The 57,671-nt window shown below is 63.7% G+C and carries 50 protein-coding genes (2 of these 50 only partly in view); 17 read left to right on the top strand and 33 right to left on the bottom strand.

The window, feature by feature from the left end:
• The 4 genes from truD to RAC97_RS02795 all read right to left on the bottom strand — a co-directional run.
• Nucleotides 1-805: the 5' portion of a tRNA pseudouridine(13) synthase TruD gene (gene truD / locus RAC97_RS02810; protein ID WP_375098203.1), read on the bottom strand. 254 nt of this gene lie to the left of the window's left edge; the window shows 805 of its 1,059 coding nt (coding positions 1-805); its start codon is at nt 803-805; its stop codon lies beyond the left edge, outside the window.
• Complete coding sequence (gene ispF, locus RAC97_RS02805) at nt 802-1,275, bottom strand: 2-C-methyl-D-erythritol 2,4-cyclodiphosphate synthase (RefSeq protein WP_375098202.1); 474 nt, start codon at nt 1,273-1,275, stop codon at nt 802-804. The genes truD and ispF overlap by 4 nt, the downstream gene beginning before the upstream one ends.
• A 72-nt stretch (nt 1,276-1,347) precedes the next feature.
• Nucleotides 1,348-2,202, bottom strand: a complete 855-nt coding sequence (gene fghA / locus RAC97_RS02800) for an S-formylglutathione hydrolase (protein ID WP_375098201.1) — start codon at nt 2,200-2,202, stop codon at nt 1,348-1,350.
• 8 nt (nt 2,203-2,210) lie between these two features.
• Nucleotides 2,211-3,323, bottom strand: coding sequence for an S-(hydroxymethyl)glutathione dehydrogenase/class III alcohol dehydrogenase (locus RAC97_RS02795; protein ID WP_375098200.1), 1,113 nt, complete (start codon nt 3,321-3,323; stop codon nt 2,211-2,213).
• A gap of 107 nt (nt 3,324-3,430) precedes the next feature.
• Between RAC97_RS02795 and RAC97_RS02790 the strand changes: the two genes are divergently transcribed.
• Entirely contained in the window at nt 3,431-4,327 is an 897-nt protein-coding gene (locus RAC97_RS02790; protein WP_375098199.1) for a LysR substrate-binding domain-containing protein, read from the top strand.
• A 91-nt stretch (nt 4,328-4,418) separates the two neighbouring features.
• On the opposite strand, the gene ispD is transcribed toward RAC97_RS02790, so the two are convergent.
• The 23 genes from ispD to rpsB form a co-directional block, all read right to left on the bottom strand.
• Nucleotides 4,419-5,126, bottom strand: a complete 708-nt coding sequence (gene ispD, locus RAC97_RS02785; RefSeq protein ID WP_375098198.1) for a 2-C-methyl-D-erythritol 4-phosphate cytidylyltransferase — start codon at nt 5,124-5,126, stop codon at nt 4,419-4,421.
• On the bottom strand, nt 5,123-5,404 hold the full coding sequence (ftsB, locus tag RAC97_RS02780) for a cell division protein FtsB (RefSeq protein WP_375098197.1): 282 nt from the start codon (nt 5,402-5,404) through the stop codon (nt 5,123-5,125). The genes ispD and ftsB overlap by 4 nt, the downstream gene beginning before the upstream one ends.
• Nucleotides 5,405-5,562: 158 nt before the next feature.
• Complete coding sequence (eno, locus tag RAC97_RS02775) at nt 5,563-6,852, bottom strand: phosphopyruvate hydratase (RefSeq protein WP_375098196.1); 1,290 nt, start codon at nt 6,850-6,852, stop codon at nt 5,563-5,565.
• 153 nt (nt 6,853-7,005) lie between these two features.
• Complete coding sequence (gene kdsA, locus RAC97_RS02770; protein WP_375098195.1) at nt 7,006-7,851, bottom strand: 3-deoxy-8-phosphooctulonate synthase; 846 nt, start codon at nt 7,849-7,851, stop codon at nt 7,006-7,008.
• A gap of 4 nt (nt 7,852-7,855) precedes the next feature.
• Nucleotides 7,856-9,484, bottom strand: coding sequence for a CTP synthase (locus RAC97_RS02765; RefSeq protein WP_375098194.1), 1,629 nt, complete (start codon nt 9,482-9,484; stop codon nt 7,856-7,858).
• 268 nt (nt 9,485-9,752) lie between these two features.
• Entirely contained in the window at nt 9,753-11,036 is a 1,284-nt protein-coding gene (gene tilS / locus RAC97_RS02760) for a tRNA lysidine(34) synthetase TilS (protein WP_375098193.1), read from the bottom strand.
• 151 nt (nt 11,037-11,187) lie between these two features.
• Nucleotides 11,188-12,135 (bottom strand): acetyl-CoA carboxylase carboxyltransferase subunit alpha, encoded by a 948-nt coding sequence (locus tag RAC97_RS02755; RefSeq protein ID WP_375098192.1) that lies wholly within the window; start codon nt 12,133-12,135, stop codon nt 11,188-11,190.
• Nucleotides 12,136-12,238: 103 nt separating this feature from the next.
• Nucleotides 12,239-15,763: a DNA polymerase III subunit alpha gene (gene dnaE, locus RAC97_RS02750; RefSeq protein WP_375098191.1), complete on the bottom strand. Its 3,525-nt coding sequence runs from the start codon at nt 15,761-15,763 to the stop codon at nt 12,239-12,241.
• Between the two features lie 149 nt (nt 15,764-15,912).
• A complete protein-coding gene (gene rnhB / locus RAC97_RS02745; protein ID WP_375098190.1) occupies nt 15,913-16,536 on the bottom strand; it encodes a ribonuclease HII in 624 nt (207 codons plus the stop codon).
• Between the two features lies 1 nt (nt 16,537).
• Nucleotides 16,538-17,665, bottom strand: coding sequence for a lipid-A-disaccharide synthase (gene lpxB / locus RAC97_RS02740; protein ID WP_375098189.1), 1,128 nt, complete (start codon nt 17,663-17,665; stop codon nt 16,538-16,540).
• Nucleotide 17,666: 1 nt separating this feature from the next.
• The gene (lpxA, locus tag RAC97_RS02735; RefSeq protein ID WP_375098188.1) at nt 17,667-18,443 is read right to left on the bottom strand and encodes an acyl-ACP--UDP-N-acetylglucosamine O-acyltransferase; all 777 of its coding nucleotides are present in this window, start codon (nt 18,441-18,443) and stop codon (nt 17,667-17,669) included.
• Nucleotides 18,440-18,880 carry a 3-hydroxyacyl-ACP dehydratase FabZ gene (gene fabZ, locus RAC97_RS02730; protein WP_003252314.1) on the bottom strand — a complete coding sequence of 147 codons (441 nt, stop codon included), beginning with the start codon at nt 18,878-18,880 and terminating at the stop codon, nt 18,440-18,442. The genes lpxA and fabZ overlap by 4 nt, the downstream gene beginning before the upstream one ends.
• Nucleotides 18,881-18,993: 113 nt before the next feature.
• Entirely contained in the window at nt 18,994-20,049 is a 1,056-nt protein-coding gene (gene lpxD, locus RAC97_RS02725) for a UDP-3-O-(3-hydroxymyristoyl)glucosamine N-acyltransferase (RefSeq protein WP_375098187.1), read from the bottom strand.
• A gap of 1 nt (nt 20,050) precedes the next feature.
• Nucleotides 20,051-20,554: an OmpH family outer membrane protein gene (locus RAC97_RS02720; protein ID WP_375098186.1), complete on the bottom strand. Its 504-nt coding sequence runs from the start codon at nt 20,552-20,554 to the stop codon at nt 20,051-20,053.
• Between the two features lie 44 nt (nt 20,555-20,598).
• Nucleotides 20,599-22,947 (bottom strand): outer membrane protein assembly factor BamA, encoded by a 2,349-nt coding sequence (bamA, locus tag RAC97_RS02715; RefSeq protein WP_375098185.1) that lies wholly within the window; start codon nt 22,945-22,947, stop codon nt 20,599-20,601.
• 74 nt (nt 22,948-23,021) lie between these two features.
• On the bottom strand, nt 23,022-24,374 hold the full coding sequence (gene rseP, locus RAC97_RS02710; RefSeq protein ID WP_375098184.1) for an RIP metalloprotease RseP: 1,353 nt from the start codon (nt 24,372-24,374) through the stop codon (nt 23,022-23,024).
• Nucleotides 24,375-24,419: 45 nt separating this feature from the next.
• Nucleotides 24,420-25,610, bottom strand: coding sequence for a 1-deoxy-D-xylulose-5-phosphate reductoisomerase (gene ispC / locus RAC97_RS02705; protein WP_375098183.1), 1,191 nt, complete (start codon nt 25,608-25,610; stop codon nt 24,420-24,422).
• Nucleotides 25,607-26,422: a phosphatidate cytidylyltransferase gene (locus RAC97_RS02700; RefSeq protein ID WP_375098182.1), complete on the bottom strand. Its 816-nt coding sequence runs from the start codon at nt 26,420-26,422 to the stop codon at nt 25,607-25,609. The genes ispC and RAC97_RS02700 overlap by 4 nt, the downstream gene beginning before the upstream one ends.
• Complete coding sequence (uppS, locus tag RAC97_RS02695) at nt 26,422-27,177, bottom strand: polyprenyl diphosphate synthase (RefSeq protein WP_375098181.1); 756 nt, start codon at nt 27,175-27,177, stop codon at nt 26,422-26,424. Before uppS ends, RAC97_RS02700 begins: the two co-directional genes overlap by 1 nt.
• A gap of 18 nt (nt 27,178-27,195) precedes the next feature.
• Nucleotides 27,196-27,753 (bottom strand): ribosome recycling factor, encoded by a 558-nt coding sequence (frr, locus tag RAC97_RS02690; RefSeq protein WP_375098180.1) that lies wholly within the window; start codon nt 27,751-27,753, stop codon nt 27,196-27,198.
• Nucleotides 27,750-28,493 (bottom strand): UMP kinase, encoded by a 744-nt coding sequence (gene pyrH, locus RAC97_RS02685; RefSeq protein ID WP_375098179.1) that lies wholly within the window; start codon nt 28,491-28,493, stop codon nt 27,750-27,752. Before pyrH ends, frr begins: the two co-directional genes overlap by 4 nt.
• A gap of 182 nt (nt 28,494-28,675) precedes the next feature.
• Nucleotides 28,676-29,539: a translation elongation factor Ts gene (tsf, locus tag RAC97_RS02680; protein WP_375098178.1), complete on the bottom strand. Its 864-nt coding sequence runs from the start codon at nt 29,537-29,539 to the stop codon at nt 28,676-28,678.
• A gap of 186 nt (nt 29,540-29,725) precedes the next feature.
• A complete protein-coding gene (rpsB, locus tag RAC97_RS02675; RefSeq protein WP_028690678.1) occupies nt 29,726-30,463 on the bottom strand; it encodes a 30S ribosomal protein S2 in 738 nt (245 codons plus the stop codon).
• 343 nt (nt 30,464-30,806) lie between these two features.
• Between rpsB and map the strand changes: the two genes are divergently transcribed.
• The 3 genes from map to dapC are packed head-to-tail and all read left to right on the top strand — an operon-like array spanning nt 30,807 to nt 35,529.
• The gene (map, locus tag RAC97_RS02670) at nt 30,807-31,589 is read left to right on the top strand and encodes a type I methionyl aminopeptidase (protein WP_375098177.1); all 783 of its coding nucleotides are present in this window, start codon (nt 30,807-30,809) and stop codon (nt 31,587-31,589) included.
• A 21-nt stretch (nt 31,590-31,610) separates the two neighbouring features.
• Nucleotides 31,611-34,310: a [protein-PII] uridylyltransferase gene (locus RAC97_RS02665; protein ID WP_375098176.1), complete on the top strand. Its 2,700-nt coding sequence runs from the start codon at nt 31,611-31,613 to the stop codon at nt 34,308-34,310.
• A 22-nt stretch (nt 34,311-34,332) separates the two neighbouring features.
• The gene (dapC, locus tag RAC97_RS02660) at nt 34,333-35,529 is read left to right on the top strand and encodes a succinyldiaminopimelate transaminase (RefSeq protein WP_375098175.1); all 1,197 of its coding nucleotides are present in this window, start codon (nt 34,333-34,335) and stop codon (nt 35,527-35,529) included.
• A gap of 95 nt (nt 35,530-35,624) precedes the next feature.
• On the opposite strand, the gene RAC97_RS02655 is transcribed toward dapC, so the two are convergent.
• The gene (locus RAC97_RS02655) at nt 35,625-37,271 is read right to left on the bottom strand and encodes a Na+/H+ antiporter (RefSeq protein WP_375098174.1); all 1,647 of its coding nucleotides are present in this window, start codon (nt 37,269-37,271) and stop codon (nt 35,625-35,627) included.
• Between the two features lie 279 nt (nt 37,272-37,550).
• On the opposite strand from RAC97_RS02655, the gene RAC97_RS02650 reads away from it, so the two are divergent.
• From RAC97_RS02650 to RAC97_RS02635, 4 genes are all read left to right on the top strand, one after another.
• Entirely contained in the window at nt 37,551-37,898 is a 348-nt protein-coding gene (locus tag RAC97_RS02650) for an ArsC family reductase (RefSeq protein WP_375098173.1), read from the top strand.
• A 42-nt stretch (nt 37,899-37,940) separates the two neighbouring features.
• Nucleotides 37,941-38,975 (top strand): 2,3,4,5-tetrahydropyridine-2,6-dicarboxylate N-succinyltransferase, encoded by a 1,035-nt coding sequence (gene dapD, locus RAC97_RS02645; RefSeq protein ID WP_375098172.1) that lies wholly within the window; start codon nt 37,941-37,943, stop codon nt 38,973-38,975.
• Nucleotides 38,976-39,055: 80 nt separating this feature from the next.
• Nucleotides 39,056-40,261, top strand: coding sequence for a cysteine desulfurase (locus RAC97_RS02640; protein ID WP_375098171.1), 1,206 nt, complete (start codon nt 39,056-39,058; stop codon nt 40,259-40,261).
• Entirely contained in the window at nt 40,258-40,671 is a 414-nt protein-coding gene (locus RAC97_RS02635) for a SufE family protein (RefSeq protein WP_375098170.1), read from the top strand. Before RAC97_RS02640 ends, RAC97_RS02635 begins: the two co-directional genes overlap by 4 nt.
• Before the next feature lie 17 nt (nt 40,672-40,688).
• On the opposite strand, the gene tcdA is transcribed toward RAC97_RS02635, so the two are convergent.
• Nucleotides 40,689-41,498, bottom strand: coding sequence for a tRNA cyclic N6-threonylcarbamoyladenosine(37) synthase TcdA (gene tcdA / locus RAC97_RS02630; RefSeq protein WP_375098169.1), 810 nt, complete (start codon nt 41,496-41,498; stop codon nt 40,689-40,691).
• A 284-nt stretch (nt 41,499-41,782) separates the two neighbouring features.
• On the opposite strand from tcdA, the gene RAC97_RS02625 reads away from it, so the two are divergent.
• The 4 genes from RAC97_RS02625 to RAC97_RS02610 all read left to right on the top strand — a co-directional run bounded on the left by RAC97_RS02625 (nt 41,783) and on the right by RAC97_RS02610 (nt 46,897).
• Nucleotides 41,783-44,374 (top strand): glycosyltransferase, encoded by a 2,592-nt coding sequence (locus RAC97_RS02625; RefSeq protein WP_375098168.1) that lies wholly within the window; start codon nt 41,783-41,785, stop codon nt 44,372-44,374.
• A 163-nt stretch (nt 44,375-44,537) separates the two neighbouring features.
• Entirely contained in the window at nt 44,538-45,689 is a 1,152-nt protein-coding gene (dapE, locus tag RAC97_RS02620; RefSeq protein ID WP_375098167.1) for a succinyl-diaminopimelate desuccinylase, read from the top strand.
• The gene (locus RAC97_RS02615) at nt 45,689-46,501 is read left to right on the top strand and encodes a putative RNA methyltransferase (RefSeq protein ID WP_375098166.1); all 813 of its coding nucleotides are present in this window, start codon (nt 45,689-45,691) and stop codon (nt 46,499-46,501) included. The genes dapE and RAC97_RS02615 overlap by 1 nt, the downstream gene beginning before the upstream one ends.
• An 18-nt stretch (nt 46,502-46,519) precedes the next feature.
• Entirely contained in the window at nt 46,520-46,897 is a 378-nt protein-coding gene (locus tag RAC97_RS02610; RefSeq protein WP_375098165.1) for a hypothetical protein, read from the top strand.
• A gap of 65 nt (nt 46,898-46,962) precedes the next feature.
• On the opposite strand, the gene RAC97_RS02605 is transcribed toward RAC97_RS02610, so the two are convergent.
• Nucleotides 46,963-47,172, bottom strand: coding sequence for a cold-shock protein (locus RAC97_RS02605; protein ID WP_375098164.1), 210 nt, complete (start codon nt 47,170-47,172; stop codon nt 46,963-46,965).
• A 218-nt stretch (nt 47,173-47,390) separates the two neighbouring features.
• On the opposite strand from RAC97_RS02605, the gene plsB reads away from it, so the two are divergent.
• From plsB to RAC97_RS02590, 3 genes are all read left to right on the top strand, one after another.
• Nucleotides 47,391-49,877 (top strand): glycerol-3-phosphate 1-O-acyltransferase PlsB, encoded by a 2,487-nt coding sequence (gene plsB, locus RAC97_RS02600; protein ID WP_375098163.1) that lies wholly within the window; start codon nt 47,391-47,393, stop codon nt 49,875-49,877.
• A 164-nt stretch (nt 49,878-50,041) separates the two neighbouring features.
• A complete protein-coding gene (locus RAC97_RS02595) occupies nt 50,042-50,440 on the top strand; it encodes a YbaY family lipoprotein (RefSeq protein WP_375098162.1) in 399 nt (132 codons plus the stop codon).
• Nucleotides 50,441-50,472: 32 nt separating this feature from the next.
• Nucleotides 50,473-51,159: a DUF4197 domain-containing protein gene (locus RAC97_RS02590; RefSeq protein WP_375098161.1), complete on the top strand. Its 687-nt coding sequence runs from the start codon at nt 50,473-50,475 to the stop codon at nt 51,157-51,159.
• 123 nt (nt 51,160-51,282) lie between these two features.
• Here the strand turns inward: RAC97_RS02590 and RAC97_RS02585 are convergent, their stop codons facing one another.
• Nucleotides 51,283-54,351, bottom strand: a complete 3,069-nt coding sequence (locus tag RAC97_RS02585; protein WP_375098160.1) for an efflux RND transporter permease subunit — start codon at nt 54,349-54,351, stop codon at nt 51,283-51,285.
• 6 nt (nt 54,352-54,357) lie between these two features.
• Nucleotides 54,358-55,455, bottom strand: coding sequence for an efflux RND transporter periplasmic adaptor subunit (locus tag RAC97_RS02580; protein WP_375098159.1), 1,098 nt, complete (start codon nt 55,453-55,455; stop codon nt 54,358-54,360).
• Between the two features lie 183 nt (nt 55,456-55,638).
• Here RAC97_RS02580 and RAC97_RS02575 point away from each other — a divergent pair, with 183 nt between their 5' ends.
• The gene (locus tag RAC97_RS02575; RefSeq protein WP_375098158.1) at nt 55,639-56,268 is read left to right on the top strand and encodes a TetR/AcrR family transcriptional regulator; all 630 of its coding nucleotides are present in this window, start codon (nt 55,639-55,641) and stop codon (nt 56,266-56,268) included.
• Nucleotides 56,269-56,281: 13 nt separating this feature from the next.
• Here RAC97_RS02575 and RAC97_RS02570 read toward each other — a convergent pair whose 3' ends face one another.
• The gene (locus RAC97_RS02570; protein WP_375098157.1) at nt 56,282-57,058 is read right to left on the bottom strand and encodes a class I SAM-dependent methyltransferase; all 777 of its coding nucleotides are present in this window, start codon (nt 57,056-57,058) and stop codon (nt 56,282-56,284) included.
• A 106-nt stretch (nt 57,059-57,164) separates the two neighbouring features.
• Between RAC97_RS02570 and RAC97_RS02565 the strand changes: the two genes are divergently transcribed.
• Nucleotides 57,165-57,671, top strand: partial view of an energy transducer TonB gene (locus tag RAC97_RS02565; RefSeq protein ID WP_375098156.1) — the 5' portion only. The gene runs 117 nt beyond the window's last position; the window shows 507 of its 624 coding nt (coding positions 1-507); its start codon is at nt 57,165-57,167; the stop codon falls past the right edge of the window.

The following is a 57,671-nucleotide window of genomic DNA, read 5'->3' as shown; positions in this document are numbered from 1 at the left end:
CATTGCTAGGCGTAGCGCCCTCACCCCACATCGGGCCGGTCGGATGCAAGTCCAGAATGGCCAGGCGAGGATCGGCACACTCCTGCTCGCCAGCCGCGAAGAAACTACGACTGTCGGTGAACGCCAACAGGTCACCGACCTGGGCCTGATTCCAGCTGCCATCGCCAACTCGTGCGGCCAGCACTTGGTTGAACAGGTAGCTGCGCGCGGCCGACAGCAGCCGCGAACGCACATTGCGCTGCTCGGGCAAAGCATCGCGGCCCGCCCAGTCGAGTGCGTCGTGGACGTTGCCACCGCCGTGGCCGAAGCGTTGGGCACCAAAGTAGTTCGGTACGCCAGAAACCTTGAGCTGCTCCAGGCGCGCGTCCAGGGCCTTGTGATCGGCCGCAAGGCCTGTCAGGCGCAAGGTGAAGCCATTGGCCGAATGGGCGCCACGCTGCAGCTTGCGCTGGTGGCGTACCTGCTTGAGCACCCGCAGGCTGGCATCTTCGGCGCGGGCAAGGTCTGGGTCGGCCTTGCCGGGCAGGTGCAGGCTGAACCACTGCCGAGTCAGGGCCTGGCGGTCCTTGAGCCCTGCGTAGCTGATCGCCCGCAGCGGCACACCGGCAGCACGCGCCAGGCGGCGGGCGGCTTCCTCAGTGTTCAGGTCACGTTTTTCCACCCACAGCCACAGGTGCTCGCCTTGGCCGGACAGCGGAATGTCCAGCACTTCGTCGACCTGGAAGTCCTCGGCGACGGCCTTGAGCACCGCAGTGCCCAGGGCTTGCCCACTGGCGCGCGGCCCGAGCAGTTCGTTCTCGGTCATGCGGGCAGTAACAGGGCAACGGCATGCACGGCGATCCCCTCCTCGCGGCCGGTGAAACCGAGCTTCTCTTCGGTGGTGGCCTTGACGTTGACCTGGTCGAGTTCGACGCGCAGATCCGCGGCGATGTACTGGCGCATGGTTTCGATGTGCGGTGCCATCTTCGGCGCCTGGGCGACGATGGTGGCGTCGACGTTACCGACCTTCCAACCCTTGCCCTGGACCACATCCAGCACATGGCGCAGCAGCACGCGGCTGTCGGCGCCCTTGAACTGCGGGTCGGTGTCGGGGAAGTGCTTGCCGATGTCACCCAACGCCGCGGCGCCGAGCAGGGCATCACTGATGGCATGCAGCAGCACGTCGCCGTCGGAATGGGCCAGCAGGCCATACTTGTGAGGGATGCGAACCCCTCCCAGGGTAATGAAATCACCGTCGCAGAAACGGTGCACATCGTAGCCGTGGCCAATACGCATAGAAAAACGCCCTGATGAAGTCAGGGCGTGATTCTACCTGCTTTGCCCGAGCTTGGGCGCCTTTTGGGCCTGCTACACCCGGCCTAGCGCCAGCGCATGGTGGCGCAGGTGCTCATCGATGAAACTGGCGATGAAATAGTAGCTGTGGTCGTAGCCTGGCTGCAGGCGCAGGCTCAGCCCATGGCCCCCTTTGCGCGCGGCTTGCTCCAGGGCTTCGGGCTTGAGCTGCTTTTCGAGGAAGTCGTCACGGTCGCCCTGGTCCACCAGCAGTGGCGGGCACTGGCCAGCAGGGGTTGCCGCCAGCAGCACGCTGGCATCCCACTCGCGCCAGGTCGCCCGGTCATCCCCCAGGTAGCGGGAGAAGGCCTTCTCGCCCCAGGGGCAATCCATGGGGTTGCTGATGGGCGAGAACGCCGACACCGACCGATAGCGCCCTGGATTGCGCAAGGCGCATACCAGCGCACCGTGCCCGCCCATCGAGTGACCGCTGATGCTGCGCAACTCGCTGGCCGGGAAATGCGCCTCGATCAACCCAGGCAACTCCTGGACCACATAGTCGTGCATGCGGTAGTGCCGTGCCCAAGGCTCTTGGGTGGCATTGACATAGAACCCGGCGCCGAGGCCGAAATCCCAGGCGCCGTCCGGGTCGCCCGGAACCTGCTCGCCACGCGGGCTGGTGTCGGGCGCGACGATGATCAGGCCCAGCTCGGCGGCCAGGCGCTGGGCGCCGGCCTTCTGCATGAAGTTCTCGTCGGTGCAGGTCAAACCGCTGAGCCAGTACAGCACCGGCAGTTTCTCGCCCTGCTCGGCCTGTGGTGGCAGGTACACGGCAAACACCATGTCGCAGCCCAGCACCTTGGAGTGGTGCCGGTAACGCTTGTGCCAGCCGCCGAAGCTCTTCTGGCAGGAGATGTTTTCCAGGCTCATGGCTGACCTCAGAAGTGAATCACGCTGCGGATGCTCTTGCCTTCGTGCATCAGGTCGAAGGCTTTGTTGATGTCTTCAAGGCCCATGGTGTGGGTGATGAAGGTATCCAGCGGGATCTCGCCCTTTTCCGACATTTCCACGTAGCTCGGCAGCTCGCTGCGGCCACGCACGCCACCGAACGCCGAACCGCGCCAGACACGGCCGGTCACCAGCTGGAACGGACGGGTAGCGATTTCCTGGCCGGCACCGGCCACGCCGATGATCACCGACTCGCCCCAACCTTTGTGGCAGCACTCCAGCGCGGCGCGCATCAGTTGTACATTGCCGATGCATTCGAAGGAGAAGTCGACGCCGCCGTCGGTGAGGTCGACGATCACTTCCTGGATCGGGCGATCGTATTCCTTGGGGTTGATGCAATCGGTGGCGCCCAGTTGGCGGGCGATCTCGAACTTGGCCGGGTTGATGTCGATGGCGATGATGCGTGAAGCCTTGGCCTTGACCGCACCGATCACCGCCGACAAGCCGATGCCGCCCAGGCCGAAGATCGCCACGGTGTCACCCGCCTTGACCTTGGCGGTGTTGAGCACCGCGCCGATACCTGTGGTAACGCCGCAACCGAGCAGGCAGACCTTCTCCAGCGGCGCTTCCTTCTGGATCTTGGCCACGGAGATTTCCGGCAGCACGGTGTATTCGGAGAAGGTCGAGGTGCCCATGTAGTGGAACAGCTGCTGGCCTTTGTAGGAGAAGCGCGTGGTGCCATCAGGCATCAGGCCCTTGCCCTGGGTGGCTCGGATGGCCTGGCACAGGTTGGTCTTGCCCGAGCGGCAGAATTTGCACTGGCCGCATTCGGGGGTGTACAGCGGGATAACGTGGTCGCCGACGGCCACCGAAGTGACGCCCTCGCCCACCGCCTCGACGATCGCTCCACCTTCGTGGCCAAGGATGGACGGGAAGATGCCCTCGGGATCGGCGCCGGACAAGGTGTAGGCGTCGGTGTGGCACACACCGCTGGCGACGACGCGCAGCAACACTTCGCCGGCCTTGGGCATGGCGACGTCGACTTCGACGATTTCCAGGGGTTTCTTGGCCTCGAAGGCTACGGCAGCGCGGGACTTGATCATCACGGGTCTCCAGACAGATTGGCGATTCAGTCTGGCAGTGTAATTCAAGCTTTTTTGATGAATAATCCGAGCCAGGACAAAACATTATTGCCATGCAGGGATAATCAATGAGCAGCCGCTGGGAAGGCATCGATGAGTTCGTTGCCGTGGCCGAGGCAGGTCAGTTCACCGCCGCCGCCGAACGCCTGGGGGTTTCCTCCTCGCATATCAGCCGCCAGATCGCCCGGCTGGAAGAGCGTCTGCAAACCCGTTTGCTGTATCGCAGTACCCGGCGGGTAACCCTGAGCGAGGCCGGGCAGACCTTTCTGCAACACTGCCAGCGCCTGCAAGATGGGCGCGAGGAAGCGTTGCGCGCCATGGGCGACTTGGCCAGCGAGCCCAAGGGCCTGCTGCGCATGACTTGCGCGGTGGCCTATGGGGAGCGCTTCATCGTGCCTTTGGTGACCCGCTTCATGGGCCTGTACCCGCAGTTGCGGGTGGATGTGGAACTGACCAACCGCACCCTGGACCTACTCCACGAAGGCATGGACCTGGCGATTCGCCTGGGCCGCCTGCAGGATTCCCGTCTGGTGGCCGCACGCCTGGCACCGCGACGCATGTACCTGTGTGCGTCGCCGGGCTATCTGGAGCGCTATGGGCGTCCGCACAGCCTGTCGGAACTGGCGCGGCACAATTGCCTGGTCGGCAGTTCCGACCTCTGGGCCTTGCAGCAGGACGGGCGGGAGATCAGCCAGCGGATACAGGGCAACTGGCGCTGCAACAGCGGGCAGGCGGTGCTGGATGCGGCATTACAGGGGATAGGGTTGTGCCAACTGCCGGACTACTACGTACTGGAGCACCTGCGCAGTGGCGCGCTGGTGTCGCTGCTGGAAGCTCATCAGCCGCCAAATACCGCAGTGTGGGCGCTGTATCCGCAGCAGAGGCATTTGTCGCCGAAGGTGCGCCGGTTGGTAAATTACCTGAAGGAGGGGTTGGCGCAGTTGCCAGAGTACCAGGCCGTGTGATGCTTCGCAGGCAAGCCCGCTTCTACAGCGTTGCGCCACCTGAAAGGAGCGGGCTTGCCCACGAAGAGGCCGACAAAAGCGACAGTGACCTTCAGCGTCGCGCCGCCCAACGCTGGCGCAACCACTCCAGGTCTTCCGGCCGGGTAACCTTGATATTGTCGCTGCGCCCTTCGATCAGGCGCGGCGATAGCCCAGTCCATTCGATCGCCGAGGACTCATCGGTCACGGCCACGTCAGACACCAGGCACTCGGCCAAAGCACGGTGCAACAGCCCCAGGCGGAACATCTGCGGGGTATAGGCCTGCCATACCGTACTGCGGTCGACCGTGGCGCTGACCCGGCCCTGGGCATCGGCACGCTTGAGCGTATCGCGCGCGGGCACGGCCAACAGCCCGCCCACCGGGTCGCCGGCCAGTTCGCCCAACAGCTTGTCCAGATCACTGCGCGCCAGGTTCGGCCTCGCGGCATCGTGCACCAGCACCCAGTCGCTGTCCGCAGCGCCCTGGGCGTGCAGCAGCAACAGTGCATTGAGCACCGAATCGGCCCGCTCGCGCCCGCCGGCCGCACGCTGGATGCGCGAATCGCTGGCGCAACGCAGGCCAGGCCAGTAAGGGTCGTCGGCAGCAATGCTGACCACCACGCCCTTGAGCGCGGGATGGTCGAGGAAACAGTCGAGGCTATGCTCGAGAATCGTCCGCCCACCAAGCTCCAGGTACTGCTTTGGTCGGTCGGCGGCCATGCGGGCACCAATACCCGCGGCAGGAACAACGGCCCAAAAGGCCGGCAAGGGTTGGGTCATTTTTGCGGCAACTGGTAGAGGGTCTCGCCCTCCTTGACCATCCCCAGTTCGTGGCGAGCCCGCTCTTCGACGGTCTCCATGCCCTTTTTCAACTCCAGGACCTCGGCATCGAGCACGCGGTTACGTTCCAGCAGGCGCTCGTTTTCCGCGTGCTGGTCGGCGATCTGCTGCTTGAGTTCGGCCACGTGCGCGAGGCTGCCATTACCGACCCACAGGCGGTATTGCAGGCCACCGAGCAACAGGAGCAGGACGAGAAACAACCAATAGGGACTGCGCATCAAGATATCCAGGGTTGAAAGACCGCGACACACAGGCCTCGGATAGCACGAAGCCTGGCCAAGGCCAGGCTTCGTCGACAGAAACCCGCAGCAAGCGCCTGAGCTCCTAGAAGAAAGGCTCAGGCTGCCTCGGCTGCTGTCTTTTTACCATCTCTTGCTCAGCCGCGAAACTCGGCACGGCCACGGTAGACCGCCTTGGCACCCAGTTGCTCTTCGATACGCAGCAACTGGTTGTACTTCGAAACGCGGTCGGAACGGCACAGCGAGCCGGTCTTGATCTGGCCGGCAGCGGTACCGACGGCCAAGTCGGCGATGGTCGAGTCCTCGGTTTCGCCGGAGCGGTGCGAGATGACTGCGGTGTAACCGGCGGCCTTGGCCATCTGGATGGCTTCCAGGGTTTCGGTCAGCGAGCCGATCTGGTTGAACTTGATCAGGATCGAGTTGCCGATGCCCTTCTCGATGCCTTCCTTGAGGATCTTGGTGTTGGTCACGAACAGGTCGTCGCCGACCAGCTGCACCTTGGCGCCGATCTTGTCGGTGAGGATCTTCCAGCCAGCCCAGTCGGACTCGTCCAGGCCGTCTTCGATCGAGATGATCGGGAAGCGCTCGGTCAGACCTTTGAGGTACTCAGCGAAGCCTTCAGCGTCGAACGACTTGCCTTCGCCGGACAGGTTGTACTTGCCGTTCTCGTAGAATTCCGAAGCCGCGCAGTCCAGGGCCAGCGTCACGTCGGTGCCCAGCTTGTAGCCGGCTTTTTCGACAGCTTCGGCGATGGCGGCCAGGGCGTCTTCGTTGGACGCCAGGTTAGGGGCGAAGCCACCTTCGTCACCCACGGCAGTGTTCAGGCCACGGGCCTTCAGTACAGCCTTGAGGTGATGGAAGATCTCGGTGCCCATGCGCAGGCCGTCGGAGAAGGTCTTGGCGCCGACCGGCTGAACCATGAACTCCTGGATATCGACGTTGTTGTCGGCGTGCTCGCCGCCGTTGATGATGTTCATCATCGGAACCGGCATGGAGTACTGGCCCGGGGTGCCGTTGAGGTTGGCGATGTGGGCGTACAGCGGCAGATCCTGGTCCTGGGCGGCGGCCTTGGCAGCAGCCAGGGACACCGCCAGGATGGCGTTGGCGCCCAGCTTGGCTTTGTTCTCGGTGCCGTCCAGTTCGATCATGGCGCGGTCCAGGGCCTTCTGATCGGAAGGGTCCTTGCCCAGCAGCAGGTCGCGGATCGGGCCATTGATGTTGGCCACGGCCTTCAGCACGCCCTTGCCCAGGTAGCGGCTCTTGTCGCCATCTCGCAGCTCCAGCGCCTCGCGCGAGCCGGTGGAAGCACCCGACGGCGCGCAGGCGCTGCCGATGATGCCGTTGTCGAGCAGTACATCGGCTTCCACGGTGGGGTTGCCACGGGAGTCGAGAACTTCACGACCTTTGATGTCGACGATCTTTGCCATTGTTGTAAGCACTCCAGAATTGACGAAAACAACGCAGCTTTGGGAATTGTTGCCGTTCACCAGGGGACATGGCACGGGCAGACCTGGCGAAGGGAGCCCCTGACCGATAGGTCAGGGGTTGGAACGGACGGTACTTTACCCGAGAAATGCGCTTTACGCGGTTTCTACCGTCGGAAAACTTTTCACCAGGTCGTCCAATTGCTTGAGCTGGGCCAGGAACGGCTCGAGCTTGTCCAGGCGCAGGGCGCACGGGCCATCGCACTTGGCGTTGTCCGGGTCCGGGTGGGCTTCGAGGAACAGCCCGGCCAGGCCCTGGCTCATGCCGGCCTTGGCCAGGTCGGTGACCTGGGCACGGCGCCCGCCTGCGGAATCGGCACGGCCACCCGGGGTTTGCAGCGAATGGGTCACATCGAAGAACACCGGGTACTCGAACTGCTTCATGATGCCGAAGCCGAGCATGTCCACGACCAGGTTGTTGTAGCCGAAGCTCGAACCGCGCTCGCAGAGAATCAGTTGGTCGTTACCGGCTTCCACGCACTTGGCGAGAATGTGCTTCATCTCGTGCGGCGCGAGGAACTGGGCTTTCTTGATGTTGATCACCGCGCCGGTCTTGGCCATGGCCACCACCAGGTCGGTCTGGCGCGAGAGGAAGGCCGGCAACTGGATGATGTCGCAGACCTTGGCCACCGGCTCGCACTGGTACGGCTCGTGCACGTCGGTGATGACCGGCACGTTGAAGGTGCGCTTGATCTCCTCGAAGATCTTCAGCCCCTCTTCCATGCCCGGACCACGGTAGGAGGTCACCGACGAACGGTTGGCTTTGTCGAAGCTGGCCTTGAACACGTAGGGGATACCGAGCTTCTCGGTAACCCGCACGTACGCTTCGCAGACCTTCAGGGCCAGGTCACGGGACTCCAGCACGTTCATGCCGCCAAACAGGACGAACGGCTTGTCGTTGGCGATCTCGATGTTACCGACGCGAATGATCTTCTGGGTCATGGGCTCAGGCCTTGTTCTTCTGCGCCAGGGCCGCCTTGACGAAGCCGCTGAACAGCGGGTGGCCGTCACGCGGGGTCGAGGTGAACTCGGGGTGGAATTGGCAGGCGACGAACCATGGGTGGTCCTTGGACTCGACCACTTCCACCAGCGCGCCGTCCTCGGAACGACCGGAAACCACCAGGCCCGCGTCGATCAGTTGCGGCAGCAGGTTATTGTTCACCTCATAACGATGACGGTGACGCTCGGTGATCACATCGCTGCCATAGCAGTCATGCACCTTGGAGCCGGCCGCCAGCTGGCAGTCCTGGGCGCCCAGGCGCATGGTGCCGCCCAGGTCGGAGGCTTCGGTACGGGTTTCGACGGCGCCGGTAGCATCGGACCACTCGGTGATCAGGCCGACCACCGGGTGGCCACTGTTGCGGTCGAACTCGGTGGAGTTGGCGTCGCTCCAGCCCATCACGTTACGGGCGAACTCGATCACCGCGACCTGCATGCCGAGGCAGATGCCCAGATACGGCACCTTGTTCTCACGGGCGAACTGCACGGCCTTGATCTTGCCTTCCACGCCACGCAGGCCGAAACCGCCCGGCACCAGGATGGCGTCGGCGCCCTCGAGCAGGCCGGTACCCTGGTTCTCGATGTCTTCGGAATCGATGTAGCGCAGGTTGACCTTGGTGCGGTTGGTGATGCCGGCGTGGCTCATCGCTTCGATCAGCGACTTGTACGCATCCAGCAGCTCCATGTACTTGCCGACCATGGCGATGGTCACTTCATGCTCGGGGTTGAGCTTGGCATCGACGACCTTGTCCCATTCGGACAGGTCGGCGCCGTTGCACTGCAGGCCAAAGCGCTCGACGACGAAGTCATCCAGGCCCTGGGCGTGCAGCACGCCGGGAATCTTGTAGATGGTGTCGACGTCTTCCAGGGAAATCACCGCACGCTCCTCGACGTTGGTGAACAGCGCGATCTTGCGGCGCGAGGAGGCGTCGACCGGGTGGTCGGAGCGGCAGATCAGCACGTCTGGTTGCAGGCCGATGGAACGCAGTTCCTTGACCGAGTGCTGGGTCGGCTTGGTCTTGGTCTCGCCAGCGGTGGCGATGTACGGGACCAGGGTCAGGTGCATCAGCATGGCGCGCTTGGAGCCCACTTCGACACGCAGCTGGCGGATCGCTTCCAGGAACGGTTGCGACTCGATGTCACCCACGGTACCGCCGATTTCCACCAGGGCCACGTCGGCATCGCCGGCACCCTTGATGATGCGGCGCTTGATCTCGTCGGTGATGTGCGGGATGACCTGGATGGTCGCACCCAGGTAGTCACCACGGCGCTCCTTGCGCAGCACGTGCTCGTAGATACGACCGGTGGTGAAGTTGTTGTTCTGGGTCATGGTGGTGCGGATGAACCGCTCGTAGTGGCCCAGGTCGAGGTCGGTCTCGGCGCCGTCGTGGGTGACGAATACTTCACCGTGCTGGAACGGGCTCATGGTGCCCGGGTCGACGTTGATGTACGGGTCCAGCTTGAGCATGGTGACCTTGAGCCCCCGCGCTTCCAGGATGGCCGCCAGGGAAGCCGAGGCAATGCCTTTCCCCAATGAAGAAACAACACCGCCCGTGACGAATATGTAGCGCGTCATGAAAAACCCTAGAAGTCTGCGTTAAGGCGGCCAGCGCCGCCGGAGAAAGCGAAGGAAGGCCGAAGCCCCCGATCACCTGCGTCAATCACAGTGCATCTCGAAAAACTGCCGCGTCTGTACAGACCGGGGTTGTCCCGGCATGGAGCTCGCTCGTCATTTTAAGATTCAGCCCAGCAAAAAACTGCTTGGTAATCGGCAACTCCCGTGTTTTCGAGGAACCCACAGAAGCTGTATCAAGAAGGGAGGGTAGTCTACCGGAATGTCCCCTTCACCTCAAACCTTGCACGTTCGTCGGCGGCTGCCACTGCAGCTGGCAACGCCCCTGTCCAGACATTGGCAGGTTCGCCACCGCCAGTATGCAGGTGCCCTGATACAGCAGTGGCAGGCGCTGGCGCAGGAAATGCGGCACCTGGTGCTCGTTGAGCAGACGCTTGAGATCACGGTGGCCGCGGCCCGGAATGTCCAGTACTTCCCCGCCCTGGCGATAGGCGATTCGCAGGCCAGGCCCCGGAATGTCGCCCACAGGCCGCACGCTACCGTTGCCCGGCAGGGCGAGCATCTGCTTCGGGTCTGGCCAAGGCACCTCGCCCAGCGGCACTTGCAGCCAATCGCCGCTCAACCACCACAGCCGCCCCTGGCTGCGCTGCAGCTCGCCATCGGTCAAGCGCCAGATAGGCCGAGCATCGGCCGCGGCATCGCGCAGGGTTTCCCAGCCAGCCCAGTGGCGGCTGTCGGGTAGGCGGGTACGACTGCTCAGCCAGAACTGCAAGGCGTTGCGCTGGCGTGCTGGCGAAAGCGCCGCCAGCACCTCCATGTCCAGCGAGTCCAGGCATTGCCAAGGCGCTGCGGCTCCGGGGCTTGCGGCAGCGATGTCGGAGGCGGCGAGCTCATCCAGAAGCGCCAGTGCCTCGCCCAGGTGCGTGGTACTGCGCGCCAGGCTCTGGCTGGCTTGCGGCCACCGCTGGCGCAGCAGCGGGAACACTTCGCAACGCAGGAAATTGCGGGCGAAGGTGCTATCGGTGTTGGACGGGTCTTCGATCCATTTCAGCCCTGCGGCCTGAGCATATTGCTGCAGGTGGTCGCGCGGCTTATCAAGCAAGGGCCTGACCAGCCTCCCCCGCCCCAGCGGCCGGGATGCAGGCATGGCCGCCAGGCCACGCAGGCCGGCGCCGCGTAGCAGGCGAAACAGCAGGGTCTCGGCCTGGTCTTCGCGGTGCTGGCCGGTGAACAGCAGTTCGCCGGGGCCGAGAAGCTCAGTGAAGGCTTGATAGCGGGCATTGCGGGCAGCTTGCTCGAGGCTGGCGGCAGAATCGACCTGGACGTGGATCACGCGCAGTTCGACCCCTAGTGCATCACAGACCTCCCGGCAATGTGCGGGCCAAGCATCGGCGGCAGCTTGCAGACCGTGGTGGATATGCACGGCACGCAGCGGCGGCGCGTCAGGGTGACGAGCATGGTCGGCGAGCAGGTGCAGCAGGACGGTGGAATCGAGGCCGCCGGAGTAGGCGACGCACCAGGCGGGGGCATTGAGCCAGGGGGTAAGATCAAGCACCTGGGCCTCCTAGCGTGTAAGAGCGCCGCGGCCGCTACGCACTCCATTCGCGGGCAAGCCCGCCCCTACAGGTACAGCGCTATTGTTCAACAGCGCAAACCTGTAGGGGCGGGCTTGCCCGCGAATGGGCCGCGACGCGGCCCCGGATCCATCAGACGCCGTAGCTCATCAGGCGATCGTAACGGCGCTTGAGCAGCGTGTCGTTGTCGAGCTTGCCAAGCATGTCCAACTGTTCGATCAGGTCGCCACGGATGCTTGCCGACATTTTCGCCGGGTCGCGGTGCGCGCCACCCAGCGGCTCGCCAATAACCTTGTCGACGATGTTCAGGCTCTTCAAGCGCTCGGCGGTCACACCCATGGCCTCGGCGGCATCGGCGGCGCGATCGGCGGTTTTCCACAGGATCGAGGCGCAACCTTCCGGCGAGATCACCGAATAGGTGGAGTACTGCAGCATGTTCAGCTGGTCGCAAACGCCGATGGCCAGCGCACCGCCGGAACCGCCCTCACCGATCACGGTAGCGATGATCGGGGTCTTCAGGCGCGCCATCACGCGCAGGTTCCAGGCGATGGCCTCGCTCTGGTTGCGCTCTTCGGCGTCGATGCCTGGGTAGGCGCCCGGGGTGTCGATGAAGGTCAGGATCGGCATCTTGAAGCGCTCGGCCATCTCCATCAGGCGGCAGGCCTTGCGGTAGCCTTCCGGACGCGGCATGCCGAAGTTGCGGCGCACTTTCTCGCGTACCTCACGGCCCTTCTGGTGGCCGATGACCATCACCGGCTTGCCGTCCAGGCGCGCAGTACCGCCCACGATCGCAGCGTCGTCGGAGAAATGACGGTCGCCGTGCAGCTCTTCGAACTCGGTGAAGATGTGGTCGATGTAGTCCAGGGTATAGGGACGACGCGGGTGACGCGCCAGGCGGGCGATCTGCCAGCTGGTCAGGTTGCCGAAGATGCTTTCGGTCAGGGTGCTGCTTTTTTCTTGCAGACGGGCAATTTCATCGCTGATGTTCAGCGAGTTGTCGTTACCGACCAGGCGCAGCTCTTCGATCTTGGCTTGCAGGTCGGCAATCGGCTGTTCGAAATCGAGGAAATTCGGGTTCATAGGCATCCGTCTAGGGTCTACGGCCAGGCGGCCGGCCGGTTGATCCGTTTGGCGCCATACCTTAAGGGAGTGGCGCGTTCAGGTCGAGATTAAATTCGTCGCTTCAACGATATTGCAGGAAGACGTTCTCACGCCCGAACTGGTCACGCAGCGCTTGAATCAGGCCGTCGGCAGGGTCGATGGCCCACTGGTCGCCGAACTGCAACATGGCCTTGGCATCGCTGCCGGTGTATTCCAGCGTAATCGGGCAAGCGCCACGGTGACGAGTGATCAACTCGCCCAGCCAGGCCAGGCGGTCACCCTTGAGCGCATCGTGGGCGACCTTCAGGCGCAGGCTCTCGGCCAGCTTGGTGCGCGCATCCTCCATGGTCATCACCTGCTTGACCCGCAGGCGCAGGCCACCGGAGAAGTCATCGTTGCTCACCTCCCCCTCCACCACCACCATGGCGTCGGTTTGCAACAGGGCCTGGGCGGCCATGAAGGCATCGGCGAACAGCGAGGCCTCGATGCGCCCGGAGCGGTCATCGAGGGTGACGAAGCCCATCTTGTCGCCCTTCTTGTTCTTCATTACCCGCAAGGCAATGATCATGCCGGCCACGGTCTGGGTTTCACGCGACGGTTTGAGGTCGATGATGCGCTGGCGGGCGAAACGGCGGATCTCGGTCTCATACTCGTCGATCGGGTGACCGGTCAGGTACAGGCCAAGGGTGTCCTTCTCGCCCTTGAGGCGCTCCTTGAGCGTCAGCTCGCGCACTTTGTGGTGGTTGGCGTAGACGTCCGAATCTTCCTCGATGAACAGCCCACCGAACAGGTCGACGTGGCCGCTGTCGGCAGTACGTGCGGTCTGTTCAGCGGCCTTGATGGCCTCCTCCAGCGCCGACAGGAGAACCGCCCGGTTGCGGTCGATATTGGCGTGGTAGGCCTTGATCTCGTCGTGGAAGTGCGGCCCGAGGCGGTCCAGGGCGCCGCTGCGGATCAGCGCATCGAGGGTGCGCTTGTTGATGCGTTTGAGATCGACGCGCTCACAGAAGTCGAACAGGTCCTTGAACGGCCCGCCCTCGGCACGTGCCTCGACGATCGCCTCTACCGGCCCCTCGCCCACGCCTTTGATCGCCCCCAGGCCATAGACGATACGGCCGTCATCATTGACCGTGAACTTGAAGTCGGAGCTGTTTACATCCGGCGCGTCCAGGCGCAGCTTCATGCTGCGCACTTCCTCGATCAGCACCACCACCTTGTCGGTGTTGTGCATGTCCGCCGAGAGCACCGCCGCCATGAACGGCGCTGGGTGGTGGGTCTTCAGCCAGGCGGTCTGGTACGACACCAGGCCATAGGCGGCAGAGTGCGACTTGTTAAAGCCGTAGCCCGCGAACTTCTCCACCAGGTCGAAGATGTTGCCCGCAAGATCAGCATCGATCCCGTTGCTGGCGCAACCTTCGATGAAGCCGCCGCGCTGCTTGGCCATCTCCTCGGGCTTTTTCTTACCCATGGCCCGGCGCAGCATGTCCGCGCCACCCAGGGTGTAGCCGGCCATCACCTGGGCGATCTGCATGACCTGTTCCTGGTACAGGATGATGCCGTAGGTCGGCGCCAGTACCGGTTTCAGTCCGTCGTACTGGTAGTCCGGGTGCGGGTAGGCCAGCTCGGCGCGGCCGTGCTTGCGGTTGATGAAGTCGTCCACCATGCCCGATTGCAGCGGGCCAGGACGGAACAGTGCCACCAGTGCGATGAGGTCTTCCAGGCAGTCGGGCTTGAGCTTCTTGATCAGCTCCTTCATGCCGCGGGATTCGAGCTGGAACACCGCCGTGGTTTCGGCTTTCTGCAGCAGCTCGTAGGTTTTCTTGTCATCCAGCGGGATGAAGTCGATGTTGACGTCCGGCAGGTTCTTCTTGGCCTGCTCGCGGTTGATCGTCTCCATCGCCCACTTGATGATGGTCAAGGTACGCAGGCCGAGGAAGTCGAATTTCACCAGGCCCGCCGCCTCGACATCGTCCTTGTCGAACTGGGTCACCAGGCCGCCGCCCTCTTCGTCACAGGCAATCGGTGAGAAGTCGGTGAGTTTGGTCGGCGCGATCACCACGCCACCGGCGTGCTTACCGGTACCCCGGGTAACGCCTTCGAGCTTCAGGGCCATGTCCCAGATCTCGCGGGCATCCTCGTCGCCCTTGAGGAAGTCGCGGAGCATTTCTTCCTGCTCGTAGGCCTTCTCCAGGGTCATGCCCACTTCGAACGGAATCATCTTCGACAGGCGGTCGGCCAGGCCGTAGGACTTGCCCTGCACCCGCGCCACGTCGCGCACCACGGCCTTGGCGGCCATGGTGCCGAAAGTGATGATCTGGCTGACCGCGTTGCGCCCGTAGGCGTCGGCGACGTATTCGATGACCCGGTCGCGGCCGTCCATGCAGAAGTCGACGTCGAAGTCGGGCATGGAAACCCGTTCAGGGTTGAGGAAACGCTCGAACAGCAGGTCGTAGGCCAGCGGGTCGAGGTCGGTGATCTTCAGCACGTACGCCACCAGCGAGCCGGCACCCGAACCCCGGCCTGGGCCTACCGGCACGCCGTTGTTCTTGGCCCATTTGATGAAGTCCATAACGATCAGGAAGTAACCGGGGAAGCCCATCTGGATGATGATGTCCAGCTCGAACTTCAGGCGGTCAAGGTAGACCTGGCGCTTCTCTTCGTAGTTGGGCGTGGTGTCCTTCGGCCAGAGCACCGCCAGACGCTCCTCAAGGCCTTCGTGGGAAACGTGGCGCAGGTAGTCGTCGATGCCCATGCCGTTGGGCGTGGGGAAATCAGGCAGAAAGTGCTTGCCCAACTGCACGGTGATGTTGCAGCGCTTGGCGATTTCCACGGTGTTGGCGATGGCATCGGGCAGGTCGCTGAACAGCTCGGCCATTTCCTCCGCGCTCTTGAGGTACTGCTGGTCGCTGTACAGGCGTGGGCGCCGTGGGTCGTCGAGGGTCCAGCCCTCGCCGATGCACACGCGGGTTTCGTGGGCGTCGAAATCGGACTGCTTGATGAAGCGCACGTCGTTGGTCGCCACCAGCGGCGCACCGACCTTGTCCGCCACGGCCACGGCGGCATGCACGTATTCCTCGTCACCGGCGCGATTTGTGCGTTGCAGCTCGACGTAGAAGCGTCCGGGAAGGATCTGCATCCAATCGCGCAGCAGCGTCTCGGCTTCGTCGGCCTTGCCCGCCAGCAAGGCCATGCCGATATCGCCCTCGCGGCCTGCGGACAAGCCGATCAGGCCCTCGCTGGCCGGTGCGATCCACTCACGCTGGATGACCACCAGGCCATTGCGCTGGCCATCGGTCCAGCCGCGTGAAATCAGCTCGGTGAGGTTGCGGTAGCCCTGAGGATTCATGGCCAGGAAGCAGATACGCGACAGTGGCGCCTCCGGGTCGGCACCGGCCAGCCACAGGTCGGCGCCACAGATCGGCTTGATCCCTGCGCCCATGGCGGTCTTGTAGAACTTCACCAACGAGCACATGTTGCTCTGGTCGGTGATCGCCACCGCCGGCATGTTCATCCCGGCCAGGGCTTTGGCCAGCGGCTTGATCCGCACCAGGCCATCGACCAGCGAGAATTCGGAATGCACGCGAAGGTGAATGAAGGAAACCGACATGGAAGGTCCTGTAGCAGTGCTTAACGACAAGGGCGGGATTGTAGCTTAAATGCGCAATGGGTTTGCGGCCGCCTCGTGGGCAAGCCCACTCCTACAGGAACGAAGTTGTAGTTGTAGGAGCGGGCGTGCCCGCGAAGGGGCGGCATTGTTCAGATGAGCGAACTGAAAGACCCCTCGCGGGCCTCATAGGCGGCGCGCACCGGCGCGAAGGAGCGGCGGTGGATGGGCGTCGGCCCCAAGCGGGCCAAGGCTTCGAGATGAACAGGGGTCGGGTAGCCCTTGTGCCCGCCAATGCCATAACCGGGGTAGATCAACTCGAAGGCGCTCATCTCGCGGTCGCGGGTGACCTTGGCCAGGATCGAGGCGGCAGCGATAGCCGGCACCTGGGCGTCGCCCTGCACCACCGGTGCTGCCGGAACGGCCAGTTGCGGGCAGCGGTTGCCGTCGATCAGTGCCAGCTTCGGCGTCACGCTCAGACCCTCGACTGCGCGCTGCATGGCCAGCATGGTGGCCTGCAGGATGTTGAGCCGGTCGATTTCCTCTACTTCTGCGCGGGCGATGCAGAAGCTCAGGGCTTTTTCACAGATCTCGTCGAACAGCGCCTCGCGCTTGGCTTCGGTGAGTTTCTTCGAGTCGTTCAGGCCGAGGATCGGCCGCTGCGGATCGAGGATCACCGCTGCGGTGACCACCGCCCCGCACAGCGGGCCACGGCCAACTTCGTCGACACCGGCGACCAGGTCCTCTACAAGGTTGAAATCCAGTCCCATCTGCATGTCATCGGTCCTTCAGCAAGGCCAGCACCGCGTCGGCGGCCTGGTTCGACGCGTCGCGGCGCAGGGTGCGGTGAATCTGGTCGAAATGCTCGGTCTGCTCGCTGCCATCGGCCACCAGCGGCGCCAATGTGCGGGCGAGGGCCTCGGGAGTAGCGGCGTCCTGCAGCAGCTCGGGCACCAGGACGCGCTGGGCCAGCAGGTTCGGCAGCGACACGTAGGGGCTCTTGACCATGCGCTTGAGGATCCAGTACGTCAGCCCCGCCAGGCGGTAGGCAACCACCATGGGGCGCTTGTACAGCAATGCTTCCAGGGTGGCGGTACCGGAGGCGATGAGCACCGCGTCGCAGGCAGCCAAGGCCTGGTGCGACTGGCCGTCGAGCAGCGTCAATGGCAGGTCGCGCCCTTGCAGCATCTGCTCCAGCTGGGCACGTCGAGTGGGGTTGGCACAGGGGGAGACGAAGCGCACACCCGGCACCAACTCGCGCAAGCGCTGGGCGGCATCGAGGAACAGTTCACCCAGGCGCCCTACTTCGCCACCGCGACTGCCAGGCATGAGCGCGACCAGCGGTCCATCGCCCAAGCCCAATGCTGCGCGTGCGGCCTGGCGGTCGGCATCCAGGGGAATGGTATCTGCCAGCGGGTGGCCGACGAAGCGCACCGGCACGCCCTTTTCTTCGTAGAACCTGGCCTCGAAGGGCAGCAAGGTCAACATCAGGTCGCAGCCTTCGCGAATCTTCAGCACCCGCTTCTGGCGCCATGCCCACACCGACGGGCTGACGTAATGCACGGTCTTGATGCCGGCCTGACGTAGTTTCAGCTCGATGTTGAGGGTGAAATCCGGCGCATCGATGCCGATGAACACATCGGGCCGCTCGGCGATCAGGGTCTGGATCAGCTCCTTGCGGCGCTTGAGCAGCTCGCGCAGGCGGCCCAGTACCTCGACCAGGCCCATCACCGCCAGGCGCTCCATGGGGAAATAGGACTGAAGGCCTTCGGCTTCCATCAGCGGGCCACCGACACCGATGAAGCGAACATCCGGGTGACGCGCCTTGAGCGCACGCATCAGGCCGGAACCCAGGATATCGCCGCTGGCCTCACCTGCCACCAGCGCTACACAAAGCTGGGCCATGTCAGCGGGTGATGCCGCGGGCGGAATTCAGGATCGATTGACGGAACAGCTCGACCTCGGCGTGATCCGTAGCCAGCTCGTCCAGTCGCTTCAGTGCATCCTCGGTACTCAGGCCCTGACGGTAGACGATCTTGTAGGCGCTGCGCAGGGCGTGGATCACCTGGTCGCTGAAACCACGACGGCGCATGCCCTCGAAGTTCATGCTGCGCGCCTCGGCCGGGCTGCCGAACACAGTGACGAAGGCTGGAACGTCCTTGCCGATTGCCGTGCCCATGCCGGAGAAGGCGTGGGCGCCAATGTGGCAATACTGGTGCACCAGGGTGTAGCCCGACAGGATCGCCCAGTCGCCGACGTGGACATGCCCGGCGAGCGCCGTGTTGTTGACCAGGATGCAATGGTTGCCGATCACGCTGTCGTGGCCGATGTGGGCATAGGCCATGATCAGGTTGTGGTCGCCCAGTGTGGTTTCGGAGCGGTCCTGGACGGTGCCCCGGTGAATCGTCACGCCTTCGCGAATCACGTTGTGATCGCCAATCACCAGGCGTGTAGGCTCGCCCTTGTACTTGAGGTCAGGGGTGTCTTCGCCGATGGAGCTGAACTGGTAGATACGGTTGTGCTGGCCGATGCGTGTCGGCCCCTTGAGCACCACATGGGGACCGATGACGGTACCCTCCCCGATCTCCACATCGGGGCCTATGATCGACCAGGGGCCGACCTCGACGCCGTCGGCCAGCTTGGCCGAGGGGTCGATGATCGCCCGAGGATCAATCGAATTCATAGGGAGCGTTCCGCGCAGGTGATTTCTGCCGAGCAGACTGGCTTGCCGTCGACCAGAGCGCGGCACTCGAATTTCCAGATCATGCTCTTGCGGCTGAGGAACTTGGCCTCCAGTACAAGCTGGTCGCCCGGCAGTACCGGTTGACGGAAACGCAGCTTGTCGGAGCCAACGAAGTAGTACAGGGTGCCATCCGCAGGTTTCGCATCGAGCATCTTGAAACCAAGAATCCCGGCTGCCTGGGCCATCGCCTCGATGATCAGCACGCCAGGCATGATGGGGTGCGCGGGGAAGTGGCCATTGAAGAACGGCTCGTTGATGCTGACATTCTTGTAGGCACGAATGCTCTGGGCCTCGAAGTCCAGGTCCGTCACACGGTCCACCAACAGGAACGGGTAACGGTGAGGCAGGTATTCGCGAATCTCGTTGATGTCCATCATTTCGGGGGGAAGCCTGTAGTAAGAATAGGGAGCGCAGGTACTGACCGCACGCTCCTTTTGCAATCCAAAGAGGAGCCAGCTAGCGACTGTTCACTCTTGCTCAGGAAATGGTATCAGCCTTCTGATGTCGGCTGGCCACCTGAGGTCACGGTATCGACACGTTTTTCCAGTTGCTGAAGGCGCTTGGACATTTCATCCAACTGGCGGATCCGCGCGGCGCTCTTGCGCCACTCGGCCAAAGGCTGCATTGCCGTGCCTGAAGAATAACCACCCGGCTCGGTAATGGAGCGGGTCACCATGGTCATGCCAGAAACGAAAACGTTATCGCAGACATCGATGTGACCGACCATCCCAACACCACCGGCAATCATGCAGTGCTTGCCGATACGCGTACTGCCGGAGATACCGACACAGGCCGCCATGGCCGTGTGGTCGCCGACCTGCACGTTGTGGGCGATCTGGATCTGGTTATCCAGTTTCACGCCGTTGCCGATGCGTGTATCCGAAAGTGCACCACGGTCCACTGCGGTGTTGACGCCGATCTCGACATCGTCACCGAGGGTCACGCCACCGATCTGCGCGATCTTGTTCCACACACCCTTTTCGTTGGCGAAACCGAAGCCTTCGCCGCCGATCACCGCACCGGACTGGATGACCACACGCTTGCCGATGGTCACATCGTGATACAGCGTGACCCGCGGGGCCAGCCAGCCACCCTCGCCAACCACGCTGCGAGCGCCGATGAAGCAATGCGCACCAACGGTGACATTGGCACCAATACGCGCACCGCTCTCAATCACTACGAACGGGCCGATGCTGGCGCTCGCATCCACCACGGCATCGTCCGCCACCACGGCGCTGGGATGAATTCCCGCCACAGCCTTGGGTTTGGGGTCGAACAGGTGGGAAATACGAGCGTAGGCCAGGTAGGGGTCGGCCACGACCAGGGCGTTACCGGGGAAACCTTCTGCATCCTCGGCCTTGAGCAGTACGGCAGCAGCCTGGGAGTCATCCAGGTACTTGCGATACTGCTTGTTGGCCAGGAAGCTCAACTGCCCCGGGCCTGCTTCCTGCAAGGTCGCAAGCCCGGTGATCTGCAGCGCCTCGGGGCCTTTGAGGGAGGCGCCGAGGGCTTCGGCCAACTGGCCGAGCGTCATCGTCAGGGTCATATCAACGCGCTTGGTTCATGCGCTCGATGACCTGGCGGGTGATGTCGTACTGAGGCTTGACATCGATGACCGCGCCACGCTCGAGTACCAGGTCGAAGCCGCCCTTCTTGATGACTTCCTCGACAGCGCCATCCAGTTTGGGCTTGAGGGTCTTGAGCATGTCACGGTCAGCAACGGCCTTGGCTTCGTTCAGCTCCTTGGACTGGAACTGGAAGTCGCGCGCCTTCTGCTTGAACTCCAGCTCCAGGCGCTCACGCTCCTGCTGCTGCATCTTGTCGCCGCCCTTGATCAGACGGTCCTGGATGCCCTTGGCGCTGCTTTCCAGGGTCTTCAGCTTGGTCAGCTGCGGGCCGAACTTCTTCTCGGCATCGACCGCGTAGGCCTTGGCCGCGTCGGACTCGAGCAGTGCCATCTGGTAGTTCAGAACGGCGATCTTCATGTCGGCGAAAGCCGGGGTGGCGACCAGCGCCGCGGCCAATACGGCCAGTTGAGTCAACTTACGCACGATGCACTCCTGGATAAACCGTTGTCGTTAAGCAAGGGCCGACCTCAGAAGGTCTGGCCCAGAGAGAATTGGAACACCTGGGTATCGGCGTCGTCCGGCTTCTTGATCGGCATCGCCAGGCTGAAACTCAGCGGGCCGAGCGCAGTGATCCAGGTTACGCCGAGACCGACGGAGCTGGCCATGTCCGAGAAGCCGACCTTGGTGCAATCCGGTTTGGAGCCGCAGTTGGTGTCGAACACGTTACCCACGTCCCAGAATACCGAAGTACGCAGCGAGCGCTGGTCCTTGACGAACGGCAGCGGGAACAGCAGCTCTACACCGCCCTGGACGAGCACGTTACCACCGAACGGCAGCGGGTCCTGGTCCGGGTCGGCGATGGTGCCTGGGTTCGAACCATTACTCGGCGTACTGCGCGGGCCGAGGGTGCTGTCCTTGAAGCCACGCACCGAGTTGAAACCGCCGGCGTAGTAGTTCTCGTAGAACGGCAGGCCGGAGGTACCGCCGAAGCCATCACCGTAGCCCAGCTCGGTGTGCAGGCGCAGGGTGTATTCGTTGGTGATCGGCTTGAACAGCTGGGCGCGGTAGTCGAGCTTGTAGAACGACAGGTCGCTGCCTGGAATGGTGCTTTCCAGGGTCAGGCTCTGGGAGTGACCACGGGTTGCCAGCACGCCCTTGTTCAAGGTGGACTCGGACCAACCGATCGAGGCCTTGAAGTTGAGGAAGCTGTCGCCCTCCTCCTGGATGAACTTGAAGATCTCATCGACGGTGTAGCGGCCGGTCTTCAGGTCGTCCTGCTGCACGGTCAGGCCGTAGGTCAGGCGCGAGGTCTCGCTGATCGGGTAGCCCAGGCTGACGCCGGCACCCAGGCTGTCCACCGCATAGCTGGCCACGTCGACATCGAGGTCGTCGTAGTCGGTGCTGCGGTAGAAGGCGTTGTAGCCCAGGCTCACGCCGTCGGCAGTGAAGTAGGGGTCGACGAAACCGAAGTTGTAGCGGGTCTGGTACTCCGAACGGGTCAGGCCGATGGAGACGCGGTTACCGGTACCGAGGAAGTTGCTCTGGCTGATCGAGCCACCGAGGATCAGACCGGCGCTCTGGGCGAAACCGACGCTGGCGGTGATCGAGCCGGACGCCTGCTCTTCGACGGCGTAGTTGACGTCGACCTGGTCGTCGGTGCCCGGCACCGGTGGGGTCTCGACGTTCACTTCCTTGAAGAAGCCCAGGCGCTCCAGGCGGGTCTTGGATTGGTCGATCAGGTAGGTCGATGCCCAGCCACCTTCCATCTGGCGCATTTCGCGGCGCAGCACTTCGTCTTCGGTCTTGGTGTTGCCGCGATAGTTGATGCGGTTTACGTAGGCGCGCTTGCCCGGGTCGACGACGAACATGATGTCGACGGTGTGATCCTGGTCGTTTGGCTGAGGCACGCCATTGACGTTGGCGAAGGTGTAGCCCTCGTTACCCAGACGGCGGGTGATGAGATCGGAAGTGGTGGTCATCACCTTGCGCGAGAACACCTGGCCCGGCTGCACCAGCAGCAGCGACTGGACTTGGTCTTCCGGCACCTTGAGGTCGCCGGACAGCTTTACGTCACGGACGGTGTACTTCTCGCCCTCATTGACGTTGACGGTGATGTAGACGTGTTTCTTGTCTGGCGTGATGGACACCTGGGTGGAGGCGATGTCCATGTTGATGTAGCCGCGGTCCAGGTAGTAGGAACGCAGGCGCTCCAGGTCACCGGAGAGCTTCTCGCGGGCGTACTTGTCGTCGTTCTTGAAGAACGACAGCCAGTTGGTGGTTTTGAGCTCGAACAGCTGGGAAAGGTCTTCGTCGCTGAATACGGTGTTACCCACCACGTTGATGTGCTGGATCGCGGCGACGGTGCCTTCGTTGATGTTGATCTTCAGGCCGACCCGGTTGCGTGGCTGCGGTACCACTTCGGCTTCGACTTCAGCCGAGTAGCGACCCTGGGCCACATACTGGCGTTGCAGCTCGTTACGCACACCCTCGAGGGTAGCGCGCTGGAAGATCTCGCCTTCGGCCAGGCCCGACTGCTTGAGGCCTTTCATCAGGTCTTCGGTGCTGATCGCCTTGTTGCCCTCGATCTCGATGCTCGAAACCGACGGGCGCTCGACCACGTTGATGATCAGGACATTGCCATCACGGTCCAGCTGAATGTCTTGGAAGAAGCCGGTCTTGAACAGCGAGCGGGTGGACTCCACCAGGCGCCGGTCATCGACCTGGTCGCCAACGTTCAACGGCAACGCGCCGAACACGCTGCCAGCGGAAACCCGCTGCAGGCCGTTGACGCGGATATCGGAGATGGTGAAGGACTCGGCGTGAACTTCAGCGATCATCAGTGCGGAGAGGACCGCAGTTAGCAGCAGACGTTTCATGAAGTCCTTTTATTCCAACTGGCAATAAACAACCCGCCGCCAGCGAGGCGGCGGGTTCGCAATAGAGCGAAGCGTTAAAGTCGACCCAGATCGTTTATCAGGGCAAGCAACATGACCCCGATGACCAAGCTGATACCGATCTGGACCCCCCAACCTTGTACCCGATCCGAAAGTGGACGACCGCGCGCCCACTCGATCAGGTAGAACAGCAAGTGCCCCCCATCCAATACCGGTATGGGCAGCAGGTTAAGAACCCCTAGGCTAATGCTCAGGTAGGCCAGGAAATTCAAGAAATCTCCCACGCCCGACTGGGCTGAAGCGCCCGCCACTTTAGCAATGGTTATCGGTCCGCTCAAGTTTTTTACCGAGAGCTCGCCGAACAACATTTTCTTCAGCGATTCAAGGGTAAGGACGCTCATGCTCCAGGTTCGCGACAGCCCTTCACCCACCGCTTCCAGCGGCCCGTAGCTGACTTCGCGAAGCATGTGGGGCGGCCATTGCGCAGGTTTCACACCGGCGCCCAGGTAGCCGCCGGAAGCCTGTCCTTCACCCTTGCGCGCCAAGGTGACAGGCACCTCAAGCTGCGCGCCATCGCGCTCGATACGTAGCATCACCTTGGTTTCCGGGCGCGCACGCACACTGTCGACAACCTGCTGCCAGTCCCCCAGCGCAACACCGTCGAGGGCCAGCAGCTTGTCGCCGGTCTTGAGGCCTGCAGCAGCGGCCGGGCCTTTCGGATCGACCTCTGCCAGCACCGGCGTGACCGCCGGCCGCCATGGGCGCAAACCCAGGGACTGGATCGGGTCGGGCTCATCGTCGCCCTTGAGCCACTGGTTCAGGCTGACGTCGTGCTGGCGCTCGACCGTAGCACCTTCGTCACGCACGCCAACACGCAGGGTGCCGCTCTCGCCCAGGCGACGAACCAGTTGCAGGTTGACGCCCGACCAACCGTTGATCGCCTTGCCATCTATGGAAACGATTTCCTGGCCGGCGCTGAGCCCGGCAGACGCTGCCAGGCTACCCGGCTCGACCGAACCGATGACCGGGCGCACCTGCTGGCTGCCGAGCATGGCGACCGCCCAGAAAAACAGGATGGCAAGCAGGAAGTTGGCGATGGGGCCGGCCGCGACAATAGCGATACGCTGGCCGACCGTCTTGCGATTGAAGGACTGATCCGCCAAGGCAGGCGGAACATCGCCCTCGCGCTCATCGAGCATCTTGACGTAGCCGCCCAGGGGAATGGCAGCGATGACGAACTCGGTGCCCTGGCGGTCATGCCAGCGCACCAGCGGCGTGCCGAAGCCCACCGAGAAGCGCAGCACCTTGACGCCGCAGCGCCGCGCCACCCAGAAGTGGCCGAACTCGTGGAAAGTGACCAGTACACCCAGCGCCACCAGGGTGCCGATAATCATGTAGAGCGCTGTCATATCCATCTCCGAATGACGTTCAGCGAGGCCTGGGGCCGCAAGCGATCAGCGACCGTGGCGCGTCAACCAGGCCCGGGACAGCTCCCGGGCCCGCTGGTCGGCGGCGAATACCGCATCCAGCGAGGGCAATGGCACCACCGGCTCGCGGTCGAGCACCTGCTCGATCATACCTGCGATCTCCGGGAAGCGGATACGCCGCTGCAGAAATGCCTCAACCGCGACCTCATTGGCCGCGTTGAGCACCGCAGGTGCACTGTTGCCGGCCTCGGCAGCCTGACGCGCCAGTCGCAGGCAAGGGAAGCGCTGTTCGTCGGGGGCCTGGAAATCCAGACGAGCGATGGCGAACAGGTCCAACGGCGCGACCCCGGAGTCGATCCGCTCGGGCCAGGCCAGCGCGTTGGCGATAGGGGTGCGCATGTCCGGGTTGCCCAACTGGGCCAGCACCGAACCATCGACATAGTCGACCAGCGAATGGATCACGCTCTGCGGATGCACCACCACCTCGACCTTCGACGGCGCCGCATCGAACAACCAGCAGGCCTCGATGAGTTCGAGCCCCTTGTTCATCATGCTCGCCGAGTCGACCGAAATCTTGCGCCCCATCGACCAGTTGGGGTGGGCGCAGGCTTGCTCTGGCGACACATCCACCAGCGCGGCAGCTGAAGTTTCGCGGAACGGCCCACCCGAAGCGGTCAGCAGGATGCGCCGCACCCCCACTTGCGCCAAGCCACGGGCATGATCGGTGGGCAGGCACTGGAAGATCGCGTTGTGCTCGCTGTCGATCGGCAGCAATACTGCGCCACTGCGCCGCACAGCCTCCATAAAGAGCGCGCCGGACATCACCAGCGCCTCCTTGTTCGCCAGCAACACTTTCTTGCCTGCCTGTACGGCTGCAAGGGTCGGGCGCAGGCCGGCAGCACCAACGATGGCGGCCATCACCGCATCTACCTCGGAAGCAGAAGCGACCTGGCACAAGCCCGCCTCCCCTTCCAGCACCTCGCAGGCACACCCGGCAGCAGCCAGGCCATCGCGCAGGCGCGCAGCGGCGTCAGCGCTCGGTACCACCGCGTAGGCCGGGCGATGTCGCAGGCACAACGCCAACAGCTCATCCACTCGCGAATAGCCGCTCAAGGCGAACACTTCGTATCGCTCGGGATGGCGAGCGATGACATCCAGGGTGCTCAGGCCAATGGAGCCCGTCGCACCCAGCACGGTAATACGCTGCACACGACTCACAGCACACCCCATTCGACAGCCCACAGCAGCACGGCGAACATCGGGATCGCCGCCGTCAGGCTGTCGATGCGATCGAGTACGCCACCATGACCAGGCAGCAGGTTGCTGCTGTCCTTGATACCTTCGCGACGCTTGAACATGCTTTCGGTCAAGTCACCAACCACCGAAGACATCACCACGATCACGGCACCCACCAGGCCAAGCAGTATCTGCCCGATACCCCAATCACGCACGACACCTACCACCAGGGTAATCAGCAGGCTGACCGCGAGCCCACCATATACGCCCTCCCAGCTTTTCCCCGGGCTGACCTGCGGCGCCAGCTTGCGCTTGCCGAAGGCACGTCCCGAGAAATAGGCGCCGATATCGGCCGCCCACACCAGCACCATGACCGACAGGATCAGCCAATTACCCAACGGCCAGTGCTTGAGCAGCACCAAGCCCTGCCAGGCCGGCAGCAACACCAGCAGGCCGATCAGCAGGCGGCAGGCCGCGCTGCTCCAAAGCTCGCTGCTGCGCGGGTAGGTAAGCACCAGCCAGGTTGCCAGCGCCCACCAGATCACCGAGGCCCCCAGCACCCACGGCGCGAGGTCTGGCATGAGGTAGAGCAACATCAATGCTCCGGCCACCACGGCGGCATAGGCTATGCGCAGTGGCTGGGCCACGAGCCCGGCCAGGCGCGCCCACTCCCAGGCACCAAGGGTGACCACGAAGCCAATGAACAGGGCGAAATCGGCGCCATTGAGCAGGAAGAAACCGCCCAGCGCGATCGGCAGCAGGATCAGCGCGGTGATGATGCGTTGTTTAAGCATTAAGCACGAGCTCCAGCCTCGACCTGCTCGCTGGTCTTACCGAAGCGGCGCTGGCGCGAAGCGAAATCGGCCAGGGCGTTACGCATGGCCTCGTGTTTGAAGTCCGGCCAGTACAGGTCGGAGAAATACAGCTCGGCGTAGGCCAACTGCCATAGCAGGAAGTTGCTGATGCGATGCTCCCCCCCGGTGCGGATGCACAGGTCGGGCAGCGGCAGGTCGCCTGTGGACAGGCAGGTCTGCAACAACTCAGGGGTGATGTCGTCCGGGCGCAGATGGCCGGCCTGGACTTCCCGCGCCAGGCGCTGGGCAGCCTGGGCGATGTCCCACTGGCCACCGTAGTTGGCGGCGATCTGCAGGATGAAGCGATCATTGCCGGCGGTCAGCGCTTCGGCTTCGCGCATGGCGGCTTGCAGCTCCGGGTGGAACCGCGTGCGGTCACCAATGATGCGCAGGCTGATGTTGTTCTCGTTGAGACGACGCGCCTCACGGCGCAGGGCCGAGAAGAACAGTTCCATCAACGCCCCGACCTCATCGGCGGGACGCTGCCAGTTCTCGCTGGAAAAAGCGAAGAGCGTCAGCACCTCCACCTTGGCTTCGGCGCAGACTTCGATCACTGCCCGCACCGCATCCACACCCGCCTTGTGACCGGCGACGCCAGGCAACAAGCGTTTTTTCGCCCAGCGGTTGTTGCCATCCATGATGATGGCGACGTGGCGCGGCACCGAAGTCGGTGCCGCTGGCTTGGTCTTTTCCATTAAAGAAAAACCCTGGCCTCAGACGGCCAGCAGGTCCTTTTCCTTGGCCTTGAACGCAGCGTCGATCTCGGCGACGTACTTGTCGGTCAGCTTCTGGATCTCGTCCGCGGCACGACGCTCTTCGTCTTCGCTGATGGCCTTGTCCTTGGTCAGCTTCTTCAGGTCGGCGAGCGCATCGCGACGCACGTTGCGCACGGCAACCTTGGCGTCTTCGGCCACGCCGCTGGCCTGCTTGGTGTAGCCCTTGCGGGTTTCCTCGGTCAGGGCAGGCATGGGCACGCGAATGGTGGTGCCGGCGCTGGACGGGTTCAGACCCAGGTCGGAGGTCAGGATGGCCTTCTCGATGGCCGCGCTGAGGTTCTTGTCATGGGCGACGATCTTCAGGGTGCGGGCGTCTTCGACGGTGATCGCAGCCACCTGGTTCAGCGGCATCTCGCTACCCCAGGCAGTCACCTTGACGCTGTCCAGGATGCTTGGGTGGGCGCGACCGGTGCGAATGGCCGCCAGGTTGCGACCCAGCGCCTCGATGGACTTGCCCATGCGCTCCTGGGTGTCTTTCTTGATGTCGTTGATCATGCTTGGCCTTCCTCGATCAGAGTACCTTCAGCGCCGCCCACCACGATGTTCAGCAGGGCGCCAGGCTTGTTCATGTTGAATACCCGCAATGGCATCTTGTGGTCGCGGCACAGGCAGATTGCGGTCAGGTCCATGACACCGAGCTTGCGATCCAGAACCTCATCATAGGTGAGGCGATCGAACTTCTCGGCGTGCGGGTCCTTGAATGGATCGGCGGTGTACACACCATCGACCTTGGTCGCCTTCAGCACCACGTCGGCATCGATTTCGATGGCACGCAGGCAGGCTGCGGAGTCGGTGGTGAAGAACGGGTTGCCGGTACCGGCGGAGAAAATTACCACATCCCCGGAGTTGAGGTGACGAATAGCTTTTCGGCGATCGTAATGATCGGTGACACCGACCATGGAGATGGCCGACATGACCAGCGCCGGGATGTTCGAACGCTCCAGGGCGTCGCGCATGGCCAGGGCGTTCATCACCGTGGCCAGCATGCCCATGTGGTCACCGGTGACGCGGTCCATGCCGGCTGCGCTGAGCGCCGCACCGCGGAACAGGTTGCCGCCACCGATCACCAGGCCGACCTGGACACCGATACCGACCAGCTGGCCGACTTCCAGGGCCATGCGGTCCAGTACTTTCGGGTCGATGCCGAACTCTTCCGAGCCCATCAGGGCCTCGCCGCTAAGTTTGAGCAAAATGCGTTTATAGCGAGGTTGGCGACCACTCACCTGCTGAGCCATTGCGAGTCTCTCCTGCGGCGTACTTTTAGAAAATTCCGTGCGGGCTGTTTGCAGCCTGCTAACTGTAGCGTGGCACCACTTCGGTGCCAGCGAAAAAAGGTTTTATAAACCCTTCTCCGTTTTGAAAAAGAGGCTGCGCGCGTGAGCGGGCAGCCTCTTTGGGGCGACAGACAGGGTCCGTCTTACTGCTTGGCAGCTGCTACCTGAGCGGCAACTTCAGCAGCGAAGTCGTCGACCGGCTTCTCGATGCCTTCGCCTACCTTGAAGTAGGTGAAGGAAACGATTTCAGCGCCGGCTTTCTTGGCCAGCTCGCCAACCTTGACTTCCGGGTTCATGACGAAAGCCTGCTCTTTCAGCGAGGCTTCGGCTTTGAACTTGGTGATACGGCCGTTGATCATGTTCTCAACGATGTTTTCCGGCTTGCCGGCGATCTTGTCGGCGTTCAGCTGCAGGAAGACGTTCTTCTCGCGCTCGATGGCCTCGGCGGAGATTTCCGATGCATCCAGGAACTCAGGGTTCGAAGCGGCAACGTGCATGGCGATGTTCTTGGCCAGATCGGCGTCGCCGCCTTTCAGGACAACAACGGCACCGATCTTGTTGCCGTGCAGGTAGGCACCGACAACGTCACCTTCAACGCGCGCCAGGCGACGGATGTTGACGTTCTCGCCGCACTTGGCGACCAGGGCTTCGCGAGCGGCTTCGCGGGAAGCGATCAGCGGAGCGGCGTCGGTCAGCTTCTGGGCGAAGGCTTCTTCGATGCTGTCGGCAACGAAGTTCTTGAAGTCGTCTTGCAGGGCCAGGAAGTCGGTCTGCGAGTTCACTTCCAGCAGGACGGCCGATTTGCCGTCGGTCTTGACGGCGATAGCGCCTTCAGCAGCGACGTTGCCAGCCTTCTTGGCGGCCTTGATGGCGCCCGAGGCACGCATGTCGTCAATGGCTTTCTCGATGTCGCCGCCGGCCTTTTCCAGGGCCTTCTTGCAATCCATCATGCCTTCGCCGGTACGCTCGCGCAGTTCTTTGACCAGCGCTGCAGTAATTGCTGCCATTTCAAAATCCTCTTGGAAAGTTTTTCAACCATTCCACCCGCTCGTGACGGGCGTTCAATTCTGGAAATCCACTGTCTTGCTGCCTGCGTGACGCATGATGCGGCGTTACTGCTGACAGGAGGATTTCAGGTGGCAAAAAGGGGGCCTAGCCCCCTTTTTGCGTGCCAAGTAGACGCCAGGCGTCAATTACTCGGCAGCAGGTGCAGCCGCTTCTTCAGCGTAGACTTCGGTGCCGCCGGCAACGTTGTTGCGGCCGCGGATGACGGCATCGGCCATCGAAGTCATGTACAGCTCGATGGCGCGGATGGCGTCGTCGTTGCCTGGGATGATGTAGTCAACACCTTCCGGGCTGCTGTTGGTATCGACAACGCCGATGACCGGAATGCCCAGCTTGTTGGCTTCGGTGATCGCGATGCGCTCGTGATCGACGTCGATGACGAACAGCGCGTCAGGCAGGCCGCCCATGTCCTTGATGCCGCCCAGGCTGCGATCCAGTTTTTCCAGGTCGCGCGAGCGCATCAGGGCTTCTTTCTTGGTCAGCTTGGCGAAAGTGCCGTCTTCGGCCTGGGTTTCCAGGTCGCGCAGACGCTTGATCGAAGCGCGGATGGTCTTGTAGTTGGTCAGCATGCCGCCCAACCAGCGGTGGTCAACGTATGGCGAACCGCAACGAGCCGCTTGCTCGGCGACGATCTTGCCGGCGGAACGCTTGGTGCCGACGAACATGATCTTGTTCTTGCCCTGGGCCAGGCGCTCTACGAAGGACAGAGCCTCGTTGAACATCGGCAGGGTTTTTTCCAGGTTGATGATGTGGATCTTGTTACGCGCGCCGAAAATGTACTTGCCCATTTTCGGGTTCCAGTAACGGGTCTGGTGGCCGAAGTGCACACCGGCCTTCAGCATATCGCGCATGTTGACTTGGGACATGATAGTTCCTTGATAAGTCGGGTTGGGCCTCCACGCATCCCAATGGCCAACCCTCGGATCCTGAGACCCTGGGCACCCAGGCCACCGTGTCGACACGTGTGTGGGTTCAAGCTTAAGGGGTCGTCCCCGAAAGCGGCGCATTTTATACCACAGACCGCAGACGAACGGAACCCGAATAATGCTTCGTCCGTCAGCGGCTTTTGCAGCAGCAGGTCAATCGCGCCAGAATGCCTGCAACCGCGCCATGGCGCGATGGTTTCTCCCGACAGAATGCCTTCCCGCTCTGTTAGAATCCGGCCTTTCCCGTTTTTGTGCGCGCCGCCCGGCGCCGTAGAGAGCCTGTATGACCGTCACCATCAAGACCGCAGAAGACATCGAGAAGATGCGCGTTGCCGGCCGCCTGGCCGCCGAAGTGCTGGAGATGATCGAGGAACACGTCAAGCCCGGCGTCACCACCGAGGAGCTTGACCGCCTGTGCCACGACTATATCGTCAACGTCCAGCAGGCCATCCCGGCGCCGCTCAACTACAAGGGCTTCCCCAAGTCGATCTGCACCTCGATCAACCATGTCGTCTGCCACGGCATCCCCAACGAGAAGCCGCTCAAGGATGGCGACACCATCAACATCGACATCACTGTGATCAAGGACGGCTACCACGGTGACACCAGCCGCATGTTCCATGTCGGCAACGTCGCGCCCTGGGCCGAGCGCCTGTCCAAGGTCACCCAGGAGTGCCTGTACAAGGCCATCGAGCTGGTCAGGCCCGGCTGCCGCCTGGGCGATATCGGCGAGGTGATCCAGAAGCACGCGGAAAAGAACGGCTTCTCGGTAGTTCGCGAGTTCTGCGGCCACGGCATCGGCAAGGTGTTCCACGAAGAGCCGCAGATCCTGCACTACGGCAAGGCAGGCACCGGCATGGAGCTCAAGGAAGGCATGACCTTCACCATCGAGCCGATGATCAACCAGGGCAAGGCTGACACCAAGGTGCTGGGCGACGGCTGGACCGCCATCACCAAGGACCGCAAGCTGTCGGCCCAGTGGGAACACACCCTGCTGGTGACCGCGACCGGCTACGAGATCTTCACCCTGCGCAAGGACGACACCCTCCCGCGCACCTCGGCCTGACCCATAAAGGAACGTGACTCGATGCCCCAGTTGGATCCTGAGCTGTTCGACCGTGGTCAGTTCCAGGCGGAACTGGCGCTCAAGGCAAGCCCCATCGCCGCCTTCAAGAAGGCCATCCGCCAAGCTGGCGAAGTGCTCGACCGGCGCTTTCGCGAAGGCAGCGACATTCGCGGGCTGATCGAGGACCGCGCGTGGTTCGTCGACAACATCCTGCAACAGGCCTGGAACCAGTTCGACTGGGGCGACTCGGACGGCATCGCCCTGGTAGCCGTTGGCGGCTATGGCCGCGGCGAGTTGCACCCGCACTCGGACATCGACCTGCTGATTCTGCTGGGCGCAGCTGAACACGAACAGTATCGCGATGCCATCGAGCGCTTGCTGACCCTGCTGTGGGACATCGGCCTGGAAGTCGGGCAAAGCGTGCGCACCGTCGAGGAATGCACCGAACAGGCCCGCGCCGACCTCACGATCATCACCAACCTGATGGAAAGCCGCACCATCGCAGGGCCCGAGGCCCTGCGCGAGCGCATGCTGGAGGCCACCAGCACCGCACACGTGTGGCCGAGCAAAGAATTCTTCCTGGCCAAGCGCGCCGAGCTCAAGGCGCGTCACCACAAGTACAACGACACCGAGTACAACCTCGAACCCAACGTCAAGGGCTCGCCAGGCGGCCTGCGCGACATCCAGACCGTGCTCTGGGTGGCTCGCCGCCAGTACGGCACGCTGAACCTGCATGCCTTGGCTGGCGAAGGTTTCCTGCTGGAAAGCGAGAACGAACTGCTCGCCTCTTCCCAGGCTTTCCTGTGGCGGGTGCGCTACGCCCTGCACATGCTTGCCGGGCGCGCCGAGGACCGCCTGCTGTTCGACCACCAGCGCAGCGTCGCGGCCCTGCTGGGCTTTACCGACGAGAACCCCAAGCGCGCCATCGAACAGTTCATGCAGCAGTACTACCGGGTGGTGATGAGCATCAGCCAGCTGTGCGACCTGATCATCCAGCACTTCGAGGAAGTGATCCTGGCTGACGACAGCGGCAGCACCCAGCCGCTGAACGCACGCTTCCGCCTGCACGACGGCTATATAGAGGCGGTCAACCCAAGCGTCTTCAAACGCACGCCCTTCGCCATGCTGGAAATGTTCGTGCTGATGGCCCAGCACCCGGAGATCAAGGGCGTACGCGCCGATACCGTGCGCCAACTGCGCGAATACCGCCACCTGATCGACGACAGCTTCCGCACCGATATTCGCAACACCAGCCTGTTCATCGAGTTGTTCAAGTGCGAGATCGGCATCCACCGCAATCTGCGGCGCATGAACCGCTACGGCATTCTCGGGCGCTACCTGCCGGAGTTCGGCTTTATCGTCGGGCAGATGCAGCACGACCTGTTCCACATCTATACGGTCGACGCCCACACCCTCAACCTCATCAAGCACCTGCGCAAGCTCCAGTACACGCCGGTGTCCGAGAAATTCCCGCTGGCCAGCAAGCTCATGGGCCGTCTGCCCAAGCCTGAGCTGATCTATCTCGCGGGCCTGTACCACGACATCGGCAAGGGTCGCCAGGGCGACCATTCCGAGCTGGGCGCAGTGGATGCCCAGGCCTTTGGCGAGCGTCACCAATTGCCGGCCTGGGACACCCGGCTGATCGTCTGGCTGGTGCAAAACCACCTGGTGATGTCCACTACCGCCCAGCGCAAGGACCTTTCCGACCCGCAGGTAATCAACGACTTCGCCCTGCTGGTGGGCGACGAGATACGCCTGAATTACCTGTATGTGCTGACCGTGGCCGATATCAACGCCACCAACCCCAGCCTGTGGAACTCGTGGCGGGCGAGCCTGTTGCGCCAGCTCTATACCGAGACCAAGCGCGCCCTGCGCCGCGGCCTGGAAAACCCGCTGGACCGCGAGGAGCAGATCCGCCAGACGCAAAGCGCCGCGCTGGACATCCTGATCCGCGAGGGCACCGACCCGGACGATGTGGAACAGCTGTGGTCGCAGCTGGGCGATGACTATTTCCTCAAGCACACCGCCGCCGACGTAGCCTGGCACACCGATGCAATCCTCCAGCAGCCGGCCGATGGCGGCCCGCTGGTGCTGATCAAGGAAACCACCCAGCGCGAGTTCGAAGGCGGCACGCAGATCTTCATCTACGCCCCCGACCAGCACGACTTCTTCGCCGTGACCGTGGCCGCCATGGACCAGCTCAACCTGAACATCCATGACGCGCGCATCATCACCTCGAGCAGCCAGTTCACCCTCGACACCTACATCGTGCTGGACGCCGACGGCGGCGCCATCGGCGACAACCCTGCGCGGGTCAAGCAGATCCGCGAAGGCCTGAGCGATGCCCTGCGCAACCCCGAGGACTACCCGAACATCATCCAGCGCCGGGTGCCGCGCCAACTGAAGCATTTCACCTTCGCGCCCCAGGTGACCATTCTCAACGATGCCCAGCGCCCGGTCACCATCCTCGAGATCACAGCCCCTGACCGCCCGGGCCTTTTGGCACGTATCGGCAAGATCTTCCTGGAGTTCGACCTGTCGCTGCAGAACGCCAAGATCGCCACCCTGGGCGAGCGCGTGGAAGACGTGTTCTTCGTCACCGACGCCGACAACCAACCGCTGTCCGACCCTCAGCTGTGCAGCCGCCTGCAGGAAGCGATCGTGCAGCAGTTGCAGGCCGACAAGGCCAGCGACACCAGCCCCACCCGCATGACCTTCTAACGATTGACGAGACCTTGCGCCGATGAACCATGCCCTGACCCAGCTTCAGCCCTACCCTTTCGAGAAACTCCGCGCCCTGCTGGGCAGCGTGAAACCTGCGGCGGACAAACGTGCCATCGCCCTGTCGATCGGCGAGCCGAAGCATGAATCGCCGGCCTTCGTCGCCCAGGCCATGGCCGACAACCTCGACAAGCTCGCGGTCTACCCCAGCACCCTTGGCCTGCCGGGCCTACGCGAGGCCATCGGGCAGTGGTGCGAGCGGCGCTTCGGCGTGCCGGCCGGCTGGCTGGATGCCGAGCGCCACATCCTGCCGGTCAACGGTACCCGCGAGGCGCTGTTCGCCTTCACCCAGGCCGTGGTCAACCGCAGCGCCGATGGACTGGTGGTCAGTCCCAACCCGTTCTACCAGATCTACGAAGGTGCAGCGCTGCTGGCCGGTGCGACCCCGCACTACCTGCCATGCCTGGAAAGCAATGGGTTCAACCCGGATTTCAGCGCGGTGCCGGCCGAGGTCTGGAAACGCTGCCAGATCCTCTTCCTGTGCTCGCCTGGCAACCCAACCGGCGCCCTGGTGCCGATGGATACCCTGAAGAAGCTGATCGCGCTGGCCGATGAGCACGATTTCGTGATTGCCGCCGACGAATGCTACAGCGAGCTGTACTTCGACGAAGATGCACCCCCGCCTGGCCTGCTGAGCGCCTGCGCGGAGCTCGGCCGCAGCGATTTCGCCCGTTGCGTGGTATTCCACAGCCTGTCCAAGCGCTCCAATCTGCCGGGCCTGCGCTCGGGCTTCGTGGCCGGGGATGCGTCGATCATCAAGCCGTTTCTGCTGTACCGCACCTACCACGGCTGCGCCATGCCGGTACAGACCCAGCTGGCCAGCATCGCGGCCTGGCAGGATGAGGCCCATGTGCGCGAGAACCGTGACCAGTACCGCGCCAAGTACGACGCGGTCCTGGAGATTCTCCAGCCGGTACTGGACGTGCAACGTCCGGATGGCAGTTTCTATTTGTGGGCCAAGGTACCGGGCGATGACGCCACCTTCACCCGCGATCTGTTCGAGGCAGAGCATGTGACCGTGGTGCCAGGCTCCTACCTTTCCCGCGAGGTAGACGGCGTGAACCCTGGCGCAGGCCGCGTGCGCATGGCTTTGGTCGCACCGCTCGCCGAGTGCATCGAGGCCGCCGAGAGGATTCGCGACTTCCTGGCCAGCCGCTAAACCACATCGACCTGCTTCGCAGGCAAGCCCGCTCCTGCAAAATGCACCGCTGCACCTGCACGAGCAGGCTGGCCCGCGAAGAAGGCAGCACTGGACTACCTGACCTGCCCCAGGTTGGCCTCGCTCAGATCCAGCTCCCCTAGCACCTGGCGCACCACTTCATCGCCCACCAGGTGCTGGCGATGCAGGCTGTACAGCTCCAAGCGCTGGGCCCGCAGCGCACGCAGCCGCAGCCGTCGTTCCAACAGGTCCATCTGCTCGGCCAGCGCCCTGGCTTCGGCGCTGTCGTTGTAGCTGTCCAACTCATCGCGGTACTCGGCCATCAACCGCGCCTTCAGTTCAATGGCCAGGGTCGCCTGCGCAGCGTCCTGCGGCGCATTGGCATCAATCACTTCCTCCGCCTCCAGGGCATGAATGGCCGCCTTGGCCGTGCGCCGCCAGGCTTCCTGGACCTCCTGGCGCAGACGCTCGTCCGGGCTCTTGGTTACCCCGCGCAACAGGATCGGCAAGGCAATGCAAGCACTGACCAGCGACAGCAGGATGACCCCGGCGGCGATGAAGATCAGCAGGTCGCGCTCGGGAAAAGCCTGATCGGCGCCGATCAGCAGGGGCACCGACAGTACACCGGCCAGGGTCACCGCCCCACGTACCCCGCCCACCGTCAATAACCAGCAGGAGCGCGTGGTCGGCATCGACACCAACTCGGCCTTGCCCCGACAGCGCCGCACCGCACCGATGCCCCGCCAGGTGCTCTGTACCCAGACGAAGCGCAGCAACACCAGCACCGCGAAAATTGCCAGTACATCCAGGAAGCGCCAGGCCAGGGCCGGCCAGAGGGAGGTTTCATGGCTGACCACCGCCTTGACGATGTCCGGCAGTTGCAGACCCAGCAGCAGGAAGATCAGGCCATTGAAGGCGAATTCCAGCAACGACCAGACACTGCGGTTGAGCAGGCGCGTGCTGGTCTGGCGCGGCAGCAGGTCAAGCCAGCTCTGCATCATGCCGGCCGCCACCGCCGAAAGAATGCCCGACACGCCCAGGCGCTCGGCCAGCACATAGGCGGCGAACGGCAGCAACAACATGAACACCACGTGGGTGGCCGGGTCGTCCCAGCCACGCGCGATCATCCAGGCGCGCAAGCGTCCGATCAGCCAGCTCAGCCCCACGCCCACGGCCAGGCCACCGAGCGCCACCAGCATGAAGGTCGCGCTCGCCTCGGCCAGTGAGAAAACACCGGTGATTGCCGCCGCCAGGGCGAACTTGAAGGTCACCAGGCCCGAAGCATCGTTCATCAACGCTTCGCCCTGAAGCATGTGCATCAGCGGCGTGGGCAGACGGTCCTGGGTAATGGCCGACACTGCCACGGCATCGGTGGGCGAAAGCACCGCCGCCAGGGCAAAGGCAACCGCCAAGGGAATGCTCGGCACCAGCCAGTGGATGAAGTACCCCGCCCCCACCACGGTGAACAGCACCAGCCCTACCGCCAGTGCCACCACCGGGCCACGTAGACGCCAGAGCTCGCGCTTGGGCATGCGCCAGCCATCGGCGAACAATAAAGGAGGCAGGAACAGGAACAGGAACAGCTCCGGGTCCAGCGCCACATGCAACCCCAGGGTCGGCCAGGCCAGCAGAGCGCCAGCGGCTATCTGTACCAGCGGCAGCGGCAACGGCACCACCCGCCCCAGCAGTTTCGACAGGCTCACCAACGTCAGCAGGATAAGAACGGTATAGGCTGACTGCATCGGCAAATTTCCTGTGTGGTTCGAAAACGACAGCGGGCGAGATATCGCCGTTGAAACACCATGTTAGCGGCGACCCGCAGGGCAGGACCGCTGCACCATGGTCGGAATGTCCGCCAGAATATGTAACACAATGCTACGCGACATCGTGTGACACGTTTTCCCTCGCACCGATGGGCGCCTCAGCCGTGGCGCGGGCCCCGTTGATATCGCATAATCGCCTCCACCCATTCATCAAGGAGTATCGGGACGTCGGGCTCAGCCCCGCCGCCCAGGCATTCAATGGCTCACACTCTCTACGGCATCAAGGCCTGCGACACGATGAAAAAGGCCCGTACCTGGCTCGATGAAAAAGCCATCGGTTACGCCTTTCACGACTACAAGACCCAAGGCATCGACCGTGACAGCCTGAACCGCTGGTGCGACGAGCATGGTTGGGAAACGATCCTCAACCGCGCTGGCACCACCTTCCGCAAGCTCGATGACGCCAGCAAGGCCGACCTGGACCAGGCAAAGGCCGTGGAACTGATGCTGGCCCAGCCATCGATGATCAAACGCCCGGTACTCGACCTGGGCGACCGCACCCTGGTCGGCTTCAAGCCCGACCTTTACGCTGCAGCGCTGGCCTGAGCCCGCTTGCGCGAAACTCCCTATTTCGTATGAGGTAACCGCATGTCCACCCAACTGTTCAGCCTGGCCTTCGGTGTCGGCACCCAGAACCGCCAGGGCGCCTGGCTGGAAGTCTTCTATGCGCAGCCACTGGTGCAGCCGTCCGCTGAACTGGTCGCCGCCGTGGCGCCGCTGCTCGGCTACGAAGGTGGCAACCAGGCCATCGCCTTCAGCCCGGCCCAGGCGGGCGAGCTGGCCACTGCCCTGAAGAACATCGACGCCACCCAACACGCCCTGCTGACCCGTCTGGCCGAAAGCCACAAGCCGCTGGTCGCCACCCTGCTGGCTGAAGACACCGCCCTGGCGTCTACCCCCGAGGCCTACCTGAAGCTGCACCTGCTGTCGCACCGCCTGGTCAAGCCGCACGGCGTCAGCCTGGCCGGCATCTTCCCGCTGCTGCCGAACGTCGCCTGGACCAGCCAGGGCGCCGTCGACCTGGCCGAACTGGCCGAACAGCAACTGGAAGCACGCCTGAAGGGCGAGCTGCTGGAAGTGTTCTCGGTGGACAAGTTCCCGAAGATGACCGACTACGTGGTGCCGACCGGCGTGCGTATCGCCGACAGCGCCCGCGTGCGCCTGGGGGCCTACATCGGCGAAGGCACCACCATCATGCACGAGGGCTTCGTCAACTTTAACGCTGGCACCGAAGGCCCAGGCATGATCGAAGGCCGCGTGTCGGCCGGCGTGTTCGTCGGCAAAGGTTCGGACCTGGGCGGCGGCTGCTCGACCATGGGCACCCTGTCCGGCGGCGGCAACATTGTCATCAAGGTAGGCGAGGGCTGCCTGATCGGCGCCAACGCAGGCATCGGCATCCCGCTGGGCGACCGCAACACCGTCGAGGCAGGCCTGTACATCACCGCCGGCACCAAGGTGAACCTGCTCGACGAAAACAACGAGCTGGTGAAAGTGGTCAAGGCCCGCGACCTGGCCGGCCAGACCGACCTGCTGTTCCGCCGCAACTCGCTGAACGGCGCGGTGGAGTGCAAGACCCACAAGTCGGCCATCGAGCTGAACGAGGCGTTGCACGCCCACAACTGAGCACTTCTCGGAAGTTCGTAGTGTTAAGATCGGGTTTGTCTGAAAAGACAGACCCGATTTTCATTCCAGGCCCTGCAACCATGTTCCAACCCTCCCCCTGGCGTGCCGACTTTCCCGCCATCGCCGCCCTGCAACGGCAACACCAGACCTACCTGGACAGCGCCGCCACCACGCAGAAACCCCAGGCCCTGATCGACGCCCTGGGCCACTACTATGGCCATGGCGCGGCCAATGTGCACCGCGCCCAGCATCTGCCCGGCGCCCTGGCGACCCAGGCCTTCGAGGCCAGCCGCGACAAGGTGGCCGCCTGGCTCAATGCTGCCGACTCGCGCCAGGTGCTGTTCACCCACGGCGCCACCTCGGCGCTGAACCTGCTGGCCTACGGCCTGGAACATGGCTTCGAGGCGGGTGACGAGATTGCCGTCAGCGCCCTCGAACACCACGCCAACCTGCTGCCCTGGCAGCAGCTGGCCAAGCGCCGCAACCTGCGCTTGGTGGTGTTGCCGCTGGACGCCGACGGGCACATCGACCTGGACCGCTCTCTGCAACTGATCGGCCCGCGCACCCGCCTGCTGGCGGTCAGCCAACTGTCCAACGTGCTGGGCACCTGGCAGCCGCTGTCGGCCATGCTGGCCCATGCACGGGCACAGGGCGCACTCACCGTGGTGGACGGTGCCCAAGGCGTGGTGCATGGCCGGCATGACGTGCAGCAGTTGGGCTGCGATTTCTACGTGTTCTCAAGCCACAAGCTGTATGGCCCGGATGGCGTCGGCGTGCTCTGGGGCCGCGCTCAGGCACTGGAGCAGTTGCGTCACTGGCAGTTCGGCGGCGAGATGGTGCAGATCGCCGACTACCACGACGCGAGCTTCCGCCCCGCGCCCCTGGGCTTCGAGGCGGGCACCCCGCCGATCGCCAGCGTCATCGGCCTGGGCGCGACCCTCGATTACCTGGCAAGCCTTGATGCCCACGCCGTGGCCAACCACGAGGCGAGCCTGCACCAGCATCTGCTGCGCGGGCTGGCCGATCGCGAAGGCATCCGGGTGCTAGGTACGCCCGAGACTGCACTGGCCAGCTTCGTCATCGAAGGCATACACAACGCCGACATTGCTCACCTGCTGACCGAGCAAGGCATTGCCGTGCGCGCCGGGCACCACTGCGCCATGCCACTGCTCAAGGGCCTGGGGCTGGATGGCGCGATCCGCGTTTCACTGGCCTTGTACAACGACAGTGACGATTTGCAGCGATTCTTCGAAGCGCTCGACCAAGGCCTGGAGCTGTTGCGATGAGCCTGTCGCCGCAAGCGCTCGAGGCGCTGGAGCGTTTTACCGACGCCAGGGGCTGGGAGCAACGAGCGCGCCTGCTGATGCAATGGGGCGAGCGTCTGGAGCCGCTGGATGAACACGAAAAGACCGAAGCCAATAGGGTGCACGGCTGCGAGAGCCTGGTATGGCTGGTGAGCGTGCAGGTCGACGGACAGTGGCGGTTCAAGGCCAGCAGTGATGCGCGCCTGCTGCGTGGGCTGCTGGCGCTGTTGCTGGTGCGGGTGCAGGGGGTGGACAGTGCGCAACTGGCACAACTGGATTTGCCGGGGTGGTTCAGCCAGTTAGGGCTGGAGCGGCAGTTGTCGCCCTCGCGCAGCAACGGGTTGCATGCGGTGTTGCAGCGTATGGCCGAACTCGCGGCAAGTCACCGATAGTGCGATAGCACCGCCGTTTACTCGGCCTTGACCCGCTCCGAAGGCCGCCGCACCCCGCCCACCAGCTTTTCTACCGCCTTGCTCACCGCCACCATGCCAAAGGTCGCGGTCACCATCATCACCGCGCCAAAGCCGCCCGAGCAGTCCAGCCGTACACCCTCGCCGACGAAACTCTTCTGCAAGCACACGCTGCCATCGCCCTTGGGGTAGCGCAGTTGCTCGCTGGAGAACACGCAAGGCACCGCATAGTTGCGGCTGGTGTTGCGCGAGAAGTTGTAGTCGCGGCGCAGGGTCGAACGCACCCGTGAGGCCAGCGGGTCGTTGAAGGTCTTGTTGAGGTCGCCGACCTGGATCTGCGTCGGGTCGATCTGCCCGCCGGCACCTCCGGTGGTGACGATGGTGATCTTGCGGCGCTTGCACCAGGCAATCAGCGCGGCCTTGGCCATAACGCTGTCGATGCAGTCGATCACGCAGTCGAGGTGTTCGCCGATGTGTTCGGCCATGGTCTCGCGGGTGACGAAATCAGCCACCGCATGCACCGTGCAAGCCGGATTTATCGCTCGCAGCCGCTCGGCCATGACCTCGACCTTGGGCTTGCCGACCTGCCCCTCCAGGGCATGGGCTTGGCGATTGGTGTTGCTGACGCACACGTCATCCAGGTCGAACAGGCTGATTTCACCCACGCCACTGCGCGCCAGGGCTTCCGCCGCCCAGGAGCCGACACCGCCGATACCGACCACCGCCACATGGGCGCGCTGCAAGCGTTGCAGGCCTTCATCGCCGTACAGCCGGGCTACACCGGCAAAACGCGGATCTTCTGTGCTCATGCTCATACCTCGAAGCTCGTACCCCCGAAGCTCATACCCCGAGAAATCGGCGCGCATTATAGGCCAGCAGGGCTGCCAAAAGTTGGCTTTGCGATGTGCGAGCCGTCCAACGTTAGGAAAGCACTTGCCAAGCCTGCTTTAATGTCCCATCGAACGAAAAGATATGGACGACAACCGAGCGGGCTCAAAACTTTACTTCATGCAGAAAATTCGACGCACTACCTTGCCGGTACGCGTAGGAATCGACCTGCCGCCCGCTCCTTTCCCGGAACACGAAAACGCTTATGTCATCACGCAAACTCGGCCTCAACCTGGTGGTGGTCCTGGCCATCGCCGCGCTGTTTACCGGTTTCTGGGCGCTGGTCAACCGCCCGGTGTCGGCACCTGCCTGGCCGGAACAGATCTCCGGCTTTTCCTATTCGCCCTTCCGCCTCGGCGAGAGTCCGCAAAAGGGCCAGTACCCCAACGAACAGCAGATGCGCCAGGACCTGGAGCAGATGAGCAAGCTCACCGACAGCATCCGCATCTATACCGTCGAAGGCACCCAGGAGCTGATTCCGCGCCTGGCCGAGGAGCTGGGCCTGCGCGTCACCCTAGGCATCTGGATCAGCCCGGACCTGGAACGCAACGAACGCGAAATCGCCAAGGCCATCGAGCTGGCCAACACCTCTCGCAGCGTGGTACGCGTGGTGGTGGGTAACGAGGCGTTGTTCCGCGAGGAGATCACCCCCGAGGCACTCATCCAGTACCTGGACCGGGTACGCGCCGCGGTCAAGGTGCCGGTCACCACCAGCGAACAGTGGCATATCTGGAAAGAACACCCGGAACTGGCGCGCCATGTCGACCTGATCGCCGCACACATCCTGCCTTATTGGGAATTCGTGCCGATGAAGGACTCGGTGCAGTTCGTGCTCGATCGCGCCCGCGACCTCAAGGTGCAGTTTCCACGCAAGCCGCTGCTGCTTTCGGAAGTCGGCTGGCCCAGCAACGGCCGCATGCGCGGCGGCGCCGACGCCACCCAGGCCGACCAGGCGATCTACCTGCGCACCCTGGTCAACACCCTCAACCGCCGCGGCTACAACTACTTTGTCATCGAAGCCTACGACCAGCCGTGGAAGGCCAGCGACGAAGGCTCGGTGGGTGCCTACTGGGGTGTGTTCAACGCCGAGCGCCAGCAGAAGTTCAACTTCGAAGGGCCGGTAGTGGCGATTCCACAATGGCGAGCGCTGGCGGTGGCCTCGGTGGTGCTGGCGATGATCGCCCTGGCCGTGCTGCTGATCGACGGCTCGGCCCTGCGCCAGCGTGGGCGTACCTTCCTGACCTTCATTACCTTTCTTTGCGGGTCGGTGCTGGTATGGATCGCCTACGACTACAGCCAGCAATACAGCACCTGGTTCAGCCTCACGGTGGGTGTGCTGCTGGCCCTCGGTGCGCTGGGCGTGTTCATCGTGCTGCTGACCGAGGCCCATGAACTGGCCGAGGCGGTGTGGATTCACAAACGCCGCCGGGAATTCCTGCCCGTGCAGGGCGACAGCGCCTACCGGCCCAAGGTCTCGGTGCACGTGCCGTGCTACAACGAGCCGCCGGAGATGGTCAAGCAGACCCTCGATGCCCTCGCAGCCCTGGACTACCCGGACTTTGAGGTGCTGGTGATCGACAACAACACCAAAGACCCGGCCGTGTGGGAGCCGCTCAAGGCTCACTGCGAAAAACTCGGCGCACGCTTCCGCTTTTTCCACGTGGCGCCATTGGCGGGCTTCAAGGGCGGCGCCCTGAACTACCTGATCCCGCATACGGCCAAGGACGCCGAAGTGATCGCCGTGATCGACTCGGACTACTGCGTCGACCGCAACTGGCTCAAGCACATGGTGCCGCACTTCGCCGACCCGAAGATCGCCGTGGTGCAGTCGCCCCAGGACTACCGCGACCAGCACGAAAGCGCCTTCAAGAAACTGTGCTACAGCGAGTACAAGGGGTTCTTCCATATCGGCATGGTGACCCGCAACGACCGCGACGCGATCATCCAGCACGGCACCATGACCATGACCCGACGCAGCGTGCTCGAGGAACTGGGCTGGGCCGACTGGTGCATCTGCGAAGACGCCGAGCTGGGGCTGCGGGTGTTCGAGAAAGGCCTGTCGGCTGCCTACGCGCACAACAGCTACGGCAGGGGCCTGATGCCCGACACTTTCATCGACTTCAAGAAGCAGCGCTTCCGCTGGGCCTACGGCGCTATCCAGATCATCAAGCACCACGCCGCCGCCCTGCTGCGCGGCAAGGGCAGCGAGCTGACCCGCGGCCAGCGCTACCACTTCCTGGCCGGCTGGCTGCCGTGGATCGCCGATGGCATGAATATCTTCTTCACGGTCGGCGCGTTGCTCTGGTCGGCGGCGATGATCATCGTGCCGCATCGGGTCGACCCGCCCTTGATGATCTTCGCCATCCCGCCGCTGGCGTTGTTCTTCTTCAAGGTCGCCAAGATCGTCTTCCTCTACCGTCGCGCGGTAGGGGTGGACCTCAAGGACGCCTTCGCCGCCGCCCTGGCGGGGCTTGCACTGTCGCACACCATCGCCAAGGCGGTGCTGTACGGGTTCTTCACCAGCAGCATGCCGTTCTTCCGTACGCCGAAGAATGCCGACAGCCATGGCTTGCTGGTGGCGATTTCCGAAGCGCGCGAGGAGCTGTTCATCATGTTGCTGCTGTGGGGCGCGGCGGCGGGCATCTACCTGGTGCAGGGGCTGCCGAGTTCGGACATGCGTTTCTGGGTGGCGATGCTGCTGGTACAGTCGTTGCCGTATGCGGCGGCGTTGGTGATGGCGTTCCTGTCGTCGCTGCCCAAGCCTGCCGACAAGGCGGTGGAGGCGCAGGCGACCTGAGGCCGGTGAAGCCCGCTCCTGCCATAGCGGTAGGAATGGGCTTGCCCGCGAAAGAGCCGACCCTGGCCAAACAAGGCCAGCCCCAATGCGCCGTGCCCACCGACACAACTTGATATAAGATAACGCCCCTTCGTTTCCGCCTTGCCTTGCCCCGGAGTTTCCCATGACGGCCCCAGCCGAGCTATCGCCCACCCTCCAACTGGCCTGCGACCTGATCCGTCGCCCCTCGGTGACCCCGGTCGACGCCGACTGCCAGTCCCAGATGATGACGCGCCTGGGCGCCGTCGGCTTCCAGCTCGAACCGATGCGTATCGAGGACGTCGATAACTTCTGGGCCACCCACGGCACCCAGGATGGCCCGGTGTTGTGCTTCGCCGGCCACACCGACGTGGTGCCCACCGGCCCCGTGCAGCAGTGGCAGCATGAGCCGTTCGATGCGCTGATCGACGCCGACGGCATGCTCTGCGGCCGCGGCGCCGCCGACATGAAGGGCAGCCTGGCCTCGATGGTGGTGGCCAGCGAACGCTTCGTTCACGACTACCCAAACCATCGCGGCAAGGTGGCGTTCCTCATCACCAGTGATGAAGAAGGCCCGGCGCACCATGGCACCAAGGCCGTGGTCGAGCGCCTCAAGGCGCGCAACGAGCGCCTGGACTGGTGCATCGTCGGCGAGCCGTCCAGCACCACCTTGCTGGGCGATGTGGTCAAGAACGGCCGTCGCGGCTCGCTCGGCGCAACCCTGACCGTGCGCGGCAAGCAAGGCCACGTGGCCTATCCGCACCTGGCGCGCAACCCGATCCACCTGGCCGCACCCGCCCTGGCGGAACTGGCTGCCGAGCACTGGGACGAAGGCAACGCGTTCTTCCCGCCGACCAGCTTCCAGATCTCCAACCTCAATTCCGGCACCGGCGCCACCAATGTGGTGCCTGGCGAGCTGCACGCGCTGTTCAACTTCCGCTTCTCCACCGAGTCGACGGTCGAAGGCCTGCAGCAGCGTGTCGCGCAGATCCTCGACAAGCACCAATTGGACTGGTCGATCGACTGGGCGCTGTCGGGCCTGCCGTTCCTCACCGAGCCGGGCGAACTGCTCGATGCGGTGTCGGCCAGCATCAAGGCGGTCACCGACCGTGACACCCAACCCTCGACCAGCGGCGGCACCTCGGACGGTCGCTTCATCGCCACCATGGGCACCCAGGTGGTCGAGCTCGGCCCGGTCAACGCCACCATTCACCAGGTCGATGAGCGCATCCTGGCCAGCGACCTCGACCTGCTTACCGAAATCTACTACCAGACGCTGGTGCGGTTGCTCGCCTGATGCTCGCCTGCCCTCTTTGCCAGGCGCCCCTGGCGCAGCTCGACAACGGCGTGGCCTGCCCCGCCGGCCACCGTTTCGACCGCGCCCGCCAGGGCTACCTGAACCTGCTGCCGGTGCAGCACAAGAACAGCCGCGACCCCGGCGACAACCAGGCGATGGTCGAGGCCCGCCGCGACTTTCTCGATGCCGGCCACTACGCCCCGGTCGCCAAGCGCCTGGCGGAACTGGCCGCCGAACGCACACCGCGGAGCTGGCTGGACATCGGCTGCGGCGAGGGCTACTACACCGCACAGCTCGCCCAGGCCCTGCCCGAAGCCGAAGGGTTCGCGCTGGATATTTCCCGCGAGGCGGTCAAGCGTGCCTGCCGCCGCTCGCCACAGGTCACCTGGATGGTCGCCAGCATGGCCCGCGTCCCCTTGCAGGCGGGAAGCTGCAACTTCATTGCCAGCGTGTTCAGCCCGCTGGACTGGCAGGAAGCCAAGCGCCTGCTGGCTCCCGGCGGCGGCCTGATGCGGGTTGGTCCGACCAGCGGCCACCTGATGGAACTGCGCCAGGTGCTCTACGATGAAGTGCGCCCCTACACCGACGACAAGCACCTGGCGCTGATTCCCGAAGGTATGCACCATGCCCATGGCGAGGTGCTGGAATTCACCCTGGCGCTGGCCGAGCCCAAGGCTCGCGCCGACCTGCTGGCCATGACGCCACATGGCTGGCGCGCCAGCGCCGAGAAGCGCGCACGGGTGATCGAGCAGGCCGAACCGTTCACGGTCACCGTTTCCATGCGTTATGACTATTTCGTGCGCCAAGACTGAGCACCGCGGAGTTCCAAGATGCGCCAACCCGATATCGAGATCTACCTGAAAGACAGCGACGTCGACCATCGGCGGATTGCCGAATGGCTGACCCAGGCCCTGGGCCCGTGCAGCGAGTGGAAGCAGAAAGGCCAGACCTTCAAGTGCCAGGCCGGTAACATTCCGGTCACATGGTTACCCAAGGCTGTGGGGAAATGGAACAGCCTGTTCCTGGAAAGCGATCAGACTCCGTGGCCAGACGACATTGCCTGCGCCCGCGCCGCCTTCGCCGCGCTCAATGTGGAAGTACGCTGCGCACCGGGCAGTTGGGTGGAAGAAGATGGCGAGGAGGATGCCGACCGCTGGATCCGCATCAGCGCCGACGGTGAAGAAGAGATCACCTGGCGCACCAGCTGAAACGAGTTGCCTGGAAGCATCAGGCTGCAAGCGCCACGGACAGCTTGCAGCTTGAGGCTTGCTACTTACAGACCGACGACGTCTTCTGCCTGCAGGCCTTTCTGGCCTTGGGTCAGGCTGTACTCAACCCGTTGCCCTTCGACCAGGCTACGATGCCCCTCACCGCGAATAGCCCGATAGTGGACGAACACATCCGCCCCACCTTCGCGCTGAATGAAGCCATAACCTTTGGCGTCGTTGAACCACTTCACATTCCCAGTCTCACGAGACGACATCTGAACTACTCCGGATTTTTATTTTGAAGATCGCCTTGTAGGCACGAAATCATCCCGTGCCGACACAGCTTGATGAAATTTCCTGCAAGCTGCGGACCGAGTATATGGCAGCGGACAAAAAAATTTCATGACTGCCCGGATTTTGCTGAACTTCAGCGGATACGGCAGACTAACTGGCTGGAACATCACCTGAAAATCTCACCCAGGGCACCTACCCCATGACCCGTTCCCCCCTGCGCCGCCTCATCTTCGGCGCCCTGCGTCGCGTCCTGTACCTGTGGGTGCGCTCCGAGACCATCAACCAGTCCTCGCTGACCCTCAAGCTCGACCGCAGCCGCCCGGTGTTCTACGCCCTGCCCTCGCCGTCGCTCACCGACCTGGCGGTGATCGATCGCGAATGCACCAAGGCGGGGCTTCCACGCCCGGTCGTGCCCGTTGCCGTGGGCGGCCTGCACGAAGCGGCGGCGTTCTTCTACCTGACCCCCGAGCCCGACTGGCTTGGCCGTCACGACAAGCGCGGCGCTCCGCCCACCTTGCAACGCCTGGTGGCGGCGGTGACCCAGCACCCGGAAGAAGATGCGCAGATCATCCCGGTCAGCGTGTTCTGGGGGCAGACCCCAGCCAGCGAATCGAGCCCGTGGAAACTGCTGTTCGCCGACAGTTGGGCAGTGACCGGCCGCCTTCGCCGCCTGCTCACTGTGCTGATCCTGGGCCGCAAGACCCGCGTGCAGTTCTCCGCGCCTATCCACCTGCGCGAGCTGGTTCAGCACAACAAAGGCCACGAGCGCACCGTGCGCATGGCCCAGCGCGTGATGCGCGTGCACTTTCGCAACCTCAAGACCGCCGTCATCGGCCCGGATATCTCGCACCGACGCCACCTGGTCAAGGGTCTGGTGCACGACCCGTTGGTACGCCAGGCCATCAGCGACGAAGCCGAGCGTGAGAAGATCTCCTACGCCAAGGCCGAAGCCAAAGCGCTGCACTACGGCAACGAGATCGCCTCGGACTACACCTATACCGCCATCCGCTTCCTGGAAGTGGTGCTGAGCTGGTTCTGGAACAAGATCTACGACGGCATCAAGGTCAACCACATCGAGCAGGTGCAGGGCATCGCCCCGGGGCACGAGGTGATCTACGTGCCCTGCCACCGTAGCCACATCGACTACCTGCTGCTGTCCTACCTGCTGTTCCGCAACGGCCTCACCCCGCCGCACATTGCCGCCGGCATCAACCTCAACATGCCGGTGATCGGCAGCCTGCTGCGCAGGGGCGGTGCGTTCTTCATGCGCCGCACCTTCAAAGGCAACCCGCTGTACACCGCGGTATTCAACGAATACCTGCACACCTTGTTCACCAAGGGCTTCCCGGTGGAGTACTTCGTCGAGGGCGGCCGCTCGCGCACTGGACGCATGCTGCAGCCACGCACCGGCATGCTGGCGATCACCTTGCGCAGCTTCCTGCGCTCTTCGCGCACGCCGATCGTCTTCGTGCCGGTGTACATCGGCTACGAGCGTGTACTCGAAGGCCGCACCTACCTGGGCGAGCTGCGCGGCGCGAGCAAGAAGAAGGAATCGATCTTCGACATCTTCAAGGTCATCGGCGCGCTCAAGCAGCGCTTTGGCCAGGTGTACGTCAACTTCGGCGAGCCTATTCGCCTGGCCGGCTTCCTTGATGAGCAGCAGCCGGGCTGGCGCGAGCAGGATCTCGCACCACAGTTCCGCCCTCAATGGCTGAACGAGACCACCACCCGCCTGGGCGAAACCGTGGCTCGCCACCTCAACGAGGCGGCGGCAGTCAACCCGGTCAACCTGGTGGCCCTGGCACTGCTGTCCACCAGCCGTCTGGCCCTGGATGAGCGCGCCCTGACCCGCGTGCTCGACCTGTACCTGGCACTGCTGCGCCAGGTGCCCTACTCGGCGCACATCACCCTGCCGGAAGGCAATGGCAAGGCGCTGATCGAACATGTGCGCGGCATGCAGCTGCTGGCCGAGCAGAAAGACGCCCTGGGGCGCATCCTCTACCTGGATGAAGCCAATGCGGTGCTGATGACCTACTACCGCAATAACGTCCTGCATATCTTCGCCCTGCCCGCATTGCTGGCGAGCTTCTTCCAGAGCAGCTCGCGCATGAGCCGCGAACTGGTTGGGCAGTACGTGCGGGCGCTTTACCCGTACCTGCAAGCGGAGCTGTTCCTGCGCTGGACGCCGGAGCAGCTCGACGAAGCCATCGACCAGTGGCTGGCGGCACTGGTCGAGCAAGGCCTGCTGCGTTTCGAGAACGGCGTGTACCTGCGCCCGGCCCCGAGCTCGCGGCAATTCGTGCTGCTGACCCTGCTGTCACGCAGCATCACCCAGACCCTGCAACGCTTCTACATGGCCACCTCGTTGCTGCTCAACAGCGGCCAGCACACCCTGGACGCCGAGGCGCTGGAGAGTCTGTGCGTGATGATGGCCCAGCGCCTGTCGATCCTGCATGGTTTGAACGCCCCGGAGTTCTTCGACAAGACCCTGTTCCGCCACTTCATCCAGACCCTGGTACGCGAAGGCGTGTTGAGGCCGAACGCCGAGGGCAAGCTGGGGTATCACGACAAGCTGGGCGAGCTCGCCGAGGGCGTGGCCAAGCGCGTGCTGTCGGCGGAGTTGCGTCTGTCGATCCGCCAGGTGGCGTTGCACCGGGATGAAACGCTGGAGGCAGCCATCAGCTGATGCAGCGACAGTTCCGGCCTCTTCGCCGGCAAGCCCGCCCTACAGGTTATGCGCAGTACCGGTAGAAGCGGGCTTGCCCGCGAAGAGGCTCTGACTGACGGCCCCATTTCCTACAAGGCACGCCCTTACGCTAAAGTTCCCCAGGTTGGAATTGCGGAGACACCATGAAAAAACTCGTCACCCTGTGCGCCGCCACACTACTCGCGGCCTGCACCAGCCACACCCCTTCGAACCACGCCCGCCTCGATGGCGAAGTCTTCTACCTCCAGCGCATCGCCCTGCCCCCAACCGCTACGTTGAGCGTGAGCCTGCAGGATGTGTCGCTGATGGACGCCCCGGCCGTTACCCTGGCCAACCAGTCAGGCCCGGTCAAAGGCAACGTCCCGCTGCCCTTCCACCTCAGCTACGACCCTGCCCAGGTCAAGCCTGGGCACCGCTATGCGGTGAGCGCACGGATCGAGCTCGATGGCAAGCTGCTGTTCATCAACACCGAACACCACGGCGTGAAGCTCGATGGCAGTGACCCGCAACCGCTGCGGGTCAAACTCGAGCAAGTGCGCTGAGCCCTCTTCATTTTTGCCATAAGGAAGCTTTCATGATTCGTTCCTCGCTGCGTTTCACCACCCTGTGCGCCGGCCTGCTGCTGTCGGCCAACGCCTTGGCCCTGTCGTTGGGCGACCTGTCGCAGAGCGACGCCAGCGGCGGCCTCAAGGATGCCTTGACCCAGGGCGCGCAGGTGGCGGTCAAGCAACTGAGCACCCCCGGCGGTTTCAGCAACAACCCCGATGTGCGCATCGAACTGCCGGGCAACCTCGGCAAGGCGGCCAAGGCCATGAAGATGTTCGGCAAGGGTGACCAGGTCGATGCACTGGAAGCCAGCATGAACAAGGCCGCCGAAGCGGCTGTACCGCAAGCCCAGGCGATCCTGGTGGATGCGGTGAAGAAGATGACCGTGACCGATGCCAAGGGCATCCTCAGCGGTGGCGAGGACTCCGCCACCCAGTACCTGAACAAGAGCAGCCGCGAGCAGATCCGCGCCAAGTTCCTGCCCATCGTCAAGCAGGCCACCGACAAGGTCGGCCTGGCCCAGCAGTACAACAGCTTCGCCGGCCAAGCCAAGGGCCTGGGCCTTATCAAGAATGACGCCAACATCGAGCACTACGTGACCGAAAAAGCCCTCGACGGCCTGTTCGAGATGATCGCCAAGCAAGAACAGAACATTCGCCAGAACCCTGCGCAGGCCGCCACCAGCCTGGCCAAGAAGGTATTCGGCGCGCTCTGAGCCCCAACGCAACCCTGTAGGAGCGAGCTTGCTCGCGAAGAACGCCCCGCCTTGCATGGCCAGGGCGTCGCCCTGCTTCGCGGGCCCGCTCCTACACGTACGGCGCGAACTTCAAGCAGAACGCTAGGCGTCCTTCCTGACCCTGAACCACGCCGCATACAGCGCCGGCAGGAACAGCAGGGTCAGCACCGTGGCGACGATCAAGCCGCCCATGATCGCCACCGCCATCGGCCCGTAGAACACACTGCGCGACAGCGGAATCATCGCCAGCACCGCCGCCAGGGCAGTCAGAACGATAGGCCGGAAGCGCCGCACCGTGGCCTCGATGATCGCCTGCCACTTGTCCAGCCCCGAGGCGATGTCCTGCTCGATCTGGTCCACCAGGATCACCGAGTTACGCATGATCATCCCCGCCAGGGCGATGGTGCCGAGCATGGCGACGAAGCCGAACGGCTGGCGGAACACCAGCAGGAACAAGGTCACGCCGATCAACCCCAGGGGCGCGGTGAGGAACACCATCACCGTGCGCGAGAAGCTGCGTAGCTGAAGCATCAGCAGGCTCAGCACCACCACCACGAACAATGGCATGCCGGCATTCACCGAACGCTGCCCGCGCTCGGCATCTTCCACCGTGCCGCCCACCTCCAGCAGGTAACCGTCAGGCAACTTGTCGCGCACCTGCTGCAAGGTCGGCTGGATCTGCTTGACCAACGTGGCTGGCTGTTCCTTGTCGTAGATATCGGCACGCACGGTCACCGTCGGCAAGCGGTTGCGGTGCCAGATAATGCCTTCCTCAAAGCCGTACTCCAGGGTCGCCACCTGCGACAGCGCCACGCTCATGCCGTTTTCGGTCGGCAGCGCCAGGCTGCCGAGGCTGCCCAACTGACCGCGTTCCTCGGCCGTGCCGCGCAACAGGATCTCGATCAGTTCGTTGTCTTCGCGGTACTGGCTGACCGTGCTGCCGGTCAGCGAGCTTTGCAGGAAGCTCGACAGGTGCGCGGTGCTCACGCCCAGGGCACGGGCGCGGTCCTGGTCGATATCCAGGTACACCGCCTTGCTCGGCTCTTCCCAGTCCAGGTGTACGTTGACCACATGCGGGTTCTCGCGCACCTTTACCGCCACCTCGCGGGCCAGGGCGCGTACCTGCTCGATATGCTCGCCAGTGACGCGGAACTGCACCGGGTAACCCACGGGCGGGCCGTTTTCCAGGCGCGTGACCCGCGAACGCAACGTTGGGAACTGCTCCTCCAGCGTCGCGATCAGCCAACTGCGCAAGCGCTCGCGCTCTTCCAGCGACTTGGCCAGCACCACGAACTGGGCGAAGCTCGCCGCCGGCAGCTGCTGGTCGAGCGGCAGGTAGAAACGCGGCGACCCGGTGCCGACGTAGGCCACGTAGTTGTCGATGCCCGCCTGCTGCTTGAGCAACGCCTCCAGGCGCTTGACCTGCTCGGCGGTGTTGCTCAGCGATGCACCTTCGGTCAGCTTGAGGTCGATCATCAACTCAGGACGCCCGGAGGCCGGGAAGAACTGCTGCGGTACGAAGCGGAACAGCGCGATGCTGCCGATGAATGCGAGGATGGTCAGCACGATCACGGTCTTGCGCCGACGCACGCACCACTCCACCAGGCGCCGTACCCGCTGGTAGAACGGTGTGGCATAGGGGTCTGGTGCATGCTCGCCGCTGCCATGGCGGGCGGCGTGACGCTTGGCCAGGTCCGGCAGCAAGCGGTCGCCCAGGTAGGGCACGAACACCACCGCAGCCACCCAGGAAGTCAGCAAGGCGATGGTCACCACCTGGAAGATCGAGCGGGTGTATTCACCCGTGCTAGACGCCGCCGTGGCGATCGGCAGAAAGCCCGCCGCCGTGATCAAGGTGCCGGTAAGCATCGGGAACGCCGTGCTCGACCAGGCGTAGCTGGCCGCCTTGAGGCGGTCGTAGCCCTGCTCCATCTTGATCGCCATCATCTCCACGGCAATGATCGCGTCGTCCACCAGCAGTCCCAGCGCCAGCACCAACGCGCCGAGGGAAATCTTGTGCAGGCCGATGCCGAAGTAGTGCATCGCGGCAAAGGTCATGGCCAGCACCAGCGGGATCGCCAGCGCCACCACCAGCCCCGTGCGTACCCCGAGGGAGAAAAAGCTCACCAGCAACACGATCGCCAGCGCCTCGACCAGCACCTGGACGAACTCCCCGACCCCGGCCTTGACCGCTGCCGGCTGGTCGGACACCTTGCGCAGCTCCATGCCCGCTGGCAGGTTGTGCGCCAGACGGGCGAACTCGCCCTCGAGAGCCTTGCCCAGCACCAGGATATCGCCGCCGTCCTTCATGGAAACCGCAAGGCCGATCGCCTCCTCGCCCATGAAGCGCATGCGTGGCGCAGGAGGGTCGTTGAAGCCGCGGTGCACCTCGGCCACATCACCGATGCGGAAGGTGCGATCACCCACGCGGATGGGGAATTGGCGAATCTGCTCGACACTGTCGAAACGCCCGCTCACTCTCAGTTGCAGGCGCTCGCTCGCGGTTTCGAAAAAGCCCGCGCTGCTCACCGCATTCTGCTCACGCAGGGCCTGCTGCACGGCGGCCAGCGGTACCCCAAGGGTGGCCAGCTTGATGTTCGACAGCTCGATCCAGATCTTTTCGTCCTGCAGGCCGATCAGCTCGACCTTGCCCACATCTTTGACCCGTTGCAGTTGGATCTGGATGCGATCGGCGTAGTCCTTGAGCACGGCATAGTCGAAGCCGGGACCGGTCAGGGCATAGATATTGCCGAAGGTAGTGCCGAATTCGTCGTTGAAGAATGGCCCCTGCACCTCGGGCGGCAAGGTGTGGCGAATGTCCGAGACTTTCTTGCGGATCTGGTACCACAGCTCGGGAATGGCGTTGGAGTGCATCGAGTCCCGTGCCATGAAGGTGACCTGGGATTCGCCCGGGCGCGAGAACGAGGTGATCCGCTCGTACTCGCCGGTCTCCATCAGTTTCTTCTCGATGCGCTCGGTGACCTGGCGCGAGACTTCCTCGGCGGTGGCACCAGGCCAGATGGTGCGGATGACCATGGCCTTGAAGGTGAACGGCGGGTCCTCGCTCTGCCCGAGCTTGGTGTAGGACATGGCCCCGATAGCCGCAAGCAGGATCATCAGGAACAGTACGATCTGGCGATTGCGCAGCGCCCAGGCGGAAAGGTTGAAGCCCATCGGCACTTACTCCTTGTTCGCCAGGTTCACCACACGGTTGCTCCGGTCCACAGGCCGCACCTGCTGACCTTCGCGCAGCACATGGCCCCCGGCGGCGACCACCCAGTCGCGGGCGTCAAGGCCTTCGAGCACCGGCACGCTGTCGGCGCCGTAAGGCCCCAGGCGCACCGGTGCGCGCTCCAGGCGGTTGTCCGCATTCACCCGCCAGACATAAGCGTGGCCGTTCTCGGCGGTTACTGCCGACAGCGGTACCGACAAGGGCGCCTGTTCGGCATGGGCGATGAACACCCGGGCGCTCTGTCCGAGTTCGGCCGGGACCTTGCTGGAGGTGAAGGCGATACGCGCGGCAAAGGTGCGCGAGCGCCGGTCGGCAGCGGGTGACAACTCGCGGATGCGTCCTTCGAAACGTTGGTCGGGGTGCGACCACAGCTCGACGCTGACCGCCTGGCCGACGGCAAAACGTGCGAACTGCTGCTCCGGCAGGCCGATGAGCACTTCACGTTCGCCATCGGCGGCCAGGGTAAACACGGTCTGCCCCGCCGCGACCACCTGGCCGACCTCGACCTGCCGGTTGGCGATCACTCCGGCCTGCGGCGCGCGTAACACCGCGTAGTCCGCCTGGTTGCCGGCCACGTCGAACTCGGCCTTGGCCTGCTTGAGCCGGGCCAGGCCTGCGCGATAGAGGTTTTCGGCATTGTCGAACTGCGAGCGACTGACCATCTGGCGCTCCAGCAACTTCTGGTAGCGATCACGCTCGGCCTTCACCAGGGACAGGTTGGCCTCTGCACCCGCCACCTGGGCGCGGTTGGCCTCGAGGCGCAGGCGCACGTCCTGCGGGTCGAGCTCGGCCAGCGGCTGGTCGGCCCTGACTCGCTGCCCCTCTTCCACCAGGCGCTTGCTGACCTTGCCCGCAATTCGAAACGCCAGCTCCGGCTCGAACCTGGCGCGTACCTCACCGGGGTAGCTGTCGGCCGAGGCACCACTGGGCTGTGGCTGGATCACCAGCGCCGGACGCGGCGCCGCAGGCGCTGCCGCCTGCTGGCCGCAGGCAGTGAGCAGCAGGGCGCTGGCAGACAAAACAAGGGGCAAGGCACGATGCAACATGACGAATGACCTTTGGCAGAGGACGCATCTAATATTTATACTGCCGGGTATATTAAATCAGGGAGCCGGGCTGGGGAAGTCGGCGTCCACCAGAAAAAACGCATTAACGACGCGACATGCGTAGCAGCCTGACGCCCTCTTAAGCGTTAAGATGAGCGCTCCTTGAAACAGACCCGGACTCCAATGCGCAACGACGCACCCACAGGCCCAGGCCGGCCCAAGGACCTGGCCAAGCGCGAGGCGATCCTCGAAGCTGCCAAGTCACTGTTCCTCAGCCTCGGCTACGCCAACACCAGCATGGATGCGGTCGCTGCGGCGGCAGGTGTTTCAAAGCTCACGGTCTACAGCCACTTCACCGACAAGCAGACGCTGTTCGGCGCGGCGGTCATGGCGACCTGCCAATCCCAACTGCCCGAGCTGATCTTCGAACTGCCCGAAGGGGTGCCGCTCGAACAGGTGCTGCTGAACGTCGCCCGGGGTTTCCAGGCGCTGATCAGCTCGGACGAGTCGGTAAAGCTGACGCGCCTGATCATGGCGCTGGGTAGCCAGGACCCAAGCTTCGCGCAGTTCTTCTACGAGGCAGGCCCCAAGCTGGTATTGGCGGAAATGGAGGCGCTGCTGCGCTGCGCCGACGAGCGTGGGTTGCTGTTGATCGACAACCCCCTGCACGCCGCCGAGCATTTCTTCTGCCTGCTCAAGGGCGCGCCGAATTACCGGCTCCTGCTGGGTTGCGCGCCGGCCTTGGATGACGCAGAGGCCGAGGCACATGTGCGCGAGGTGGTGGGATTGTTCATGCGGGCATACCAGGCCTGAAGTTCGGCGCCCCTCAGGCTTTCAGCGCCTTCTTCGGATAGATGTCGTACCGGCTGGATTTGCCTTCCAGGCTATGGCTAGGCTTGGCTCCCTCGATGATCGGCGCCTTGCGCGGGCGCTTCACCACCACTCGGTGGGTGGCCAGCGCCAACGCCGCCTCGAGCAGCGCCGGGGCATCCAGGTCGTCACCCACCAGGGGGCGGAACACGCGCATCTCTTTCTTCACCAGTGCGCTCTTGTCCCGATGCGGGAACATCGGGTCGAGGTAGATCACTTGCGGCGCCTCGCCTTCCCAGGCGCGCATACGCTCGATGGCATTGCCGGTCAGCAAGCGCATACGCCCGACAATCGGCCCCACCTCTTCATCCAATCGCGCCCGCGCCAAGCCATCTTCCAACAACGCAGCGATCAGAGGCTGACGCTCGATCAGCGTCATCTGGCAACCCAGGCTCGCCAGTACGAATGCGTCCTTGCCCAGGCCCGCCGTAGCATCCAGCACCTGCGGACGCACCCCTTGGGCGATACCCACTGCCTTGGCAATCATCTGCCCATTACCCCCGCCAAACTGGCGGCGGTGCGCGGCCTGGCCCTCGACGAACTCCACCCGCACCGGCCCCGGCGCCTGCGGCCCCAGTTGCTGGATCTGCAAGCCATCGCCACCCACCTGGACGGCAAAGCCAGCGGCGTCGTCCTGCAACGGCAAGCCCAGGCGCCCGGCCCATGCCGCCGCCTGTTCCGCATACTCGGCCGACATCGCTTCGACCCTGATACCTGCGCCTTGCTCTTGCATCACCACTCACACCCGAAAATGTCCACTGAACCCTAATGAATCGGCCACCACGGTCGATACAGGTAATATCCCGCTATTCTGCCAGAGCACAACGCGCGCGACTGCCATGTCAGACACTCTTCCCATCGGCTTGACCTACCTGTCGCCTGTCGGCAACTACGGTCGACAGAATACCCAGGCACTGGGCGGCGTCAGCCACCTGTGGCAGGACTTCTTCGCCCGGGCGATGGCTGAGCAGCAAGACGACGGCGTCGACAGCGTGAGTCAGGCCCTGGCCAGCTACCACGACAAGGAAAGCGGTGAACCCACCGGCGGCGCCCGCGCCCTGGCATTGATCGACGCCCAGCGCACCTGTGTGGTGAACGACACCAAGATCACGCCGCCCGAGCCACTGTTCCTGCCCAAGGCGGAACTGGAGCGCGACCTGCTGGAGCCTGCCGCCGAGCCGTTCAGCGCTATGGAACTGCTCGAGCAACAGCGCCAGCTCGACCTCAACAACAGCTGGCTGCGTCCAGTGGTGATGAGCCAGGGCCACCCGCACCCGGCACCAGGCCCTGCCCCGACGCCACGCTCGCTTTACCTGCCGATTGCCGAGTTCGAGACCGACCTGCTC

This window comes from Pseudomonas sp. LS_2, from assembly GCF_042709235.1.
GTDB lineage: Bacteria > Pseudomonadota > Gammaproteobacteria > Pseudomonadales > Pseudomonadaceae > Aquipseudomonas.
This window is presented reverse-complemented; position numbering and strand designations above follow the sequence as displayed.

Coding starts and splice junctions, on each gene's coding strand:
- ftsB (WP_375098197.1), bottom strand. CDS start 5,404: ATGCGCAGTCCCTATTGGTTGTTTCTCGTCCTGCTCCTGTTGCTCGGT.
- RAC97_RS02795 (WP_375098200.1), bottom strand. CDS start 3,323: ATGATCAAGTCCCGCGCTGCCGTAGCCTTCGAGGCCAAGAAACCCCTG.
- RAC97_RS02640 (WP_375098171.1), top strand. CDS start 39,056: ATGTTCCAACCCTCCCCCTGGCGTGCCGACTTTCCCGCCATCGCCGCC.
- lpxD (WP_375098187.1), bottom strand. CDS start 20,049: ATGACCCTGACGATGACGCTCGGCCAGTTGGCCGAAGCCCTCGGCGCC.
- RAC97_RS02590 (WP_375098161.1), top strand. CDS start 50,473: ATGATTCGTTCCTCGCTGCGTTTCACCACCCTGTGCGCCGGCCTGCTG.
- RAC97_RS02635 (WP_375098170.1), top strand. CDS start 40,258: ATGAGCCTGTCGCCGCAAGCGCTCGAGGCGCTGGAGCGTTTTACCGAC.
- fabZ (WP_003252314.1), bottom strand. CDS start 18,880: ATGATGGACATCAACGAGATTCGCGAATACCTGCCTCACCGTTACCCG.
- RAC97_RS02625 (WP_375098168.1), top strand. CDS start 41,783: ATGTCATCACGCAAACTCGGCCTCAACCTGGTGGTGGTCCTGGCCATC.
- rseP (WP_375098184.1), bottom strand. CDS start 24,374: ATGACAGCGCTCTACATGATTATCGGCACCCTGGTGGCGCTGGGTGTA.
- rnhB (WP_375098190.1), bottom strand. CDS start 16,536: ATGCAGATGGGACTGGATTTCAACCTTGTAGAGGACCTGGTCGCCGGT.
- RAC97_RS02575 (WP_375098158.1), top strand. CDS start 55,639: ATGCGCAACGACGCACCCACAGGCCCAGGCCGGCCCAAGGACCTGGCC.
- frr (WP_375098180.1), bottom strand. CDS start 27,753: ATGATCAACGACATCAAGAAAGACACCCAGGAGCGCATGGGCAAGTCC.
- RAC97_RS02700 (WP_375098182.1), bottom strand. CDS start 26,422: ATGCTTAAACAACGCATCATCACCGCGCTGATCCTGCTGCCGATCGCG.
- eno (WP_375098196.1), bottom strand. CDS start 6,852: ATGGCAAAGATCGTCGACATCAAAGGTCGTGAAGTTCTCGACTCCCGT.
- RAC97_RS02755 (WP_375098192.1), bottom strand. CDS start 12,135: ATGAACCCGAATTTCCTCGATTTCGAACAGCCGATTGCCGACCTGCAA.
- uppS (WP_375098181.1), bottom strand. CDS start 27,177: ATGGAAAAGACCAAGCCAGCGGCACCGACTTCGGTGCCGCGCCACGTC.
- tcdA (WP_375098169.1), bottom strand. CDS start 41,498: ATGAGCACAGAAGATCCGCGTTTTGCCGGTGTAGCCCGGCTGTACGGC.
- dapC (WP_375098175.1), top strand. CDS start 34,333: ATGAACCATGCCCTGACCCAGCTTCAGCCCTACCCTTTCGAGAAACTC.
- ispF (WP_375098202.1), bottom strand. CDS start 1,275: ATGCGTATTGGCCACGGCTACGATGTGCACCGTTTCTGCGACGGTGAT.
- RAC97_RS02790 (WP_375098199.1), top strand. CDS start 3,431: ATGAGCAGCCGCTGGGAAGGCATCGATGAGTTCGTTGCCGTGGCCGAG.
- tsf (WP_375098178.1), bottom strand. CDS start 29,539: ATGGCAGCAATTACTGCAGCGCTGGTCAAAGAACTGCGCGAGCGTACC.
- fghA (WP_375098201.1), bottom strand. CDS start 2,202: ATGAGCCTGGAAAACATCTCCTGCCAGAAGAGCTTCGGCGGCTGGCAC.
- ispD (WP_375098198.1), bottom strand. CDS start 5,126: ATGACCCAACCCTTGCCGGCCTTTTGGGCCGTTGTTCCTGCCGCGGGT.
- RAC97_RS02655 (WP_375098174.1), bottom strand. CDS start 37,271: ATGCAGTCAGCCTATACCGTTCTTATCCTGCTGACGTTGGTGAGCCTG.
- RAC97_RS02605 (WP_375098164.1), bottom strand. CDS start 47,172: ATGTCGTCTCGTGAGACTGGGAATGTGAAGTGGTTCAACGACGCCAAA.
- RAC97_RS02765 (WP_375098194.1), bottom strand. CDS start 9,484: ATGACGCGCTACATATTCGTCACGGGCGGTGTTGTTTCTTCATTGGGG.
- dapE (WP_375098167.1), top strand. CDS start 44,538: ATGACGGCCCCAGCCGAGCTATCGCCCACCCTCCAACTGGCCTGCGAC.
- pyrH (WP_375098179.1), bottom strand. CDS start 28,493: ATGGCTCAGCAGGTGAGTGGTCGCCAACCTCGCTATAAACGCATTTTG.
- RAC97_RS02665 (WP_375098176.1), top strand. CDS start 31,611: ATGCCCCAGTTGGATCCTGAGCTGTTCGACCGTGGTCAGTTCCAGGCG.
- kdsA (WP_375098195.1), bottom strand. CDS start 7,851: ATGACCCAGAAGATCATTCGCGTCGGTAACATCGAGATCGCCAACGAC.
- RAC97_RS02585 (WP_375098160.1), bottom strand. CDS start 54,351: ATGGGCTTCAACCTTTCCGCCTGGGCGCTGCGCAATCGCCAGATCGTA.
- RAC97_RS02580 (WP_375098159.1), bottom strand. CDS start 55,455: ATGTTGCATCGTGCCTTGCCCCTTGTTTTGTCTGCCAGCGCCCTGCTG.
- plsB (WP_375098163.1), top strand. CDS start 47,391: ATGACCCGTTCCCCCCTGCGCCGCCTCATCTTCGGCGCCCTGCGTCGC.
- RAC97_RS02610 (WP_375098165.1), top strand. CDS start 46,520: ATGCGCCAACCCGATATCGAGATCTACCTGAAAGACAGCGACGTCGAC.
- lpxA (WP_375098188.1), bottom strand. CDS start 18,443: ATGAATTCGATTGATCCTCGGGCGATCATCGACCCCTCGGCCAAGCTG.
- lpxB (WP_375098189.1), bottom strand. CDS start 17,665: ATGGCCCAGCTTTGTGTAGCGCTGGTGGCAGGTGAGGCCAGCGGCGAT.
- RAC97_RS02595 (WP_375098162.1), top strand. CDS start 50,042: ATGAAAAAACTCGTCACCCTGTGCGCCGCCACACTACTCGCGGCCTGC.
- map (WP_375098177.1), top strand. CDS start 30,807: ATGACCGTCACCATCAAGACCGCAGAAGACATCGAGAAGATGCGCGTT.
- dapD (WP_375098172.1), top strand. CDS start 37,941: ATGTCCACCCAACTGTTCAGCCTGGCCTTCGGTGTCGGCACCCAGAAC.
- bamA (WP_375098185.1), bottom strand. CDS start 22,947: ATGAAACGTCTGCTGCTAACTGCGGTCCTCTCCGCACTGATGATCGCT.
- dnaE (WP_375098191.1), bottom strand. CDS start 15,763: ATGTCGGTTTCCTTCATTCACCTTCGCGTGCATTCCGAATTCTCGCTG.
- RAC97_RS02570 (WP_375098157.1), bottom strand. CDS start 57,058: ATGCAAGAGCAAGGCGCAGGTATCAGGGTCGAAGCGATGTCGGCCGAG.
- RAC97_RS02615 (WP_375098166.1), top strand. CDS start 45,689: ATGCTCGCCTGCCCTCTTTGCCAGGCGCCCCTGGCGCAGCTCGACAAC.
- RAC97_RS02650 (WP_375098173.1), top strand. CDS start 37,551: ATGGCTCACACTCTCTACGGCATCAAGGCCTGCGACACGATGAAAAAG.
- rpsB (WP_028690678.1), bottom strand. CDS start 30,463: ATGTCCCAAGTCAACATGCGCGATATGCTGAAGGCCGGTGTGCACTTC.